Origin of the sequence: Achromobacter sp. NPDC058515 (genome assembly GCF_042721735.1) — a bacterium.
GTDB lineage: Bacteria > Pseudomonadota > Gammaproteobacteria > Burkholderiales > Burkholderiaceae_B > Achromobacter.
The window spans coordinates 1-55,621 of the sequence record NZ_JBHXNI010000010.1 but is presented as its reverse complement, the minus strand read 5'-3'; the positions used below and the strand labels follow the sequence as shown (position 1 = coordinate 55,621).

Below are 55,621 nucleotides of genomic sequence, written 5' to 3'. Positions count from 1 at the left end.
GCATCGTCAACGGCGTGCTCAAGCCCAAGGACAAGATCCTGCTGATGGCCTCCGGCGCCACCCACCTGTGCGAGCAGACCGGCGTGTTCACGCCCAAATCGCAGCAGCGCCCGCATCTGTCGGCGGGCGAGGTGGGCTTCATCATCGCCGGCATCAAGCAACTGGAAGACGCCAAGGTCGGCGATACCGTCACGCTGGCCAACAAGCCGGCCGCATCGGCGCTGCCCGGCTTCAAGGAAGTAAAGCCGCAGGTGTTCGCCGGCCTCTATCCGGTGGAAAGCTCCGAATACGACCAACTGCGCGATTCGCTCGACAAGCTCAAGCTGAACGACGCGGCGCTGATGTTCGAGCCGGAAGTCTCGCAGGCCCTGGGCTTCGGCTTCCGTTGCGGCTTCCTGGGCCTTCTGCACATGGAGATCGTGCAGGAGCGCCTGGAGCGCGAGTTCGACATGGACATCATCACCACCGCGCCGTCGGTGGTCTATGAGGTCGAGCAGCGCGACGGCTCCGTGATCACGGTGGAAAGCCCGTCGCGCATGCCGGAAGTGGGCAAGATCCAGGACATCCGCGAGCCCATCGTGAAGGTCACACTGTTCATGCCGCAGGACTATGTCGGTCCGGTCATGACGCTGTGCAATAACAAGCGCGGCTCCCAGGTCAACATGAGCTATCACGGCCGCCAGGTCCACCTGGTGTACGAGATCCCGCTGGCCGAGATCGTGCTGGACTTCTTCGACAAGCTGAAGTCGGTCTCGCGCGGCTACGCGTCGATGGACTACGAGTTCCTGGAGTACCGCTCCGCCGACGTGGTGCGCGTGGACCTGCTGATCAACAACGACCGGGTCGACGCGCTGGCCGTGATCGTCCACCGCAGCAACGCGCGCCACCGCGCCCGCGACGTGGTCACCCGCATGCGGGGCCTGATCCCGCGCCAGATGTTCGACGTGGTCATCCAGGCCGCCATCGGCGCTGAAATCATCGCGCGCGAGAACGTGAAGGCGCTGCGCAAGAACGTGCTGGCCAAGTGCTATGGCGGCGACATCTCGCGCAAGAAGAAGCTGCTGGAAAAGCAGAAGGCCGGCAAGAAGCGCATGAAGCAGGTGGGTAGCGTGGAAATCCCGCAGGAGGCGTTCCTGGCCATCCTGCAAGTGGAAGACAAGTAGAACCAAAAAAAGAAGGCGGTTAGCTGATGAGTTGGAACTTTGCCCTGATCCTGTTTGTTCTGCTGGTCTTGACCGGCATTATCTGGGTGCTTGATCTGGCGGTGCTGCGCAAGGGGCGCGAGCGGCGCGCTCAAGCGGCAATGGCGCAGTACGATGCGGCCCTGGTCGGCGACGCCCAGGAGACCGAGCGCCTGCGCCGGGAAGCCGGGGATGCCGCGCGGCGCGTGCCGTGGTGGATCGAATACGCGGTCAGCTTCTTTCCCGTCATCCTGTTCGTGTTCATGCTGCGCTCGTTCGTGGTGGAGCCGTTTCGCATTCCGTCGGGCTCCATGCTGCCGACGCTGCAATCGGGCGACCTGATCCTGGTGAACAAGTTCAGCTACGGCCTGCGCCTGCCCGTGATCGACAAGAAGGTCATCGCTGTCGGCACGCCGCAGCGCGGCGACGTGTTCGTGTTCCGCTATCCCGTGGATCCGGACGTGGACTACATCAAGCGCGTAGTGGGCCTGCCGGGCGACGAGATCGCTTACCTGGACAAAAAGCTGTACGTGAACGGCGAATTGGTGCCGCATGTGCGCGACGGCGACTACTTCGAGCCGGATCGTGTGTCGTATATCGCGCAATATAAAGAGAAGTTGGCCGAAGTTGACCATAAAATCCTGCTGGATGAGGGCAAGTCGCAGGATTATTCCCCGATGTGGCAATTTCCCAACCGCCAAAACTGCCAATACAGCCGCAATGGGGTACGCTGCAAGGTACCCGAAGGGAATTTTTTCGCCATGGGCGATAATCGGGATAACAGCGCTGACAGCCGATACTGGGGTTTCGTTCCTGAATCCAATATTGTCGGCCGCGCGTTCTTCATCTGGATGAACTTCAGCGATCTCAGCCGCATCGGCCGGTTCAACTGATTATGTCGCTAGCCACGCTAGAAAACCGCCTGGATCACCACTTCGGTGATCCAGCATTGCTTGAACAGGCGCTGACGCACCGCAGTCATGGTGCGCGCCATAACGAGCGCCTGGAATTCCTTGGGGATTCCGTGCTGAACTTCGTCGTGGCGGCGATGCTGTTCGAGCGCTATTCCAAAATCGATGAAGGCGACCTCTCGCGGCTGCGGGCCAATCTGGTCAAGCAGGCATCGCTGGCGGACATCGCCCAACGGTTGGAGCTGTCTCAGTACCTGCGGCTGGGCGAAGGCGAATTGAAGAGCGGCGGTTTCCGCCGGCCCTCCATCCTGGCGGACACGGTCGAAGCGATTTTCGGCGCCGTCTTCCTGGACGCGGGCTTTGACGCGGCACGCCGCGTAATCGTGCGCCAGTACCAGCCGGTGCTGGCCTCGGTAGACCCCAAGACCCTGGGCAAGGACGCCAAGACCTTGCTGCAGGAGTTCCTGCAGGGCCGCAAGCTGGCGCTGCCGTTGTACACGGTGGTGGCCACGCATGGCGCGGCCCACAGTCAGCAGTTCGAAGTCGAATGCGCCATCCCGGCGCTAGAGATCAAGGTTATGGCGCCCGGCGCCAGCCGCCGCGCCGCCGAGCAATCGGCGGCCAAGCTGGCGCTGGAGGCCGCGTTGGCCGTCAGCCCGGCGACCAAGGCTGCCCGCAAGTCGGGCAAGGCGCGCAAAACCGCGCAATTGTCGCTGCCCGTGGCAGTGGCTCAAGAGACTAAATGAGCGATACCCCTTTTCGTACCGGCTTCGTTGCCATCGTTGGCCGTCCCAATGTGGGCAAGTCCACGCTGACGAACGCCCTGATCGGTTCCAAGATCTCCATCGTGTCGCGCAAGGCGCAGACCACGCGCCACCGCATCCACGGCGTGCTGACCCGCGAGCACGAGCAATTCGTGTTCGTCGATACGCCGGGCTTCCAGACGCGCCATGGCGGCGCGATGAACCGCATGATGAACCGCGTCGTGACGCAGGCCCTGGCCGACGTGGACGTGGTGGTGCATGTGGTGGAAGCCGGCAAGTGGTCCGAAGGCGACGCCAAGCTGCTGCCGCTGCTGCCCAATCCGGAGCGCACCATCCTGGTCGTCTCCAAGATCGACGCGCTGAAGAACCGCGACGAGCTGTTCGCCTTCGTCTCCAAGATCATGGCGCTGCATCCCTTCGGCGCGGTCGTGCCGGTCAGCGCCACCAAGAACCAGCAGCTGGACCAGCTGCTGGAAGAAATCGCGACCCGCCTGCCGGAAGGCGAAGCGATGTTCGAAGAGGACACGCTGACCGACCGCCCCATGCGCTTCATCGCCGCCGAACTCGTGCGCGAGAAGATCTTCCGCCTGGTGGGCGACGAACTGCCCTATGGCTGCACCGTTGTCATCGAGCAATGGGAAGAGACGGCCAAGGGCGCGAGCATCAACGCCTGCGTGGTGGTCGAGCGCGACAGCCACAAGCCCATCCTGTTGGGCACGGGCGGCATGCACATGAAGCGCATCGCCTCGGAGGCGCGGCAGGACATCGCCAAGCTGCTGGACAAGCCCGTGCACCTGGAGGTCTACATCAAGGTGCGCAAGGGCTGGTCCGACCGCGAGGGTGCGCTGCGCGATCTGGGCTATGAGTAGACGGGCGCCACGCGTCCAGGATCGCCCGGGGTTTATGTTGCACGCCACGGCGTGGCGTGAAACATCCCTGATAGTTCAGACTTTCTCGCGCGATCATGGCTGCGTGGCCATGGTTGCCAAGGGCGCCAAGCGCCCTTATTCCGTCTTGCGTCCTGTGTTGTCCGCCTTTCAGCCGCTGCTGCTGTCATGGACCGGCAACGGCGAAGTCAAGACGCTGACGCGCGCCGAGATCGCGGGAATACGCCCGCTGGCCGGCTCCGCCCTGATGTCCGCCTGGTACATGAACGAGCTGCTCTTGCGCCTGTTGCCGCGCGAGGACGCGCATCCGCTGCTGTTCGACGCCTACGACATGGCCCTGCAGCAATTGTCCGGCGGCACCCGCGCGGCCGGCGCGCTGCGCCGTTTCGAATGGACCTTGCTGCGCGAGACCGGCTATGGCGTCGACGAGGCCACTCCCGATTTCGATGACCCGGTGATCGAGCCCGCACTGCGCAGCGATCTGCGCGCGCGCCTGGCCGAGAACCTGGCCGGCCGCCCGCTGTCGACGCGGCGCGTGCTGCTGGACCTGCAACGCATCTGAGCGCGGCCCGGTTCGCCCATGACCTTCACGCTCAAACAGGTCGAAACCTTCCGCACCGTCTATGAAACGGAAAGCGTGACCGCTGCCGCCCGGCGGCTGGATGTGTCGCCCGCTACGGTCAGCGCCACCCTGGCCGCGCTGGAGGCCAGCATCGAGCTGCGCCTGTTCGAGCGCGTGCGCCAGCGCATGCAGCGCACGCCCGAGGCCACGCTGCTATATGAGGAAATCCGCCGCCTGAATGTCGGCCTGGAAAGCCTTGCGCGCAAGATCCGCGCGATCCGCGGGGCAGCCCAGCCGCGGCTGCGCATCGGCTGCATCCATGCGTACAGCGGCGCCATCGTCAGCGACGCGATCTCGCGCTTTCGCACGCGCTATCCGGACACTCCGCTGTATCTGCAGATCCGCGATTCCAATACCTTGCGCGACATGGTGGTGTCGGGCGAACTCGACCTGGCGGCGGTCGCCGACGAATCGGAGCTGGAGGGGCTGCGGGGCCATCGGCTGGCCAGCCTGCGCGCGGTGGCGGTGTTTCCGGCGGGGCATGCGCTGGCGCGCCTGGAGCGCGTGGATTTTTCGCATCTGGCCGATGCGGACGTGATTGCCCTGAACGCGGAGGACGGCTCGCGCAAGCGGCTGGACTCGCTGCTGCGCCAGGCGGGCCGGAGCCTGAGGGTGGCCATCGAGACCCCGTATTCCAGCACCGTTTGTCAACTGGCGCTGGCGGGGCACGGGGTCGGCATCGCCAACCCCGCGACGGCGGTCGGCATGGAGGCGGCGGGCCTGTGCTATCGCCCGCTCGCGGCCCCGGTGCATTTCGAATGCCACATGATCCTGCATGGCAGCCGGCCCCTGTCCGAAGCAGGCAAATTCTGGGCCACCTGCCTGCGCGGCGCGCTGGCCCCGCTGATCGATCGTTTCGGCGTCTAGGACCGGGCGCCGCGATCAGTCGCGGCGCCCGTCGGACGTCACCATCAGCACCACCGACGACTCCGCGTCCAGCACGCCCGAGCGGCGCAGGCGCGACACCGCGGCCAGCGCGGCGGCGGACGACAGTTCGGCGCCGAGCCCCATGCGTTCGAGCCGCTGCTGCGCCTGGGCGGCGGCGGGATCGGGTATCTCCACGGGCGTGCCGCCCGAGCGCGACAAGGCTTCCAGCGACTGCAGCGTGCAGGTGCCGCCCGCGATGGAGTACTGGGCAGTCGCTCCCTCCCAGAGACCGCGCGCATCGCCCGAGGCGCGGGCCCGCGACAAGCGGGCGTAGGGCTCGACCGCGTGCAGGCGGGGCAGGCGCGCGATGCGCCCGCTATGCAGCAAGTGCTGCCAGCCCAGGAAAATTCCCCAGAGCAGATCGCCACGCGCCGTCGGCACGATGATGTCGGTGGGCAATCCGCAGCCATCCAGGATCTCCTGGGCGATGGGCTTGTAGCCCTCCACGCCGTAGGGATGCGTGCCGACAGGCGGATTGAGGTAGTTGGTGCCGGCGAACGCGCCCTGGTTGCGGCACAGGGCCGCCACGTACGGCCAGCGGCCCAGGCTGTCCTCGAAGACGCTGAGCCGCGCGCCGAAGCGCTGCATGGCTTCGCGCTGCAGGGGCGGGCAGGTGCGCGTGATGGCGATATCGGCCTGCAGGCCGGCCGCGGCGCAATAGGCGGCCAGCGAGACCCCGGCATTGCCGCTGGAGGCCGCCGCCACGCGGGTCGCGCCGGCCAGGCGGGCGCGCGACACCAGCTGAGCCGCCATGCGGTCCTTGTGACTGCCCGTGGGGTTGGCGCTTTCGCACTTGAGCCAAAGCTGGCCCACGCCTTCGGCGCGGGCCAGGTCGATCGCGTCCAGGCAGGGCGTGGCGCCTTCGCCCAGCGTGACGGGAGCCAGCACCGGCAAGGGGATGCCGCCGTCCGCCGGGGACGCCTCGTAGCGGCATTCCAGGGTGGCGGGATGGCCTGCGGCGAGGCAGCTCGGGCAGCCTTCGGGATAGTCGCCGGGCGGCCACAGGCTTGCGCAGCGGATACAGCGCAGGCCGGACAATCTAGGGTTCATCTGCATGGGTCAGTACTTTGATGCGAGGGAGTCCAGGGGGAGGGCGGGCGCGACCTGCAGCAGGCAGTCGCCGTCGTCGCTGCGGGCGATGGCGCGCAGGCAGACCACCGTGCCCGCTTGCGGGCTGAGCAGGGTGCGGATGGGGGTGTCGGGGCGGGCGGGTTCGATCAGGCTGCCGATGTCCTCGCCAGCGGCGACCGGTTGCCCCAGCTCGACGCCGGGCACGAACACGCCGGGTTCGCGGGCGCGCAGCGTGGCGGCGGGCGCGTCCAGGTCATAAAGGCGGATTTCCCGATTGCGCGGCAGGGGACGGTCCGGCAGCAGCCCCAGTGCGCCCAGGCAACCCAGCAGGCCATCGCGGCAGCGGTCCGCAAGGCTGCGGCTGGTTTCCCCGCCGCCGCCGATCTCGGCGCTCAGCCGCAGCACGCCATGGCGGCTGGCCGCGGCAGGCATGGACCCGGCCTCGTTGCCGCGGAAGAACACGCAATGGGGCAAGCCGAAGGCGCGCGCCAGGGCCGGCAGCCGCTCGTCGTAGGCGTCGTCGCCGTAGCGCGTGATCACCGATGACGGCAGATAGCGCAGGGATGCGCCGCCGCTGTGCACGTCCACCATGGCCTCTACGCGCGGCAGCAGCCGGGCCTCCAGCGCGGCCGCCACGCTTTCGGTGTAGCCGCGCGCCGGCGCGCCCAGGAAGGCGCGGTTCAGGTTGCCGCCGTCGGCGGGCGACAGCCGCGTGCCGGCCAGCGAGGCCTGCGCGTTGACGGCGGGCAGCAGGTAGACCGTGCCGCGTTGCAGGATGTCCGGCAGGCGGCGCCACAAGTCCAGGATGGCCGCCTGGCCCTCCCATTCATCGCCGTGCACGCCGGCGATCAGGGCAACGGCGGGGCCGGGCCCCGCCTCGACCCGCAACATGGGGATCGTGACGCGCCGGTAGGCCGACGCATTGGTCGCGGCGGCGACGGAGAAATCCTCGCGGCTTACGCGGACCATGCGGCGGCTCCCGCGCGGGCGCGCGCCCGCTTCAATCCAGCGTGGCGGCCTTGATGATGCTTTCCCATTTGGGCAGCTCCTTGCGAATCTGGGTCTGTACGTCTTGCGGCGTGCCGCCCAGGGGCTCCTGGGACCGGCTGCGCAATTCCTTGCTGACGTTGTCCGACCGCAGCGCCTGGTTCATCGCCGCATTCAGGCGGGCGATGACGGCGGGCGGCGTGCCGGCGGGCGCAACCAGCGCGCTCCAGGCGGACTGCTCGTAATCCGGGTAGCCCTGTTCGGCCACAGTCGGGACATCCGGGTTGGACGCCGCGCGGTTCCGGGTGGTGACGGCGAGCGCGCGCAGGCGCCCGTCCTTCAGGTTGCCGATCAGGGGCGGCAGGTTCTCCATCATGGAGTCGACGTGGCCGCCCAGCAGGTCGGAGAGCTGCGCGGCCGTGGCCTTGTAGGGGATCTGGCGCACGGCGGCGCCGGTTTGGGCGATGAATAGCTTCACGCCGACCTCGCTGGTCGTGCCCGGATCCGCCGAGGTCATGGTCAGGCGGTCGGGCTGGGCGCGGCTGGCTTCGATGAAGCTCTTCAGGTCGCGATAGGGCGAGGCGGCGTTCACCACGATGACGTTGGGGGTTTCGGCCACCAGGCCGATCGGCGTCATGTCGCGGTCCAGGTCATAGAGCTGCTGCTTGAACAGGAACCGGTGCAGCACCAGCGTGCCGACGTGGGCATAGCCAATGGTGTAGCCGTCGGCAGGAGCGCGCACCACGGCCTGGGTGCCGATGCGCCCGCCTGCGCCGACGCGGTTCTCCACGACCACGGGCTGTCCAAGCTGGCGGCTCATTTCCTGGCCGATCAGGCGGGCCGTGATGTCCGCGTTGCCGCCCGCCGCGGCCGGCACGATCAGCGTGATCGCGCGTTCGGGATAGTCGGCTTGCGCGCCGGGCGCGGCAAGGCAGAGCAACAGGGCGGCAAGGCAGGCAGTGCGTTTCATGACGATTCCCGAGGCGTTGAGAGCAGCGCCATTGTGCGGTCGCCATCGGAAGAATCTGTTTGTTCTTATGAGATGGTTGTTTGGAAAAAGCTAATGGTTATCCGGCTTGCGCTCGTCGGCCTGCTTTCCCAGCCCGTAGCCCACGGCGGCTGCGCCCAGGGCGACCGCCGCGCCCAGCAGCGCGATCAGCGCGGCGCCGTAGCCCAGCATGTCGACCCCCGCCTTGACCCAGCCGCTGGCCGCGTCTCCGCCGCGGTAGACCACGGTGTCGATGACGTTCTTGGTCTTGTATTTGTCTTCGGGCGGGACCGCGGTGAACAGCATTTCGCGCCCTGGCCGGATCAGGGCGTACTCCCCGGCCCGGCGCAGGATCATCGCGGCCGCGAGCACGCCGAAGACGGGAAAGGCCGCAAGCGCCAGGAACGACAGCCCCACGGCAAGCGGCACCGCGGTCAACAGGAAGCGCAGGCCCAGGCGGGCGGCCACCCGGCCCGTGATGAAGACCTGCGACAGCAGCGCCAGCGTCTGCACGGTGAAGTCCAGCGCGCTGAAGACGCGGATGCGCTGGGCCGTGTCCGGAAACGTGTCCGCCACCAGCCGCGCCTGCTCCATGTAGAGAAAGGTGTTGAGCGTGGCCAGCAGCACCACCAGCAGCGAAATGCCCAGGAGGTAGCGCGACCGGAAAATGCGCGAGATGCCGGCCAGGACGCCGCCTTCGATGGGGCGCTGCATGTCTTCCAGGCCGACCTCGGCGCGCGTGGCGGCGCGCCAGCGCAACAGCCACTGCTTGAGCGGCAGCGTGGCCGTCAGCAGCAGGGCCGACAGCAGGAGCAGCCCGGCCGGGCCCAGCGCGCCCGCCAGCAGGGCGCCCAGCAGCGGCCCGCAAAGCCCGCCCGCGCTGGCCCCGGCGGCAATCAGCGCGAACAGGCGCTTGGCCGATTCCATGCGGAACACGTCGGCCATCAGGCTCCAGGCCAGGGAGACGACGAACAGGTTGAACACGGACAGCCACACATAGAACGCGCGCGCCGCCCAGACGCTGCCGGGCTGCAGGAGGAGCAGCGCGGCGAACCCTGCCATGGTCAGGGCGAAGAGGGCGTACACCCAGGTCAGCAGGGTGGCGCGCGGCACGCGGGCCGACAGCCAGCCAAACAGCGGCACCACGGCCAGCGTGGCGACGAAGGTGGCCGTGAACAGCCATTGCAGCTGGTTCACGCCCGCCTGGATGCCCATGGTTTCGCGTATCGGGCGCAGCATGAAGTAGCCGCAGAACAGGAAGAAGAAAAACGCGAAGCCGCAGGCCGCCGGCGCCAGTTCTTCCTGCCTTATCCCCAACGCCTGCGCCGCGCGGGCGCGCCAGGACGAGAGGGCGGTCGCCACGGCGTCAGGCCAGCAGCGCGGCGATGCGTTCGCGCATGGCGGCGTCGGGCTGCCGGCCGAAGCCGGCCCGCGCGTTGTCCGCCATGTTGGCGGGCTTGGACGTGGCGGGAATGACGGCGGTGACGGCCGGGTGGCCGATGATGAACTTCAGGAATAGCTGCGCCCAGGACGTGCAGTCGATGTCGGCGGCCAGCGCGGGCAGCGCCACGCCCTTGACCTGGCGGAACAGCGCGCCGTCCTGGAAGGGACGGTTGATCAGCACCGCGACGCCATGGGCCTGGCACGCGGGCAGCAGGCGTTTTTCCGCGCTGCGCGAGCCGACGGACAGGTTCACCTGCAGGAAGTCGGGCTTTTCCCGTTCGACCAATTCCGCGAGCTCGTCGTGCGCGTAGTCGGTGTAGTGCGTGATGCCGATATAGCGGGTCAGGCCCTGCTGCTTCAGTTCGCGCAGCAGCGCGAGCTGGTTGCGGGTGTCGATCAGGTTGTGGACCTGGATCAGGTCCAGTTTCTCGCTGCCCAGCGCCTTCTGGGATTGCCGCACCTGGCGCATGGCCGATTCGCGGCCTTCCGTGCTGATCTTGGTGGCGAGGAAGACCCGGGCGCGCAAGCCGCCGTCGCGCGACAGCAGCGCCCCGGTGACGGCCTCGGCCTGCCCATAGCTGGGCGCGGTGTCGATGAGGCTGCCGCCCGCCTGCATGAGCGTCTCCAGCACCTGCGCGAGCGGCGCCATGGCGGCGGCGTCGCGGGGCGGCACGTTGAAGGTGTCGGCGGTGCCCAGTCCGATCACCGGCAGCGCTTCGCGCGAGGAGGGGATGGCGCGCGTGAGCATGGGGGGCGTCTGGCTCAGCGCCTGGGCGGCCCAGGCCGGGCCAAGCAGGGCGGCGCCGGCGGCGGTCTGGAGGAAGCGGCGGCGGTCTGGCATGGCGGGGCTCCGTCGGGGCAATGGAAAGATCGCCATGCCGCGCCCTGCGGGGCTTGCCGTGCGAGGGGGCGTTTTTGTCGTGGGGCGACCGGCAATAAAAAAGGGCCTACATGCGTATGCAGGCCCCCGGTACTGGTCTGGCGACTGGCGATTACTCGCGGTTGCCGCCGAAGATGCCCAGCAGCATCAGCAGGTTCGAGAAGACGTTGTAGACGTCCAGGTAGATGGCCAGGGTGGCGGACACGTAGTTGGTCTCGCCGCCATTAACCACGCGCTGCAGGTCGACCAGCATGAATGCCGAGAACACGACGATGGCCATGACCGAGATGGTCAGCATCAGCGCGGGCAACTGCAGGAAGATGTTGGCCAGGGCCGCCACCAGGATCACGACCGCGCCGATGAACAGGAATTTCTGCATTCCCGAGAGGTCGCGCTTGATGGTCGTGGCCAGGGTGGCCATCGTGCCGAAGACGATTGCGGTGCCGCCGAACGCCGTCATGACGAGTTGCGAGCCGTTGCTCATGCCCATCACGAAGCCGAGCAGGCGCGACAGCATGATGCCCATGAAGAACGTGAAGGCCAGCAGCAGGACCACGCCCATCGAGTTGTTCTTGTTCTTCTCGATGGCGAACATCATGCCGAACGCGCCCACCAGGAACACGATGGCCGACAGGCCCGGGCTGGCGCCCATGACTCGGTTGATGCCGGTGTAGAGGCCGACAGCGGCGCCCAGCACCGTGGGGACCAGCGACAGGGCCAAGAGCCAATAGGTGTTGCGCAGGACCTGGTTGCGCGCGACCTCGCCCGGCGCGCCGGCAACCTGGCCGGAACGGTTAAAAGGGGACGGACGATATTCGTTCATGGAGAACTCCTGTGTACGGCAAATATGGTGATTGCCTAGAAGGCTTAGATGCGAAGGATACCTTACAGTTCCCTGAAGAATCCAGTTTTTGGAAGGACTAGCCCGCGGGCCGGATGGTTTCCGCCGGGGGTTCAACCCGGCCTGACCCCATTGAGCACCCGGGAAACGATAACCGGTAATTCTGCATCCATGCGGGCCTGGATCTGGTCGATGGCGTCGGCCAGGGCTTCCCGCATGAGCTGCTCGACCTCGGCCTGCAGGCGGGCGGCCAGCACGGTCGCGTCGGGCAAGGGGGCGGCGGCATCCGCCACATCCGTCAGCAGGGGGAAGGCATCGTCAGCGTACGCCGGTCCGGGCTCGTTGGCCAGTTCCGTCAGCACGGGCGCATCGTCGTCGCCGGCGGGACCATATAGAGAGGGCTCGGCCCGCTGGGTCAGGGTGGGGATGCCGGGGTCGGTGGGGCGAGAGGGCATGGGGACTCCCGAAGTTCAAGAGGGCGCGGCGGACTGGCGCGCGCCGGGGGGCGGGTGTGGCGGTCAGCCGCCAGAAGGCTGGCGGCTGAGGTCGTGGCTTTGCGGCGTATGCCCGGCTGTCTGGTACACCCGCCAGCGCTGGCGCGCCGCCTGCTTGTCCTGCGGATCGTCCGAAACGATTTCAAGCAGGCGTTCGAAGGCGTCGAATCCAGGCGGGCAGTCGTCGTCGAGGTTCAGCAGCCAGGGCTGGGGCTGGTCGCCCTGGCTGGCCGCTTGCGCGGCCTGCCGCGGATCTCCGGCGGTCAGCACCACCGGGGTGTCGGAAGCCAGCGGGTCGTTGGCCAGCACGTGCGGCACGAAGGCGGTGTCGTCGAATGCCCAGAGCATGCGGTCGAACGCGGCCAGGCGCGCGCCGTCCTTACAGTACACCACCAGCCGCTGCCCCGCCAGGAAGCGCTTGCGCACGACCTGGCAGGCCATGCGCAGGCGGTCGGGCGCGCCGAAGGCGAAGTCGATGCGCGTCATGCCGGTGTCCGTTGCAGGCGCTTCAAGCCTGATCCAGCAGGTACTGCATCAGCAGGGGCACGGGGCGGCCCGTGGCGCCCTTGTCCTTGCCGCCGCGCCAGGCGGTGCCGGCGATGTCCAGGTGGGCCCACGGGTAGGCCTTGGTGAAGCGCGACAGGAAGCACGCCGCCGTCACCGCGCCGGCCGGAGGGCCGCCGATGTTGGCGAGGTCGGCGAAGTTGGACTTGAGCTGTTCCTGGTAGGCGTCGTCCAGCGGCAAGCGCCACGCGGTGTCGAGCGACTGGCGGCCGGCGGCCGCGAGCGCGTCGGCCAGGGCGTCGTCCTTGGAGAACAGCCCCGTGTTGACGTTGCCCAGGGCCACGACGCAAGCGCCGGTCAGCGTGGCGATGTCGATGACGGCCGAAGGCTTGAAGCGCTCGGCGTAGGTCAGCGCGTCGCACAGGACCAGGCGGCCTTCGGCGTCGGTGTTCAGGATCTCGATGGTCAGGCCGGCCATGCTGGTGACGACGTCGCCCGGCTTGTTGGCCTTGCCGCTGGGCAGGTTCTCGCAAGCCGGAATCAGGCCGACCACATCCAGCGGCAGCTCCAGTTCGGCCAGGGCGCGGAACGAGCCCAGCACGCTGGCGGCGCCGCACATGTCGTACTTCATTTCGTCCATGGTGGCCGCGGGCTTGAGCGAGATGCCGCCGGCGTCGAAGGTAATGCCCTTGCCGACCAGCACGATCGGGCCCTGCGCGCTCTTGGCGCCCTTCTTGGCCGCCTTGGCGCCGGCGTGGCGCAGCACGATGAAGCGCAGCGCTTCCTCGGAGCCGCGGGCCACTGACAGGAACGAGCCCATGCCCAGCGCCTCGACCTGCTTCCTGTCCAGGACTTCGACCTTCAGCGACTTGAACTCGCGCGCCAGGCGCTTTGCGGTGTCGCCGAGATAGGTGGGGGTGCAGATGTTGCCCGGCAGGTTGCCCAGGGTGCGGGTCAGTTCCATGCCGTTGGCGATGGCGCCGCCTTCGCGCAGGCCTTTCTGGGCCTGGGCGGCGTCGGCGCGCTCGACAACCTGGACGATCTTCTTGAGCTTGGGGCGGGCGTCGCGGTCGGGCTTGCCGAAGCTGGCGTCGTAGTGATAGGTGGCGCTGCCGGCCGCAACGGCGGCGCAGCGGGCGCGGGCGGCGACGGCGACATCGGCGATCGGGTTGGCGACCAGCGTGGACACGCCTTCGGCGAGCTGGGCGGCGGCGCAGACCGACGCAAAGGCCTGTTCGGCCGATGCGTGGACGCGGGCCGAGTATTCGTCTTGCTTGCCCAGGCCCACGAGGACCACGCGTTGCGCGGCGACGCCCGGCAGGTTGCGCAGCGTCAGGGTGGAACCGGCGCGGCCGCGGAACTCGCTCTTGACCACCGAGCGCACGGCGCCGTTGGAAGCGCGGTCGATGAGGTCGGCGGCGGGGCTCAACACGCCATCCGCGTACACGCCGACGGCGAGGGCGGCGGTTTTGACTTGGTGCAGGGAAGCAGTGGTCTGTGTGCTAAATTCCATGAGGGTTTCCCGTGTGCGTCTGTGTATGATGCGGTCGATTATCCCGCATATTCTCCCATGTCTCTATTTAAACGCTCTGTCGTCAGCGAGATCACCAGTCACGCTGGCGTTGTCTTTTCCACGTTGCTCGTCGTGTGGCTCAGCGTGCTTCTCGTGCGCCTGCTCGGCGAGGCGGCGGGCGGCAACATCGGAGCGGACGTCGTGCTGGTGCTGGCCGCGCTGTCGACCATCACCGCGCTGCCGACCATTCTGGCGGTCTCCATCTTCATCGCGGTGCTGACCACGGTTACGCGCAATTACCGCGAATCCGAAATGGTGGTGTGGTTCGCCAGCGGCTTGTCTCTTGCCGACTGGCTCAAGCCCGTGCTGCGCGTCGCGGTTCCCGTGGCGGTGGCGGTGGCGGGCCTGACGCTGGTGGCGTCGCCTTGGGCCTACCGCCAGATCGGCGAATACCACGAACGGTTCGAGCAGCGTTCCGACCTGTCCAAGGTCACCGCCGGCCAGTTTGCGGAATCCTCCGGCGGCAGCCGCGTGTTCTTCGCGGAAGATCCCGTCCGCCCCGAGGACGAACTCGGCAACGTGTTCGCGCGCGAGATCGGTCCCGAATGGCTGAGCGTGCTGACCGCAAGCAGCGCGCACAGCGAGACCCAGCCCAACGGCGACCGCTTCCTGGTGCTGGGCGAAGGCCATCGCTATGACCTGAAGCCGGGCACGCCCGAGATCCGGCTGGTGCATTTTGAAAAGTACGGCCTGCGCCTGGAAAGCAAGTCGGGCAGCGATCCCGTGGCCGAGGCCCGCGCCGCGGCGGAACGTTCGTCCAAGGCGCGCACCACGCCGCAGCTCATGCAAGACAACACCGACAGCAGCTGGTCGCAGGTCATGTGGCGCATTTCGCTGCCGCTGGCGGCGCTGAACCTGGCCTTGCTGGCCATTCCGCTGGGGGCGGTGAACCCGCGCCTGGGGCGTTCGGGCGACCTGCTCATCGCCGGCCTGGTGGGCCTGCTCTACATGAACATGATCAACCTGTCGCGCGCCTGGATTTCCAGCGGCAAGCTCAGCTTTGGCGTGGGCGTGTGGGCGATCCACGGCGCGGTGGCGCTGCTGACCGTCTTCCTGCTGATGCGGCGCCTGCGCGTGAAGGCGCCCAAGGACGGCGCATAGCGGCCCGGCATGGGGCCGCCGTCAGGGCAGGTATTTCATCGTGCCGCGTTTGCCGGCCAGCAGGTCGGCGTTCTTTAGCACCGACTTGCGGATGAACTCCCACAGGACCGTCACGCGCTTGAGTTTGCGCAGGTCTTCATGGCAGTACATCCAGAACGAGCGCGTGATCGCGATCTCGTTCTCCAGCACCGGTTTCAGCCGCGGGTCCTGCGCCGCGATGAAGCACGGCAGGATGGCCAGCGACTGGCCCTGCAGCGCGGCGTGGTACTGCGCCACCACGCTGGTGCTGCGCAGCACCACCTTGCTGGCGGGCAGCAGGTCTTCCAGATAGCGCAGGCGCTCGCTGAACAAGAGTTCGTCCACATAGCCGATGAAGGTGTGGTCCGCCAGGTCCGCGCGCTCGTGGATCGGCGCATGGCGCGCCAGATAGCCGGGCGTGCCGTACAGGCGCAGCGTGTAATCGCACAGCTTGCTGCACACGTAGGGGCCGCGCTGCGGGCGCTCGATGGTGATGGCCAGGTCGGCCTCGCGCTTGGACAGGCTGACAAAGCGCGGCACCGGCAGGATATCCAGGGTGATGTGCGGATAGCGCCGCTGGAAGTCCGCCGCGAGCGGCGTCAGCACGTAGCTGCCGAAGCCTTCCGTGGCGCCGATGCGCAGATGGCCCGACAGCGCCTGGCCGATGCCCGACAGGTTTTCGCGGGCCGTATGCACGGTGCTTTCCATTTGCTCGGCATGCACGAACAGCCGCTGGCCGTCGTCCGTCAGCACGAATCCGGCGCTACGCGATTTCTCGAACAGCAGCGTGTCCAGCTCGGTTTCCAGCGCCCGGATGCGGCGCGACACGGTGGTGTGCTCCACGCCCAGCTTGCGCGCGGCCGCGCTGACGCGCTGGGTGCGGGCCACTTCCAGGAAATAACGCAGGCTGTCCCAATCGAGCACGATCCGCCTCTCCGGCCCCCCGCGGCAGGGTGCGCGGCGGGCAAATTCTAGTTGTGCATGAATGCACAAGGAATGTGCATTTCTGGTGTTGCTTGTTGATTTTCACACATCTACACTGGATCGGCAGGCCTTGGGGCGTTGCCCTGGGAGCCGCAGGCCGCGAAGACGGCGCGTAACGCTAAAACTCAGCGCATAAAACTCAGGAGACAAATCCATGAAATTGCACGCACGCGGGCTGGCCGCAGGCTTGTGTCTGGGCGCCGTATTGGTCGGCCAGGCTCACGCGGCCGACAAGCCGCCAGTGAAGATCGGCATTCTGACGGATATGTCCGGCACCTATGCCGGCATGGGGGGAGCGGGTTCGGTGGCGGCGGCGCAATTGGCGATCGACGACTGCCTGGCCGCGGAATGCAAGGGCATGAAGATCGAGCTGGTGTCCGCGGACAACCAGAACAAGGCGGACGTGGGAGCGGCCAAGGCGCGAGAATGGTTCGACCGCGACGGCGTCACCGCCATCGCCGACCTGACCAACTCCGCCGTGGCGCTTGCCGTGCAAGGCATCGCGCGGGAAAAGAACAAGGTCGTGATGTTCTCCGGCCCGGCCACCACCGCGCTGACCAACAAGGAATGCTCGCCCGTCGGCTTTCACTGGATGTTCGACACGTATTCGCAGTCCGCGGGCGGCGCCAAGGCCACCGTGCGCGCTGGCGGCAAGTCCTGGTTCTTCATTACCGTGGACTACGCGTTCGGCCACTCGCTGGAAGCCGATACGGTCAAGGCCGTGCAGGCGCTGGGCGGGACCGTTGCCGGCAGCGTCCGCCATCCCCTGAACGCCCCCGACTTCGCGTCCTACCTGCTGCAGGCGCAAAGCTCCAAGGCGCAGGTGGTGGCGCTGGCCAACGGCGGCCAGGACACGGTCAATGCCGTCAAGCAGGCGCGCGAGTTCGGCATTGTGGCCGGCGGCCAGCGCCTGGTGTCCCTGCTGATCTTCCTGTCCGACCTGCGTGCGCTCGGCCTGGAGAACGCCCAGGGGCTGTCGTATGTGGACGGCTTTTACTGGGACTACGACGACGCGTCGCGGCAATGGTCCGCGCGCTTCGAAAAGGCCTTCCGCGGCCTGAAGCCCACGATGACGCAGGCCGGCGTGTATTCGAGCGTGCAGCATTACCTGCGCTCGGTGGCAGCCTCCGGCAGCACCGACGGCAAGGTCGTGGCCGACAAGATGCGCGAGCTGCCCATCAAGGATCCGATCATGCGCAATGCGTCGATTCGTCCCGATGGCCGCGTGATCCACGATATGTACCTCTATGAAGTCAAGAAGCCCGCGGAATCCAAGGGCGGCTGGGACTATTCCAAGCTCGTGGCCACCATCCCGGCGGCCGAGGCCTTCCAGCCCCTGTCCGATTCCTTGTGCCCGCTGGTGAAGAAATAAGCCGGGTCCAACCCGCCGGCGCCCGCGGATTCCGGTCCGGCGGCGCGCCGCAGTATCCAAGAACGCGGATTTCGTCCGCATCGACTACGCAGTGTGAGGAGCATCAAAATGAGTGAAGTCCCGCGCGTTCCGCTACTGATCGGCGGCAAGCTAGTGCAGTCCAAAACCACCGAATGGCGAGACGTGATCAACCCCGCCACCCAGGAGGTCGTCGCCAAGGTTCCCTTCGCCACGCGCGAAGAGCTGGACCTGGCCGTCTCCAACGCCAAGGAGGCCTTCAAGACCTGGCGCAACAGCGGGCAGGGCGCGCGGATGCGCGTCATGCTGAAGTTCCAGGAGCTGCTGCGCGCCAATACCGGCAAGCTGGCCGAGATGATCACCCGCGAGCACGGCAAGACGCTGCCGGACGCCGAGGGCGAAATCGGCCGCGGCCTGGAAGTGGTCGAGCACGCCTGCTCGATCGCCAATCTGCAATTGGGCGAGTACGCCGAAAACGCCGCCTCCGGCATCGACGTCTACACGCTGATCCAGCCGCTGGGCGTGTGCGCGGGCATCACCGCGTTCAACTTCCCGGTCATGCTGCCGTGCTTCATGTTCCCGATCGCCGTGGCCTGCGGCAACAGCTTCGTGCTCAAGCCCTCTGAACAGGATCCGACCTCGTCGCTGTTCCTGGCCCAGCTGGCGCTGGAAGCCGGCCTGCCCCCGGGCGTGCTGAACGTCGTGCATGGCGGCCCGGAAACGGCCAATGGCCTGTGCGAGCACCCGGACATCAAGGCGGTGTCGTTCATCGGTTCCACCCGCGTGGGCACCGAGATCTACAACCGCGCATCGGCCGCCGGCAAGCGCTGCCAGTCGATGATGGGCGCCAAGAACCACTGCGTGATCCTGCCGGACGCCGATCCGGAAGTCGCGCTGAACCAGCTGGTGGGCGCCGCCTTCGGCGCGGCGGGCCAGCGCTGCATGGCTTCGTCCGTGGCAGTGCTGGTGGGCGACGCGCGCAACTGGCTGCCCGATTTCGTCGAGCGTTCCAAGAGGCTCAAGGTCAATTCCGGCACCGACCGCGAAGCCGACCTGGGCCCGCTGGTCTCGCCCAATGCCAAGAAGCGCGTCGAAAGCCTGATCCAGAAGGGCGTGGACGAAGGCGCCAAGCTGCTCCTGGACGGCCGCAACCTGAAGGTGTCGGGCTTCGAACAGGGCAACTTCGTGGGCCCGACGATCTTTGACGGCGTGGACGAAAACATGACCATCTACACCGAGGAAATCTTCGGGCCGGTCCTGTGCTGCGTCGGGGTGGAAACCCTGGAAGACGCGGTGGCGTTCATCAACCGCAACCCCAACGGCAACGGCGTGGCGCTGTTTACCCAGGACGGCGGCGCGGCGCGTTACTTCCAGAACAACATCGACGTGGGCCAGGTGGGCATTAACGTGCCGATCCCCGTGCCGGTGGCGTGGTTCAGCTTCACCGGTTCGCGCGGCTCCAAGCTGGGCGACCTGGGCCCCAACGGCAAGCAGGCGGTCCAGTTCTGGACGCAGACCAAGACCGTCACGGCGCGCTGGTCCGCGCACGCCAAGACCGTGAACACCACCATCTCGATGCGCTGAAAGGGGGACGCCTTGTCCCTAAGCTTATACGAATAAGTTATATGACAAGGTGTTCTTATTACTTATAATTGGTCCGTCTATCAGGGGCCAATTAATGAACCTCCAGCAATTTCGTTTTGTGCGTGAAACCATCCGGCGCGACTTCAACCTTACCGAAGCCGCCCGGATGCTCTATACCTCGCAGCCGGGGGTGTCCAAGGCGATCATCGAGTTCGAGGATGAGCTGGGCATCAAGATCTTCGAACGGCACGGCAAGCGCATCAAGGGGCTGACCAAGCCCGGCCTGGCGGTGTCGCAGGTCATCGACCGCATCATGCGCGAGGTGGATAACCTCAAGAAGGTCAGCGACGAGTTCGCGCGCCGCGACGAGGGCGGCCTGGTGATTGCCTGCACCCACACGCAGGCGCGCTACCTGCTGCCCCGCGTGATTCCCGCATTCCGCAAGCAGTTCCCCAAGGTCCATCTGTCGCTGGCCGAAGGCAGCCCCGCGCAGCTGGCCGAAATGGTGCTGCACGAGCAGGCCGACCTGGCGCTGGCGACCGAATCGCTCGCCTTGACGCCGGGCCTGGCGACCTTGCCCGTGTACGCCTGGGAGCACACCGTGGTGGTGCGGCCGGACCATCCGCTGGCCGAGCTGACCTCCAGCGCCGCCAAGCGCCTGTCGCTGACGCAACTGGCCGAGTACCCCATCGTGACCTATGACCGCGCGTTCACCGGCCGCAGCACGATCGACGAGATCTTCGCCAACCAGGGCATCCATCCGGACATCGTGCTGGAAGCCATCGACGCCGACGTGATCAAGACCTATGTGGATGTCGGCCTGGGCATCGGCATCATCGCCGGCGTGGCCTATGACCCGCGCCGCGACTCCAACCTGGTCGGGCTGCCCGTGGGCCATTTGTTCGGCACGCATACGACCCGCGTAGGCGTGAAGGCGGGGGTGTTCCTGCGCGACTACGTCTACACCTTCCTGGAGATGCTGGCGCCGTCCCTGACCCGCGCCGTGGTCACCGAGGCTGTGCAAGGTCCGCCCAAGTAAGGTCCGGCAGCCTTGCACGCTCGGTCAAAAAAGCGCGACGCTCCTGGGCGGCGCGCTTTTTTTCGTTGGGCGGGGGAGGGTCTCGCTATCCCTTCCCATAAGCTCATAAAAATAATTAAATAAGAACCGATCTCATTTAAGTTGACTAAAAAATAGGAATCATTATCATTACATCCAGTCTCAACGACCCAGTGAGGTTCATCATGACGGCAGGATTAAGTGCAGTGGTAGTGGGCGCCGACCGACTCGGCAACATTCCCGATCTGCTTAAAGGACACAATATTTCGATCACGCACCACATCAGTGGCCGCGATCCCTCGCATCAAAAGAAGACCCTGCAGTTGCCTTCGGGCACCCAGCTGGTCATTTTGCTGACCGACTTCCTGGGCCATAACGTCATGAAGACCTTCCGCAACGCGGCGCAGCGCGGCGGCATCCGGGTCGTGGCTTGTCGCCGTTCCGTGTGCAGCATGCAGCAGGCCTTGCAGCAATGCGGCCTGTGCCCCCGCGCCGGCACGGTTCACTGATAAGGCCGTCTGCCGCGGGACACCAAAAACTGGGGAGGCCGACACGGCCTGCGGCCTGAAAGCCGCGAAGAGAAATGAAAAACGCCGCCGGACTGGAAAGTCCGGCGGCGTTTTGCTTTTTGGAGGGTGGCGCGCGGTGTTGCCGCCGTGCGAATATCTTGCTGAGGGGCAGGGCGGTCAGTTCGCCGCGCGGGCCGATGCCATCAGGCTGTTGTCCAGGCGGCGGGCGCCGTTGTAGCGCTTGGTCCAGTAGGCCATGGTCATGTTTTCCACGCGCACGACGCCGCCGGCGCTGGGCGAGTGCACGAAGCGGTCGTCGCCCAGGTAGATGCCCACGTGGGAGTAGCGGCGGCCCATCGTGTTGAAGAAGACCAGGTCGCCGGCCTTCAGTTCGTTCTTGTTGACGGAGACGCCTTGCTGGGCGATTTCGGCGGCGTTGCGCGGGAGCTTGAGGCCCAGCGAACGTTCGGCGGAGTAGGCGACCAGCCCGCTGCAATCAAAGCCGGTATCGGGGGAACTGCCGCCAAAGCGGTAGCGGATGCCCAGGTAGTTCAGGGCTTCGCTGACCATGGCGTTGTCGCTGTTGACGCCCGAGTGGGTGCGTTGGCGTTCACGCTTGAATTTTTGCACCACCAGCAGGCCGATGGGGTCATCGGAGGTGGCAACCCATTCCATCTCGTAAGGATCGATCTCGGACGTATGGGCGGTTGACTTTTGATTGGTCCCGGCGCAACCAGCCAGACTCGCGACGCACGCAACCAGCGCGAGCATGCGCAGACCGCGCTTTGCCTGGCCGGAGGATGAATAGAATCGCGCGAGTATGGAGTGTCGATGCATTCGCCTGGGGATGACTTGCTGATGACAGCAAAAACCACGGCATTAGCCGCGGATCAGGCCGAAATGTCAGCAAAATCAACAATTATGTGCAACTTCGCGGGGATTCTACCAAACTTTTAAGGCTAATTCGTGACGTAACGGCCTTAAATATCCATGCAGCGTGGACGCTTGGAAGAATTTTTTGACTTGCGGCAAGCCTCGTGCAAGGTTTGCCTACCAGAATGACCGAAAGATTCGAGAAGAAAGCAATCAGCCTTAAGGCCCATGCACAATACCAGGAGACAAAAATGCAAAAAACCCGGGATTTCCATTACCGATCGGTACATGACCGCGATGCGTTCTGGCGCGAGGAGGCCAGCCGCATCCACTGGGAGACGCCTTTCGAGTCTGTACTGGATTTCTCACGTCCGCCATTCGCCAAGTGGTTCGTAGGCGGACGCACCAATCTTTGCTACAACGCCGTCGACCGCTGGCTGCCGACCCAGGCCGACCATCCCGCCCTGATCTGGGTGTCCACCGAGGTGGACCGCGAGCGCGTCTACACGCGCCAGGACCTGTATGAAGAGGTCAACGCGGCCGCCGCGATGCTGCGCGAACTGGGCGTCGGGCGCGGCGACCGCGTGCTGCTCTATATGCCCATGGTGCCGGAAGCGGTGTTCACGATGCTGGCCTGCGCCCGGATCGGCGCGGTGCACTCCGTGGTGTTCGGCGGCTTTGCTTCCGTGAACCTGGCCCAGCGCATCGACGACGCGGCGCCCAAGGTGGTGGTATGCACCGACGGCGGCTCGCGCGGGGGCAAGATCGTGCCGTACAAGCCCCTGCTGGACCGGGCGCTGGGCCTGGCGAAGACGCCGCCGGCCTCGGTGGTGGTGTTCGACCGCGGCCTGGCGCCGTTCGAACCCGTGGCCGGACGCGACCTGGACTACGCCACCCTGCGCGAGCGCCATCGCGGCGCGCGCGTTCCGGTCGAGTGGCTGGAGTCGTCCGAGCCCAGCTACATCCTCTATACCTCCGGCACGACCGGCCGCCCCAAGGGCGTGCAGCGCGACACGGGCGGCTATGCCGTGGCGCTGGCCTCGTCCATGGAGTACCTGTTCAACGGCCGGGCGGGCGATACCTACTTCTGCACCAGCGACATCGGCTGGGTCGTGGGGCATTCCTATATCGTCTACGGGCCCCTGATCGGCGGCCAGGCGACCGTCCTGTATGAAGGCACGCCGGTGCGCCCCGACGGCGCCATCCTGTGGAAGCTGGTGGAGCAGTTCGGGGTGAACACCCTGTTCTCGGCGCCGACGGCGGTGCGCGTGCTCAAGCGCCAGGATCCGGCGCTGCTCAAGCAGCATGACCTGTCTTCCCTGCGTGCGGTCTACCTGGCGGGCGAGCCGCTGGACGAGCCGACGGCCAAATGGATTTCCGAAGGGCTGGGCAAGCCCATCATCGACAACTACTGGCAGACCGAGTCCGGCTGGCCGATCCTGTCGGCCCAGCCCGGCGTGGAGAACGTGCCCACCCGCTTTGGCAGCCCGTCGTTTCCCGTATACGGCTTTGATGCGCGCATTGTCAGCGAATCCACCGGCGAGGACCTCGGCCCCGACGAAAAAGGAGTGGTCGCCATCGTGCCGCCGCTGCCGCCCGGCGCGATGTCCACCATCTGGGGCGACGACGAGCGCTTTGTGCAGACCTACTTCACGTCCATTCCCGGGCGGCAGGTGTATTCGACGTTCGACTGGGGGCTGGTGGACGCGGACGGCTACTGGTTCATCCTGGGGCGCACGGACGACGTGATCAACGTGGCCGGCCATCGCCTGGGCACTCGCGAGATCGAGGAATCGGTCAACAGCCACAATGGAATCGCCGAATGCGCGGTGGTGGGCGTGGCCGACGCGCTCAAGGGCCAGGTGGCCATGGCCTTTGCCGTGCTGAAGAATCCCGCCGCGGCCGAAACGCCGGAAGGGGCAAAGCAACTGGAAGGCGATATCATGCGGCTGGTGGAAGACCAGCTGGGAGCGGTGGCAAGGCCTGCCAGAATCCGGTTCGTGGGCGCGTTGCCCAAGACCCGTTCCGGCAAAGTGCTGCGCCGCGCGATCGTCGCGGTATGCGAATCGCGCGATCCCGGCGACCTGACCACCATGGAAGACCCTAACGCCCTCGAACAGATCAAGGAGTCACTGCAATGAAAACGAAACCCGTGCTGAGCGCCGAAGACGTCAAGAAGATCCTGGCTGCGGCCGAAGCACACGCCTTGCAGAACAAGTGGGCCGTCACCATCGCCGTGACCGACGACGGCGGCCACCTGCTGGGCATGCTGCGCCTGGACGACGCAGCCCCCATCTCTTCGCACATTGCCCCCGCCAAGGCCAAGACCGCCGCGCTGGGTCGCCGCGAGTCGCGCGTCTATGAAGAGATCATCAATAACGGCCGCTACTCGTTCCTGTCGGCGCCCCTGATCGAAGGCATGCTGGAAGGCGGCGTGCCGGTCGTGGCCGACGGCCAGGTCGTGGGCGCGGTGGGCGTGTCGGGCGTGAAGTCCACGGAAGACGCGCAGATCGCGCAAGCCGGCATCGCAGCGCTGGGCCTATGAGCCAGGCGCTGCCGCCGGAATCGCCGGCCGGCGATTCCGGGCAGAACGCCGGGGCAGGGGATGCGAGTCCCCTGAACCCCGGCGTGGCCAAACGCGAAGTCTGGGCCTGGGCCATGTACGACTTCGCGAATTCGGGCTACACCACCGTGATCCTCACGGCGGTGTTCAGCACCTATTTCGTCGGCGTGGTCGGCGGGCGCGCCCCGTGGGCCACGCTGGCCTGGACCGCGGCGCTGTCGCTGTCCTATCTGCTCATCATGCTGACCATGCCCACGCTGGGCGCGCGCGCCGATGCGCGCGCCAGCAAGCGGCGCCTGCTCTACACCAGCACGGCCGGCTGCGTGGCGGCCACCCTGGTGCTGACGCAGGCCGGGCCGGGCGACGTCTGGCTGGCGCTGGCCGCCATCGTCGTGTCCAACTACTGCTATTGCGTGGGCGAGTCCGTCGTCGCCGCCTTCCTGCCGGAGCTCGCCAAGCCCGCGGCGCTGGGGCGCGTGTCGGGCTGGGGCTGGAGCTTCGGCTATTGCGGCGGCATGCTCACCCTGGGACTGTCGCTGGTAGTGGTGACGCTGGCCGAGGCGCGCGGCGCGACCGCCGAACAATTCGTGCCGTGGGTCATCGTGGTCACCTGCTCGGTGTTCGCGCTGTCGGCGCTGCCGTCCTTCTTCCTGTTGCGCGAGCGCGCCCGGCCGCAAGCCGGGAAGCCGGCGGCGCTGCACATGCTCAAGCGCCTGGCCTATGCGTGGCGCGAGACCGGGCAGCACTTTCCCGAATTCCGCCGCCTGCTCATGTGCATCGCCTGCTATCAGGCGGGCATCTCCGTCGTGATCACGCTGGCGGCGGTGTACGCCTCCGAGGTCATGGGCTTCACCACGCCGCAGATCATGCTGCTGGTGTTCACCGTGAACATCGGCGCGGCGGCGGGCGCGTTCTCGTTCGGCTATGTGCAGGACCGCATCGGCCACAAGCCGGCGCTGGCCATTACTCTGGTGGGCTGGATCGTGATGGTGCTGGTGGCCTACGCGGCCGTGACGGCGCCCGTGTTCTGGGTTGCCGCGACGCTGGCCGGGCTTTGCATGGGCACCACCCAGAGCGCGGGGCGGGCGATGACGGGAGCGCTGGCGCCCGCCAAGCGCCTGGCCGAGTTCTACTCGCTGTGGACCTTCGCGGTGCAGCTCGCCGCGGTGATCGGCCCGCTGACCTACGGCCTGGTCACCTGGGCCACGCACGGCAACCACCGCCTGGCCATCCTGGTGACCGGCGTGTTCTTCGTGGGTGGGCTCGTCCTGCTGTCGCGCGTGGACATGAAGAGCGGCCTGGCCCGCAGGACCGCCTGAACGCGGTATACGCCAGGCTCGCGGCGGCTGCTATCCTTATGGACTGCCCAGCGCCGCTCGCGTTGCAACCGCGGCGGCGCGCGCTGATTGCTTAGCATTGTTATTGCACTGTGTGCTGGTGCGCTGTTTGCTTGTGCATGCCGCCTGGTCGACGCCTTCGGGTGTTTACCGCCTTGCCGGCGCTGCCAGGTCGTTGCGTTCTACGCGGATGCGCGGGCTCCGGCCCGCATTTTGCGTAAGGTGCCCGTAAGAGCGTGGCGATACGGTGGCGAGTGGGCAATAAAAAAGCGGCATAAACAACAGAATCACCGATTGGAGACAAAGATCATGTCGAACGCTATTGAGTCCGTACTGGTGGAAACCCGCGTCTTTCCGCCGCCCGAGCGCGCGGCGCAGGGCGCCGCGATTCCCAGCATGGACGCCTACAACGCGCTGTGCGCGCAGGTCGAGAACGATTTCGACGGATTCTGGGCCGGGCAGGCCCGCGACAACCTGCAGTGGACCAAGCCGTTCACGCAGGTCCTGGACGAATCCGACGCCCCGTTCTATCGCTGGTTCGGCGATGGCGAATTGAACGTTTCGGCCAATTGCCTGGACGTGCACCTGACCAACGGCAACGCCGACAAGACCGCCATCATCTTTGAATCCGACGACGGCAAGGTCGGCAAGGTCAGCTACCGCGAACTGCTGGCGCGCGTCTGCCGCTTCGCCAACGGCCTGGCCGCGCTGGGCTACAAGAAGGGCGACCGCGCCATCATCTACATGCCCATGTCGATCGAAGCCGTGGTGGCCATGCAGGCTTGCGCCCGCCTGGGCGTGACGCACTCGGTGGTGTTCGGCGGCTTCTCGGCCAAGAGCCTGCAGGAGCGCATCGTGGACGTGGGCGCGTCGCTGGTCATCACCGCCGACGAGCAGGTGCGCGGCGGCAAGACCATTCCGCTCAAGCCCGCCGTCGAAGAAGCCATCGCGATGGGCGGCTGCGAGGCGATCGCCAAGGTCATCGTCTACCGCCGCACCGGCGGCAAGGTGCAATGGACCGAAGGCCGCGACCTCTGGATGCACGATGTCGAGGCCGGCCAGCCCGACACGTGCGAGCCCGTGCCGGTCAACGCCGAACACCCGCTGTTCATCCTCTACACCTCCGGCTCCACCGGCAAGCCCAAGGGCGTGCAGCATTCGTCGGCGGGCTATCTGCTGTGGGCGCTGCTGACGGTGAAGTGGACCTTCGACGCCCGCAAGGACGACGTCTACTGGTGCACCGCCGACGTGGGCTGGGTCACTGGCCACACTTACATCACCTACGGGCCGCTGGCGGCGGGGCTGACGCAGATCGTCTTCGAAGGCGTGCCGACCTACCCGAACGCCGGCCGCTTCTGGGACATGATCGCCCGCCACAAGGTCACCACGTTCTACACCGCGCCCACCGCGATCCGCTCGCTGATCAAGGCGGCCGAGGCGTCGCCCGAGGCGCACCCGCGGAACTACGACCTGGACAGCCTGCGCATCATCGGCACGGTGGGCGAGCCCATCAACCCCGAGGCCTGGATCTGGTATCACAAGAACGTGGGCCGCGAACGCTGCCCCATCGTGGACACCTGGTGGCAGACGGAAACCGGCGGCCACATGATCACCCCGCTGCCGGGCGCCACGCCGACCAAGCCGGGTTCGTGCACGCTGCCGCTGCCGGGCATCGCCGCGGCCATCGTCGATGAAACCGGCGGCGACGTCGAGAAAGGCAATGGCGGCTTCCTGGTCATCAAGCGGCCGTGGCCCGCGATGATCCGCAACATCTGGGGCGACCCCGAACGTTTCAAGAAGAGCTATTTCCCGCCGGAACTGCGTGGCTATTACCTCGCCGGCGACGGCGCGCAGCGCGACGCGGACGGCTACTTCTGGATCATGGGCCGCATCGACGACGTGCTCAACGTGTCGGGCCACCGCCTGGGCACGATGGAAGTCGAATCGGCGCTGGTGGCGCATGAGCTGGTGGCGGAAGCCGCCGTCGTGGGCCGTCCGGACGACACCACGGGCGAGGCCGTCGTGGCCTTCGTGGTGCTCAAGCGTTCGCGTCCCGAAGGCGAAGAGGCGCAGGCCATCGCCAAGCAGCTGCGCGACTGGGTGGCCCGGGAAATCGGCCCCATCGCCAAGCCCAAGGACATCCGCTTCGGCGACAACCTGCCCAAGACGCGTTCGGGCAAGATCATGCGCCGCCTGCTGCGCGTGGTCGCCAAGGGCGAGGAAGTCACGCAGGACGTTTCCACGCTGGAAAACCCCGCCATCCTGGACCAGTTGTCCAAGCCCCTGTAAGCGCGCGCGGCCGGGTCCGGCCGTACGCCGCGCGACAGGCGCATAATGTCATACGCCCGTACCGGCATCCGGTGCGGGCGTATTTTCTTTCTACCGATCCTTTCTTCCCGACGGAGCCACACTCGTGAGCAGCAGCAGTTTCGATCGCGCAGGGCTTGCCCTGATGTTCAGCACCATCCTGGTCTGGGCAGGCAGCTGGATCGCGATGAAACTGATCGTGCCCTACATCGGCCCGTTCGATTTCGTGGCGCTGCGCTACGTGGTGGGCAGCCTGGTGCTGTTCGCGCTGGTGATCGCCACGCGCCGGCCGCTGGCCATGCCTCCCTGGAAGCTGACCCTGCTGATCGGCCTGACGCAGACGGCCGGATTCCAGGGGTTCGTGCAGACGGCGCTGGTGTCGGGCGGCGTGGGCAAGGTGTCGCTCATGGCCTACACCATGCCGTTCTGGGTGGTCCTGTTCGCGTGGTGGCTGCTGGGCGAGCGTCCGTCGGCCCGGCACGGCGTGGGCATCGGCCTGGCGGCCTTCGGACTGATCTGCTTTGTTGAGCCCTGGAACGGACTGGGCGATATCCGGCCCGTGCTGCTGGGCCTGGGCAGCGGCCTGTGCTGGGGCGTGGGCACGGTGCTGTCCAAGCGCATGTTCGACCGCCATGCCCCCGACGTGATGACGTTCACCGCCTGGCAGATGCTGTTTGGCGGCCTGGCCATGACGCCCGTGGCCTGGCTGGTGCCGCAGATGACCGCGCAATGGGGCTGGCCCCTGTGGACCGGCATGACCTACATTGTGCTGGTCGCCACTGCGGCGGGCTGGCTGCTGTGGCTGCAGGTGGTGCGCCGCGTGCCCGCGTCGATCGCCGGCCTGTCCAGCCTGGGCGTTCCCGTGGTGGCGATGCTGCTGGCCTGGGCGATCCTGTCCGAACGGCCCACGCTCGGCGAGCTGGGCGGCATGGCGCTGATTCTTGCCGGCATCTGGGTGGTGAGCCGCGCGGGGCCGGCTGCAAGCGCCGACTGAATCCGATGACCATTTCCCTTCCTATCCTAGGATTTCCCATGATCGATCTGCGTAGCGACACTGTTACCCGGCCTGGCGCCGCCATGTTGCAGGCGATGGTTTCCGCCCCGCTTGGCGACGACGTGATGGGCGACGACCCCACTGTGATCCGCCTGCAGGAAGCGCTGGCCGAGCGCACCGGCAAGGCGGCGGGCCTGTTCTTTCCGTCGGGCACGCAAAGCAATCTGGCGGCGCTGATGGCGCATTGCGACCGGGGCGACGAATACCTGGTCGGGCAGCTTGCGCACACGTACAAGTACGAAGGGGGCGGGGCGGCCGTGCTGGGCAGCATCCAGCCGCAGCCGATCGAGCACGCCGAGGACGGGTCGCTGCCGCTGGAGAAGCTGGCCGCGGCATTGAAGCCCTTGGGCGATACGCACTTTGCGCGCACCCGCCTGCTGGCGCTGGAGAACACCTTCCATGGCAAGCTGATTCCGGCCGAGTACATACAGGCCGCAACCGCCTGGGCGCGCGAGCATGGCCTGGGCACGCACCTGGACGGCGCGCGCGTGTTCAACGCGGCGGTCGCCAGCGGCAAGCCCGTGGCGGACTTGTGTCGGCCGTTTGACTCGGTTTCGGTCTGTTTTTCGAAGGGCTTGGGTGCGCCAGTGGGGTCCGTGCTGGTCGGCGGCGAGGACCTGATTGCCCGCGCCCGCCGCTGGCGCAAGATGCTGGGCGGCGGCTTGCGCCAGGCGGGCGTGCTGGCGGCCGCCTGCCTGCATGCCCTGGAGCATAACGTGGACCGCCTGGCCGAAGACCACGAGAATGCCCGGATGCTGGCCGAAGGCCTGCGCGCCATACGCGGCGTCAAGGTGCTGAGCCAGGACACCAACATGGTGTTCGTGGAGTTCGAGCCGTCGCGCTGCGACGCGCTGACGGCCGCGTTGGCCCAGGAAGACATCATGATGCGCGCCGTGTACGGCGGCCCGACCCGCCTGGTGACGCACCTGGACGTGTCCGCCGCGGATGTGCAGCGGGTGGTCCAGGCCGTGGCGCGCCTGATGGCCTGAGCGGCTGGAAGGCGCTAGGCGGCGCGCAGCACGTCCGCCAGCACCGAGTACAGCTCGTCGATCTGGGCGCGCTCGATGATGAGCGGGGGCGACAGCAGCATGGTGTCGCCCGCCGAGCGGATCAGGCAGCCGCGCTCCAGGCACGCCGTGTGCACGCCATAGGCGCGCTGGCCGGGCTTGCCTTCCAGCGGCGCCAGTTCAATGGCCGCCAGGAGGCCGACGTTGCGGATGTCGATCACACTCGGCAGCCCTTTCAGGCTGTGGGTGGCGTCTTCCCAGTAGCTCCACAGCTCGCGGCTGCGCTGGAACAGTCCTTCGCGCCTGCAGATGTCCAGCGTCGCCAGGCCGGCGGCGCAGGCTACGGGGTGGCCCGAGTACGTGTAGCCATGCGAGAACTCGATGGCGCTGTCCGGCCCTTGCATGAAGGCATCGTAGACATGCTGGCGCACCAGCGTCGCGCCCATCGGGATGGCGCCGTTGGTCAGGCCCTTGGCGCTGGTGATGATGTCCGGCGTGACGCCGAAGTAGGACGACGCAAAGGCCCCGTCGATGCGCCCGAACGCGCTGATCACCTCGTCGAATATCAGCAGGATGCCGTGCGCGTCGCAGATCTGGCGCAGCCGCTGCAGATAGCCCTTGGGCGGCACGATCACGCCGGTGGAGCCCGCCACGGGCTCCACGATGACGGCCGCGATGGTCGAGGCGTCGTGCAGCGCGACGATGCGCTCCAGCGTGTCGGCCAGATGGGCGCCCCAGTCGGGCTGGCCCCGCGTGTAGGCCATCTGCTCGCGGTCGTAGGTATGGGGCAGGTGATCCACGTAGGGCAGCAGGTTGCCGAAGGGCTTGCGATGGCCGGCAATGCCCGACACGGACAGCCCCCCGAAGCCCACGCCGTGGTAGGAACGCTCGCGCCCGATCAGCCGCACGCGCTGGCCCTGGCCCCGCGCGCGGTGGTAGCCCAGCGCGATCTTCAGCGCGGTGTCGACCGCTTCCGATCCCGAGTTTGAGAAAAACACATTGGAGAAGCCCTCGGGCGCTTCCTGGCGCAAGGCGTCGGCCAGTTCGAACGCCAGCGGGTGGCTCATCTGGAAGGACGGCGCGTAGTCGAGCTCATGGGCGGTGCGCGCAATCGCTTCCACGATCTCCGGGCGGCGATGGCCGGCGTTCACGCACCACAGGCCCGCGATCCCGTCGAGCACGCGGCGGCCGTCGGGGCGGATGTAGTGCATGCCTTCGGCGGCGCTGAACAGGACCGGATCGCGCTTGGCCCGCCGGTTGGCGGTGAAGGGCATCCAATAGGCTTCGGGATTGGCGCAGAGCGCGGGCGACACGGACATGGGACGAATCCTGCTTAGGTGGGTTCAGGTTCGTCCATTTTGTATTAAATAAATTATAAATACAATCTAGGAAAATTCAGGGGTAGAGGCTTTGCGGCCAGCTATCGGGGGAATCAGGAGGCTTGCAGCGAGGCCTTCAGGTGGCGGCGCATGAGCTGGGACGCCCATTCCTGGTCGCCGGCTTCCAGGGCCGCGATGATCTGCAGGTGTTCGCTGCTGGATTCGACGTAGCGGGCGTCGCGGTGGAACGCGGCGTGCTCTTCCAGCCGGCGCAGCTGGTTTTGCTGTTGCACGGCCTGCAGGATGTAGCGGTTGCCTGAAAGGCGGGCCAGCATCTCGTGAAAGGACGCGTTCAGCTCGAAGAACTCGGCGGCGGAAATATCGGCGTCGTCGCGCTGCATGAGCGTTTCGTGCGCGGCGCGCATGCGCGTCAGCGCCGGCTTGTCCAGGCGGAAGGTGGGTTCGAGCAGGCCGGCGCATTCGATGACCATGCGGAAACGGTAGCTCTCGCCGAGCGCTTCGGCGCCTTCCAGCGCCGGCGCGAACTGCCAGCCGTGGCCTTTGCGCTTTTCGATCAGGCCGTCGGCCGACAGTTGCACGAGGGCCTTGGCCAGCACGCTGCGCGGCGCGCGGTAGCGCTGGATCAGGTCGCGCTCGGTGAAGGTCTCGGGCAGGCCGCGCGAGGCGCGGTCGTCGATCAGACGCCGGGCCAGTTCGTTGATCGTGGGGCCCGCGCCCTGGATGGCGGGGGCGGCGGCGGCGTTGTCCGCAACGGTATAGCCGCTGTTGGGGCGGTGGGTGATCAGCCCCTGTGCGGCTAGCAGCCGCAGCGCGCCGCGCACGGGCGTGCGCGAGACCTCATGTCCTGCCGCCAGCGCTTCTTCGGACAGGTGGTCGCCCGGCGCATGGCGCCCCGCCACGATGTCTTGCGCGATCTGGCGCGCCAGATCGACTTGCAGCGGGGTGGGGCGGGCGGGGGCGGTGGCGGGCATGGAGGCGTCTGAGGGGCTTGATTTTGTATGTTAATGCAAAAAAATCCGGCCTCGCCGCCGCCCTTGCGTTCAGCCGTGCCGGCTGCGGCTGTCCGCGGGGGCTTCGTCGCGTTCGCTCATGCCGTAGTCGCGCAGCACTTGCGCCACGCGCAGGCGGTAATTCTGGAACACGCCGCCGCGTCCCGCTTCCTGCGCGCGGCGGTGCGATTCCAGCGAGCGCCAGCGCTTGACCGCGTCTTCGTCGCGCCAGAATGACAGCGACAGCAGCTTGCCCGGCGTGGCCAGGCTCTGGAAGCGTTCGACGGAAATGAAGCCGTCCACGGCCTTCAGCTCGTCGATCAGGCCGGCTGCGATGTGCAGATAGGGATCGGGGTTGCCCTGGGCGGGCTCGACTTCGAATATCACGGCGATCATGGGGTGTTGTCCTCGGAAAAATCAAATTGGGGCACGCGCGCGTTGGGCAGCGGCCGGAAGCGGAATCGGGCGGCCAGCGCGGCCGCGTCCACGCCCGCGCGCAGCAGATGGGCGAGCGCGCCGGCGGCGTGGCGGCGCGCGGCATCGCCGCCGGGACAGGCGTGCCGCTGCGCGCCGAAGGTCCAGCCCGCGTCGGGCTGGATCACGGCTGCCGCCGCCAGCACCAGCAGAACGGTCTGGCCGGCTTCGATGCGCTGCCCGCCGATGTCGATGGGGCCGGCCAGAAAGCGCCGTGTGTTGTGCAAGGGGGGATCGTGGCGCACCACGTCGTCGATCAGCGCCTGGGCGCCTTCCGGCGTTAGCGCAGCGGGCACGCCGCGCCGCCCGGCCAGGATGAGCGCGTTGCCCAGCAGCCCCGCGCCCGCCTCGCAGGATTGGAACAGCAGGCCGGCCAGGTTGGCCGCCAGCAGGGCCGGCGCGATGCCGGCTTGCTCGGCGTCGGAGCCCAGCCTGCGCAGCGCGGGCGAGGCCCGCGGCCCGGCCAGATGCGATTCCAGGCGGCCTTGCAGCCGCTCGGCGGCGGCATGGCCGGCGGCGACGCGGTCCGCGCCTGCCGCCGCGGGCAGGGCCGACAGGAAGGCGCTGATATCCGCCGCGCAATCGGCGTGGACGGCTGACGGCAAGCCCAGCAGCGCGGCCTGCGCGTGCACGGGCGCAGCGGCCAGGTAACGGTCGACGCAGGCGGCGTCCAGCGGCGCGGCGCGGGGCCATGCCGGCGGCGATGGCTGCAAGCCTTGTTCGCGGATGAACGCCGCCAGCAAGTCCTTCAGGCGCGCATGGAGCGCGCCGTCGTTCATGCGCACGAAGCGGCCGAAGAGCTCGCCCGCGGGGCCGGGGCACAGGCCCCGCGGCACCGGCTCCGCCGCGGGCCGGACGCGGGCGGCCGGATGCCGCAAGACGGCAGTGATCGTGTCGGGATGGCTGGCGACCCACAGGTCCAGCGCCGCATCCCGGTACAGCGGCCGGGCGCTCGCAAGCGCCGCGTAGTACGGGTACGGGTCGGGGTGGGTAACGGCGTCCAGCGGGTGGGCAGGTTGCATGGCGATGGCGGGCAAGGGGGTCTGGCCGCCAGTATCCGACAGCCCCGCAGGCAATGATTCGATGCAGGGCGAACTATGCCTGCGACGTGCCGGCCTCGGCCAGCAGGGCGGCGTAGCCCAGGCGCGAATCCGGCCATTGCAGCGTCAGGCCGCTGGCCCGCAAACGGGCATTGCTGAGCTTCTTGCTGCCGATATTGGCGGGCGCGGGCGCCTCGCGCGGCGCCGGGGCGCCGATCAGCCGCGCCAGGTCGGCGTACAGCGTATGCAGGGGCAGCGGCGTGTCGTCGCAGCCGATATACACCGGCGCCACGTCGGGCAGGAGCGCAAGATGGACTACCGCGGCGGCCGCGTCGTCGATGTGGATGCGGTTGGCCCAGTGCTCGGGCCGGGTGGGCGCGCCGGCCGCGCCGCTGCGCAGCCGCTCGATCAGCTGCAGCCGGCCGGGGCCATACAGGCCAGCCAGGCGCAGCGCGGTCGACGATACCGCCTGGGACGCCAGCGCGGCCTCGGCCTCCAGCAGCACGCGGCCATTGAAGCCCTGCGGCGCGGGCGGCGTATCTTCGGTGACCCAGTCGCCGTGGTGCTCGCCGTACACCGCGCTGGAGGAGACGAACACGATCCGCTTGAGACGCGAGGCGTCCAGCTCCTGCAGCACATTGCGCAGGCCGTCGATGAATACCGCGCGATAGACGCCGGGATCGCGCGCGCCCGGGGCGGGCAGGTGGATCAGCCGGGTGACGCCTTGCGGCAGGCCGGGCAGCAAGTCCGCGCGGGCGATGTCGCCCTGCAGCCATTGAATGCCGCTGGCGTCGCCGGCCGGCGGGTGGCGGCGCAGGGCGTGGACCTCGTCGCCGCGCGCCAGGAAGCGCCGCGCCACGCGCTGGCCCAGGTCGCCGCAGCCGATGAGGAGTACGCGTTCGGTCATGGTCTGTCTCGCTGGTCGGAAAAAAGGCGCCCCGCGGGGCGCCTTGTGGCCGGGCGCCGGCGCCCGATCGGATTACATGCCGCTGTAGACGGGCCCTTCGCCGCCTTGCGGCGCGACCCAGACGATGTTCTGCGTCGGATCCTTGATGTCGCACGTCTTGCAGTGCACACAGTTCTGCGCATTGATCTGCAGGCGGTCGTCGCCGTGGTCGTCCTTGATGAATTCGTACACGCCCGCCGGACAGTAGCGCGCCTCGGGGCCGCCGTACTTGGCGAGGTTGACCTTCACCGGCACGGACGCGTCCTTGAGGGTCAGGTGGACGGGCTCGTTCTCCTCGTGGTTGGTGTTCGAGATGAACACCGAACTGAGCTTGTCGAACGTAAGCTTGCCATCGGGCTTGGGATAGTCGATGCGCGCGCATTCCGAGGCCGGCTGCAAACAGGCGTGGTCGGGCTTGCTGTGGCGCAGCGTCCAGGGCATCTTGCCCTTGAGCAGCAGTTGCTCGACGCCGGTCATCACCGTGGCGATGGTGCGGCCCTTCTTGAACCACTGCTTGAAGTTGCGCGCCTTGTTCAGTTCGGCATGCAGCCAGGAGGCTTCGAAGGCCTTCGGGTAGGCGGTCAGCTCGTCTTGGCGGCGGTCGGCGACCAGTGCGTCGAAGGCGGCTTCGGCGGCCAACTTTCCAGACTTGATGGCGGCGTGGCTGCCCTTGATGCGCGATGCGTTCAGGAAGCCGGCTTCGCAGCCGACCAGCGCGCCGCCCGGGAACGTGAGCTTGGGCAGCGACAGCAGGCCGCCGGCCGTGATGGCGCGCGCGCCGTAGGCGATGCGCTTGCCTCCCTCGAACGTGCCGCGGATGGCGGGGTGCGTCTTGTAGCGCTGGAATTCGTCGAAGGGGGACAGCCAGGGGTTGGCGTAGTCCAGGCCGACGATCATGCCCACCGCCACCAGGTTGTTGTCCAGGTGATAGAGGAACGAGCCGCCGTAGGTGTCGGAATCGAGCGGCCAGCCGGCGGTGTGGATGACCAGCCCGGGCTTGGATTGCGCGGGATCGACTTCCCACATTTCCTTGATGCCGATGCCGTAGGCCTGCGGATCGCGGCCCTCGTCGAGCTTGTAGCGTTCGATCAGCTGGCGGCCCAGCTGGCCGCGCGCGCCTTCGCCGAACACCGTGTAGCGGGCATGCAGTTCCATGCCGGGCTGGTAGTGATCGGTGCGGCTGCCGTCGCGGGCCACGCCCATGTCGCCCGTGACCACGCCGCGGACGGCGCCGTTTTCGTCGTACAGCACTTCAACGGCGGCAAAGCCGGGGAAGATATCCACGCCCAGCGCTTCGGCCTGCTCGCCCATCCATTTGACGACGTCGCCCAGACGGACGATGTAGTTGCCTTCGTTGTGAAAGCACTGCGGCAGCAGCCAGTTCGGCGTGGCGCGCGCGCCGGTCTCGGACAGGAACAGGAACTTGTCCTGCGTGACGGGCACCGACAGCGGCGCGCCCTTTTCTTTCCAGTCGGGGATGAGCTCGGTCAGCGCCAGCGGGTCCATGACGGCGCCGGAAAGGATGTGCGCACCCAGTTCCGCGCCTTTCTCAAGTACGCAGACGCCGATTTCCTGATTCTTTTCAGCGGCCAGCTGCTTCAGACGGATAGCGGTGGCCAGGCCGGCGGGTCCACCGCCAACCACGACCACGTCATATTCCATCGACTCGCGTTCAGACATTTGCAAAGCTCCCCGTATGTATTCCATGTATGGCTGGAAGTATTATCGGCGATTGTATTGCAAGCCTGCCTTTGTATTTCTTTTAGCCTTCAGGAGTAATTGGTGAACCCGGACAATCTGTCTGCGCGGCTTCTTGCGGTGGGCGATACCCATCAATTGGAATTGCCTTTGCGCTGGGGCGATTCAGACGCCTTGAACCATCTGAACAACACGCTGTACTTCCGCCTCATGGAAGAGGCGCGCATGCAGATCCTGTATGCCGCCGGCTTCGAGCTGCCCGCCGACAACGGCGCCATCCTGGCCCATGCGTCCTGCGATTTCCTGCGTCCCCTGACGTATCCGGCCACGGTCCGCGTCACCCACAAAGTGACCCGCATCGGCCGCTCCAGCGCGGAATTCGAGCTGCTGCTCGAGAAGGTCGGAGACCCGGCAGGCCCCTATGCGCGCGGGCGCAACGTGCTGGTCTGGATGGACTACGTGGCCAATACGTCCGCGGCGTGGCCGCCCGAAGTCCTGGCGCAGATGGCGACGCAGTTCACGCCGGCCGCTTGACGCCGGGGCATGGGGCCGCGGGGGGACCAGCCAAAATAGCGCGTGCGTTGGCCGGGCATGCCGGTAAAATCTAGCGCAAAATCACAAAAGCAATAAGGGCGCGCCACCCTCGGCGCCGCCGCTCCAGGGACACCGGGCCTCGTCGCGATGCCCACGGAGACGGCGCCGGCATCCGCGCCCCAAGGAAAAACAGGGCTTGCCCCGATCTCCCGGTTCTTTGCGGGAACCCAGCGCGCAAGCGCCGGGGCGGGCTCTCTTCAGTTCGACCTTAACTAGGAGTTGGAGCGATGGACAAGGTTTTTGCAAGCGCCCAGGAGGCGCTGGCAGGCATCGTCAAGGACGGTCAGATGATCGCCGTGGGCGGTTTCGGCCTTTGCGGTATTCCCGAGGCGCTGATCGCCGCGCTGCGTGATTCGGGCGTCAAGGATCTCACCTGCATCAGCAACAATGCGGGCGTCGACGGTTTCGGCCTGGGCCAGCTGCTCAATACGCGCCAGGTGCGCAAGATGATCGCGTCCTACGTGGGCGAGAACAAGGAATTCGAACGCCAGTACCTGTCGGGCGAGCTCGAGCTTGAGTTCACGCCCCAGGGCACGCTGGCCGAGAAGCTGCGCGCCGGCGGCGCCGGCATTCCCGCGTTCTTCACGCGCACCGGCGTGGGCACCATCGTGGCCGACGGCAAGGAAATCCGCGAGTTCGACGGCCACCAGTACGTGATGGAGCGTTCGCTCGTGCCGGACGTGTCGCTGGTCAAGGCGCACATCGCCGACCGCAGCGGCAACCTGGTGTTTCGCAAGACGGCCCGCAACTTCAATCCGAACGTCGCCATGGCCGGCAAGTTCACGGTGGTCGAAGTCGAGGAAATCGTCGACACCGGCAGCCTGGACCCGGATCAGATCCACCTGCCCGGCATCTATGTGCAACGGATCGTGCTGAACACGACCCCCGAAAAGCGCATCGAACAACGCACCACTCGCCCGGCCTAAGGAGAAGACGACATGGCATGGTCCCGCGATGAAATGGCGGCGCGCGCGGCGCGCGAGCTGCAAGATGGCTTTTATGTGAACCTGGGCATCGGCCTGCCCACCCTGGTGGCCAACCACGTGCCCAAGGGCGTCGAGGTCTGGCTGCAGTCCGAGAACGGCCTGTTGGGCATCGGCCCGTTCCCCACCGACGACGAGGTCGACGCAGACCTCATCAACGCCGGCAAGCAGACGGTCACGACCTTGCCCGGCTCCTCGATCTTCTCGTCGGCCGACTCGTTCGCGATGATCCGCGGCGGCAAGATCAACCTGGCCATCCTGGGCGCGATGCAGGTCTCCGAAAAGGGCGACCTGGCCAACTGGATGATCCCGGGCAAGATGGTCAAGGGCATGGGCGGCGCGATGGACCTGGTGGCCGGCGTCGGCCGCGTGGTCGTGCTGATGGAACACGTGGCCAAGAAGAAGGACGGCACGGAAGACATCAAGCTGCTGCCCGAATGCAACCTGCCGCTGACGGGCGTGGGTGTGGTCGACCTGATCATCACCGACCTGGGCGTGATGGAAGTCACCGAAAACGGCCTGAAGCTGCTTGAAACGGCGCCAGGCGTGACGGTCGACGAGATCAAGTCCAAGACGGCCGCGAAGCTGGACGTGTCGGCGGTCAGCTGAGTTCCAGTCCCCTGCAGTGCAAACGCCCCGCGAGGGGCGTTTTTCATGGGCGCGCCGGCCTGCGGCGCTAGGCGGTTTCCTTGAGCAGCATGCCCACGTGGGGAATGCCGTCTTCGATGTATTCCTCGGTGACCGGCACGAAGCCGTGCCCGCCGTAATACCCCTTCAGGCGCGCCTGCGCGCCCAGGTAGACGGGCTGGCCGGGCCAGATGCGCTGCGCCTCGACCTTGGCGCGGCGCATCAGCTCATGCCCCAGGCCCGTGCCGCGCGCCGCCGGAGCGGTGATCACCCGGCCGATGACGGCCTGGCCGTCGTTCAAGCCGGGTTCCAGCAGCCGGCAGTAGGCCACGAGCTCGCCGCCCGCCCAGGCCATCAGGTGCTCGGTCTGCCCTTGCAGGTCCTTGCCGTCCATATCCAGAAACACGCAGTTCTGTTCCACCACAAAGACTTCCGAGCGTAAACGCAGAATGGCGTAGAGCTCGGCGGCGGTCAGTTCGGCGTGGGGCTTGCAAGTCCAGGCGGGCAACATTCGGGCGGTTCCAAGGGTCGGAAAAGCGGAGGGCAATAAGCGTACCTCAAACCGGCCCCGATTCTTTTCCAGCACTGTTACATATTTTCACGGGTATACCCTTAGTATGAAAATCTATTTTCTTATCTAAAATTTGTGTGTAAACAGATTTACATAAACTTCCGCTACGACCCCTCCCTCTTCGATGACCAAGGCCGCACTTACGATCGCTGACCGGATCGCCCGGGCACAACCCGCGCTGAGCCGGACCCAGCACAAGATGGCCGAGTACGTGTTGGCGCACCAGTTCCGCGCCGCCACCATGACCATCGACGAGTTCGCGGCCGCGGTGGGGGTGTCGGTGGCCACGGCCAACCGCTTCGCGCGGGCCCTGGACCTGCCGGGCTACCCGCAATTCCGCGCCGAACTGGCGCGCGGCTTCGAAGCCGCGCTGGAGCCCGTCGAAAAGCTGCGCACCGAACTGGCGCATTCCGCCAGCGCCGTGCAGATTTTTGCCGCCACGCTGGAAGAAGACATCCGCAACGCGCAGCGCACGCTGCAATCGCTGGACTCCGCGGCCTGTGAGCAGGCCGTCGAGGCCATCCTGGCCGCCGACCGCGTGTTCATCATCGGCTTTGGCGCCAGCGGCTTTCTGGCCGGCTTGCTGCAGCGCGGCCTGTGCATGCACCTGCATTCCGTCGAATCGCTGGCCGGTCCCGGCGGCGTGTCGCACGCGGCGCGCCAGATGTCGCGCATGACCAGCAAGGATCTGGTGATCGCCATCGGCTTTCCCCGCTACCTGGCCGACACCGTGACGCTGGCGGGCGCTGCCAAGCAGGCCGGCGTGCCGGTGCTGGTGCTGACCGACAAACCCACGTCTCCGCTGGCGCCCACGGCATCCGTCGTGCTGTACGCGCTGTCCGCGCGCCAGCTGATCCCCAATTCCGAAACCGCCGCGCTCGGGCTCATCGAAGCCCTGTCCTCCGCGGTGGCCTATCGGGCCAAGAATTCCGTCGCGGCCGCCGCTGGGGTGACCCAGTCCGTGATGCCGTGGCTCATCCATGGAGTAGGTAAACGATGATGCAACCCGTGATTGCCATTCACGGTGGCGCCGGCGCGATGTCCCGCGCGGCCATGTCGCCCGAGAAAGAACAGGAATACCTGAGCGCGCTGGAATCCATCCTGGCCGCCGGCCAGGCCGTGCTGGCCAAGGGCGGCAGCGCGCTTGACGCCGTCACCGAAGCCGTCCGCCTGCTGGAAGACTGCCCGCTGTTCAACGCGGGCCATGGCGCCGTGTTCACCAGCGCCGGCACCCACGAGCTGGATGCCTCCATCATGGACGGCGCCACGCTGCGCTCGGGCGCCATCGCCAACGTGAACTGCGTGCGCAATCCGATCTTCGCCGCGCGCAAGGTCATGGAAAACAGCAAGCACGTCTTCTTCGTGGGCGAGGGCGCCGAAGCCTTCGCCCGGCAGGAAGGCCTGGAAATCGTGGACCCGTCGTACTTCTCGACCGAGGCCCGCCGCGAGCAGCTGCTGCGCGTGCAGCGCGAGACGCCGGACGCCGCCGTGCTGGACCACGACGGGCAGGCCATGGTCGCCCGCGGCCAGCCCGCGCCGGCCGATCCGCTGGACGCCGACAAGAAGTTCGGCACGGTGGGCGCGGTGGCCGTGGACGCCCAGGGCAACCTGGCCGCCGCCACCTCCACCGGCGGCATCACCAACAAGCAGGTCGGCCGCGTGGGCGACGCGCCGATGATCGGCGCGGGCACTTACGCCAGCAACAAGACCTGCGCCGTCTCCACGACGGGCACCGGCGAGATGTTCATCCGCATGGTTGCCGCCTACGACGTGGCGGCGCAAATGGAATATTGCGGCGCCTCGCTGGAAGCGGCGGCGGACCGCGTCGTGATGGAAAAACTGCCCACCATCGGCGGCAAGGGCGGCCTGGTGGCCGTCGACGCCCAGGGCAATGTGGCCTTGCCGTTCAACACGGAAGGCATGTATCGCGGTTACGCCCGCGTCGGCGAAAAGCCGGTTGCCGCCATCTACCGATGAGCGGCGGCGGGTTCTGTTTTGATTTTGGGGATTACTAAAGATGGTTGATCGCGCAAACAGCCTGGCGCTGCCGGATAACCGCGTGGTCCAGGTCGACGACCTGACGGTGCGCTTCGTGGGTTCGGAGCGCACGGTCGAAGCCGTGCGCAACTTGTCGTTCCATGTGGACCGGGGCGAAACCCTGGCCATCGTGGGCGAATCGGGTTCGGGCAAGTCGGTGACGTCGCTGGCCCTCATGCGCCTGGTGGAACATGGCGGCGGACGCATCGCCCAGGGCAGCATGGCCCTGCGCCGGCGCAACGGCTCCGTGATCGACCTGGCCGGTTCCAGCCAGCGCGTCATGCGCAATGTGCGCGGCGCGGACATGGCCATGATTTTCCAGGAGCCCATGACCTCCTTGAACCCGGTGTTCACGGCCGGCGACCAGATCGCCGAGTCGATCCGCCAGCACCAGGGCAAGGACGCCGCGGCCGCTCGCGCCGAGGCGCTGCGCATGCTGGAGCAGGTGCGCATTCCGGAAGCCAAGTCGGTGCTGGACCGCTACCCGCACCAGTTGTCGGGCGGCATGCGCCAGCGCGTCATGATCGCCATGGCGCTGGCCTGCAAGCCGGCGCTACTGATCGCCGACGAGCCCACCACCGCGCTCGACGTCACCATCCAGGCCCAGATCCTGCAGCTGATCCGCCAGCTCCAGGAAGAGATGCACATGGGCGTGGTGTTCATCACCCACGACATGGGCGTGGTCGCCGAAGTGGCCGACCGCGTGCTGGTCATGTACCGCGGCGACAAGGTCGAGGAAGGCCCGTCCGAGCAGGTGTTCGCCGCGCCCCGCCACAGCTACACGAAGGCGCTGCTGTCGGCCGTGCCGAAGCTGGGCGCCATGCAGGGCACCGACATGCCCGCGCGTTTTCCGCTGCTGCAGGTGGAAGGCCAGGTCCAGCCCGTGGCCGAGCCCGGCGCGGCCAGCACGCAGGAAGTGCCCGCAGCCAAGCGCGAGCCCATCCTCAGCGTGCGCAACCTTGTGACCCGCTTCGATCTGCGCGGCGGCATCCTGAGCCGCGTGCAGCGCCGCGTGCACGCCGTGGAGCAGGTCAGCTTCGACCTGTACCCGGGCGAAACGCTGTCGCTGGTGGGCGAGTCGGGCTGCGGCAAGTCCACGACCGGCCGTTCGCTCTTGCGCCTGGTGGACAGCCAGGGCGGCGAGATCGAGTTCGGCGGCCGCGACATCGTGCGCCTGAAGAACAACGAGCTGCAAGCCCTGCGCCGCGACATCCAGTTCGTGTTCCAGGACCCGTTTGCCTCGCTGGATCCGCGCGTGACCGTCGGCTTCTCCATCATGGAGCCGCTGCTGGTGCACGGCGTGGCCAAGGGCCGCGACGCCGAGCGCCGCGTGGCCGAACTGCTGGAGCGCGTGGGCATGCCGCCTGAAATGGCGCAGCGCTATCCGCACGAATTCTCGGGCGGCCAGCGCCAGCGCATCTGCATCGCGCGCGCCCTGGCCCTGAATCCCAAGGTCGTGATCGCCGACGAATCGGTGTCGGCGCTGGACGTGTCGATCCAGGCGCAGATCGTGAACCTGCTGATCGACCTGCAGCGCGACATGGGCATTTCGTTCCTGTTCATCTCGCACGACATGGCCGTGGTTGAACGCGTGAGCCACCGCGTGGCGGTGATGTACCTGGGCCAGATCGTCGAGATCGGCCCGCGCCGCGCGATCTTCGAGAACCCGCAGCATCCCTACACCAAGAAGCTGATGTCGGCGGTGCCGATCGCCGATCCGGCGCGCCGCCACTTGAAGCGCACCTTGTTGTCCGACGAAATTCCCAGCCCGATCCGCAAACTGGGCGACGAACCGGTGGTGCATCCGCTGGTGCAGGTCGGGACGGATCATTTTGTAGCCCGCCACCCCGTCGGCGGAGCGTATTGAGTCAGCAGTTGACCTTGTTTTTCTTCCAACAAACCCCCTAATTCCATTCCGGAACCAGGAGTTGCAATGATGAAAGTTCTGCGCCCCACCAAGCTGATGGCCGCTGCCGCGGTGGCCTTCGGCGTGCTCACGTCGCCGTTGGCGCATGCTGCCAAGGACGTGACGTTTGCCGTCTCCATCGCGCTGGAAACGCTCGATCCGTACAACACCAACAGCACGCTGAACCAGGCGGCCGGCAAGGCCTACTACGAAGGCCTGTTCGAGTTCGACAAGGACCTGAAGGTCCAGAAGGTGCTCGCCACCGACTACACCGTCAGCGAAGACGGCCTGGTCTACACGTTCAAGCTGCGTCCCGGCGTGAAGTTCCATGACGGCACCGACTTCAACGCCGAAGCGGTCAAGATCAACTTCGATCGTCCGGCCAACCCGGAAAACCGCCTGTCGCGCTACATCCAGTTCAGCGTCATCGAGAAGACCGAAGTCGTCGACCCGATGACCATCAAGATCACGCTGAAGAAGCCGTTCTCGGCCTTCATCAACGCGCTGGCCCACCCGGCCGCCATGATGATCTCGCCCGCCGCCCTGGCCAAGTACGGCAAGGAAATCGGCTTCCACCCCGTGGGCACCGGCCCGTTCGAATTCGTCGAATGGAAGCCGGCCGAGTACCTGAAGGTCAAGAAGTTCGACGGCTACTGGAAGAAGGGCTACCCCAAGGTCGACACGCTGACCTTCCGCACCGTCACCGACAACAACACCCGCGCCGCCGTGGTGCAGACGGGCGAAGCGCAATTCGCCTTCCCGGTGCCGTTCGAGCAGGCCGCCGTGCTGAAGAAGAACGAAAAGCTGGACGTGGTCGACCACAAGAACTCGATCATGGCCCGCTACCTGTCGATGAACACGCAGCAAAAGCCGTTCGACAACCCCAAGGTGCGCGAAGCCATCAACTACGCCATCAACAAGGACGCCCTGGCCAAGGTCGCGTTCTCGGGCTACGCCACCGTCGTTGACGGCGTCGTGCCGCAAGGCGTGGACTTCGCCCACAAGACGGGCCCGTGGCCCTACGACCTCAAGAAGGCCAAGGCCCTGCTGGCCGAAGCCGGCTACCCCAATGGCTTCGAAAGCCAGCTCTGGTCCGCCTACAACGACGGCACCTCGGTGAAGGTGGTTCAGTTCCTGCAGCAGCAACTGGCTCAGGTCGGCATCAAGGTCTCGGTGGAAGTGCTGGAATCGGGTCAGCGCGTGCAGCGCGTCCAGCAGGTGCAAAAGCCTGAAGACGCCAAGGTCCGCATGTATTACGCCGGCTGGTCGTCCTCGACCGGCGAAGCCGACTGGGGCCTGCGTCCGCTGCTGAGCACCCCCGCGTTCCCGCCGGTGCTGAACAACGTGTCGTACTACTCGAACAAGTCGGTCGATGACGGCATCCAGCAAGCGCTGGCCACGACCGATCGCGCCAAGAAGACGGAAATCTACAAGAACGTTCAGGAAACCATCTGGAAGGACGCCCCGTGGGCCTTCCTGGTGACCCAGAACAACTTGTACGTGAAGTCGAAGAACCTGTCGGGCGTGTACGTGGAGCCGGACACCTCGTTCTGGTTTGGCGACATCGACCTGAAGCAGTAAACCAAGCAGTAACTCTCAGGGCCGCAAGGCCCGTGTAAGGCCACATACGGCGGGGGCGCGGTGTCCCCGCCGATGTTGCAGGAATTTCAATGCTGACCTACATCGTCAAACGTCTTTTGGGCATGATCCCCACGCTGCTGCTGGTAGCCGTGGTTGTGTTCCTGTTCGTGCACATGCTTCCGGGCGACCCGGCGCGACTGGCCGCGGGCCAGGAGGCCGACCAGCAAACCGTCGAGCTCGTGCGCCAGGAACTCGGGCTGGATCTGCCCCTGCCGCAGCAGTTCGTGCGCTACTTCAGCAACATGCTGCAAGGCGACCTCGGCACCTCGTTGCGCACCAAGCGCCCCGTCTCGACCGAAATCGCCGACCGCTTCATGCCCACCTTGTGGCTGACGCTCGCCAGCATGGTGTGGTCAGTGACGTTCGGCATGATCATCGGGATCGTATCGGCGGTCTGGCGCAATCGCTGGCCTGACCGTCTTGGCATGACGCTGGCGGTGTCGGGCATCTCGTTCCCCGCGTTTGCGCTGGGCATGATGCTGATGCAAGTATTCTCCGTGAACCTGGGCTGGCTGCCGACCGTGGGCGCCTCGACCTGGCAACACTACATTCTGCCGTCCATCACGCTGGGCGCCGCGGTGGCCGCCGTCATGGCGCGTTTCACCCGGGCATCCTTCGTGGAGGTCATCCAGGAAGACTTCGTGCGCACTGCGCGCGCCAAGGGCCTGACCGAACGCCGAGTCGTCATCAAGCACGCGCTGCGCAACGCGCTGATTCCCGTCGTGACCATGATGGGCCTGCAGTTCGGCTTCCTGCTGGGCGGCTCGATCGTGGTCGAGACCGTGTTCAACTGGCCCGGCCTTGGCCGTCTGCTGGTCGACGCCGTGACCCAGCGCGACTATCCGGTGATCCAGGGCCTCGTGCTGCTGTTCTCGCTGGAATTCATCCTGATCAACCTGATTGTCGACGTGCTCTATGGCGTCATCAATCCCAGCATCCGTTACAAGTGAGGCGGCCATGAGCAATACGACATCCGCCACGAGCATTGCCGCCGTTCCCAAGAACGACGTGCGCACGCCCGCCACCGAATTCTGGCGCAAGTTCAAGAAGCAGAAGCTGGCCGTGGGCGCCGGCGTCTTCGTCCTGCTGCTGGTCGTGGTCGCGGCCTTCGCGCCCTGGATCGTGCCGTTCGACGCCGAGAATTTCTTCGACTACGACGCGCTGAACGCCGGCCCCTCGCTGACCCATTGGCTGGGCGTGGACTCGCTGGGCCGCGACATCTTCAGCCGCATCGTGATGGGCGCGCGGATCTCGCTGGCCGCCGGCTTCCTGTCGGTCGCCATGGGCGCCGTCGTCGGCACCTTCATGGGCCTGATGGCAGGCTACTACGAGGGCTGGTGGGAACGCATCACGATGCGCGTCTCCGATGTGCTGCTGGCCTTCCCGGGCATGCTGCTGGCCATCGGCGTGGTCGCCATCCTGGGCTCCAGCATGATCAACGTGATCGTGGCCGTGGCCGTGTTCAGCGTGCCCGCGTTCGCCCGGCTGGTGCGCGGCAACACCCTGTCGATCAAGCAGATGACGTACGTCGAAGCGGTCAAGAGCGTGGGCGCGTCCGACTGGACCATCATCATGCGCCACATCCTGCCCGGCACGATCTCGCCGATCGTGGTGTACGGCACGATGCGCATCGGCACGTCCATCATCACGGCCGCCAGCCTGTCGTTCCTGGGCATGGGCGCATCGCCTCCCACGCCGGAGTGGGGCGCCATGCTGAACGAGGCGCGCGCCGACATGGTGATCGCCCCGCACGTGGCGATCTTCCCGGCGCTGGCGATCTTCCTGACGGTGCTGGCCTTCAACCTGCTGGGCGACGGCCTGCGCGACGCGCTCGATCCCAAGATCGACCGCAAGTAATCCCTCGCCGCGGGAGCCGCTAGCCTCGACAGGGGCGCCCCGCCGCCGGGCCGCCCCAAGGCGGGGCAGCCCCCTCGGGGGGCAGCTAGCCCCGACAGGGGCGCGGCGTGGGGGCCCTTTTCCCCCCCCCCCGCGGCGTTTTGCATTGAGGCGCGTGGCGACACGCGGCAACCATGGACAAACAAGCGCTGGAATTTCCCCGCATCGGCGTGCTGCCGTCGGGACCGCTGGATACGATCTGCGACGTGGGCGATGTGACGGTGGGACACTGCACCCTGGCCGACGGCCCCGTGCAGACCGGCGTGACGGTCGTGCGTCCGCACGGCGGCGACCCCTATCTGAACAAGGCGCCGGCCGCCGCGACCGTGCTGAACGGCTTCGGCAAAAGCACGGGCCTGATCCAGGTGCAGGAGCTGGGCGTGCTGGAAACGCCCATCGCGCTGACCAACACCTTTGGCGTGGGCACCGTCGCCAACGCGCAGATCCGCCACGCGGTGGCCGCCAACCCCGGCATCGGGCGCGGCATGGCCACGGTCAATCCGCTGGTCTTCGAGTGCAACGACGGCTACCTGAACGACATCCAGGCGCTGGCCGTGCAGGAGGCGCATTACGCCGACGCGCTGGCCGCCGCGGCCAAGCCGTTCGGCCAGGGCGCCGTGGGCGCGGGCCGGGGCATGTCGTGCTTCTCCTTCAAGGGCGGCATCGGCTCGGCCTCCCGGGTGGCTTCCATCCAGCCCGGCCTGCGCTACACGGTCGGCGCGCTGGTGCTGTCCAACTTCGGCCGTCTGCCCAACCTGACGGTGGCGGGCCGGCCGTTCGGCCGCCGGCTGGCTGACCGGCTGGACCGCGGGCTGGCGCAGCAGGGCGAGAACGCCGCGATCGTGCCCGAGAAAGGGTCCATCATCCTCTTGCTGGCCACCGATGCGCCGCTGGACTCGCGCCAGCTGCGCCGCCTGTCGCTGCGCGCGGGCGCCGGGCTGGCGCGCACCGGCTCGGTGTTCGGGCACGGCAGCGGGGACATCGCGCTGGCGTTCTCCACCGCCTACACGATCCCGCAGTTGGCCGAAGCCGCCATGCCCGCGCTCGCCATGCTGCACGAAGCGCGCATCGATCCCTTGTTCGAGGCCGCCGCCGAAGCCTGCGAGCAGGCCATCATTTCCGCGCTCTGGCACGCCGAGGGCGTGACCGGACGCGACGGCAACCACCGCGCCGCGATCCGCCTTGCCGCGCCCGAATGGCGCCAGTGGCTGTCCGACACCGAATTCTGAATTCCTCGAAGGCTGATCCCATGAAGATCCTGATTTCCACCGATATCGAAGGCGTCGCCGGCGTCTTCCACCCCGAACAGGTCCGCGCCGGCAATGGCGAATACGAGCGCGCCCGCGCCTGGATGACGGCCGAGGCCAACGCGGCCGTGCAAGGCGCGATCGCCGGCGGCGCCGAAGAGATCCTGGTCAACGATTCGCACGGCGGGTTTCGCAACCTGCTGCCGGACGGCTTGGACGAGCGCGCCCGCGTAGTGCTGGGCAAGCCGCGCTACCTGGGCATGATGGGCGGTTTGGAAGAGGGCTGCGACGCGGTCTTCATGATCGGCTACCACTCGCGTTCGCAGGGTCGCGGCATCCTGGCCCACACGATCAACAGCTTCGCGTTCGCGCGCGTGTTCATCAACGGCATGGAACTGGGCGAAGCCGGCCTGTACGGCGCGCTGGCCGGCGAGATGGGCGTGCCCGTCATCCTGGGCACCGGCGACGACGTGTTCATTTCGGAAACCCGGGACACCTTTCCGGGCGCCGAATGGGTGCAGACCAAGGTCGCGCACGGCCAGGGCAGCGGCGTCACCCTGTCGCCGGCCGCTTCGCGCCGCGCGATTGCCGCCGCGGCCGAAACCGCCGTGCGCAACCTGAAGAAAGCCGTTCCTTTCCGCATTCCCGCCCCTATAGAATGCCGGTTGCAGACGCAGAGCGCGGCCCTGGCCGACCTGTTCTGCATGTGGCCCACGCTGGAACGCGTGGACGGCGTCACCTTGCGATTCACCACGGATAGCATGCAGGCCGCCGTCCGCACGCTGAACAGCCTGGCCGCCATGTCTTTCATGTTGCGCTAAGGATCACTCCCCCATGTCTAGCACCGACGCCCGTATCGCCCAATTGCGGCAGGCCATGAGCCGCCGCGGCCTGTCCGCCTATGTCGTTCCTTCTTCGGACCCCCATCTGTCCGAATACCTGCCGGCCCGCTGGCAGGGGCGGCGCTGGCTGTCGGGCTTCACGGGCTCGGTGGGCACGCTGGTGGTCACGGCCGACTTTGCCGGCTTGTGGGTGGACAGCCGCTACTGGGTGCAGGCCGAGGCGCAGCTGGCCGGCACCGGCGTGCGGCTCATGAAGATCGCGCTGGCCACGACGCCCGGCCATGTGGACTGGCTGGCCGCCAACACGAAGGCGGGCGACGTCATCGGCGTGGATGGCCAGGTGCTGGGCCTGGGCGCTTTCCGCGCCTTGTCCGCCGCCGCGGCAACCTCCGGCGCCGCGCTGGAAATCCGCGAGGACCTGCTGGACGAAGTCTGGCCCGACCGCGCCGGCCTCCCGGACGCCCGGATCTACGAACATGTGGCGCCCGAAGCCTGCGTCGCCCGCGCCGACAAGCTGGCCCAGGTCCGCGAGGCCATGCGCGCGCAAGGCGCCGACGTGCACTTCATCTCCACGCTGGACGACATCGCCTGGCTCCTGAACCTGCGCGGCGCGGACGTCGACTACAACCCCGTGTTCGTCGGCCACGCGCTGATCGGCCTGGATCACGCCACGCTCTTCGTGGCCGCGGGCAAGATCGACGGCACTCTGCGCGCCACCCTGGCCGCCGACGGCGTCGAGGTCGCGGACTACGCGCAGGCCGCGGATGCCCTGGCCTCGCTGGAACTCGACCAGAAGCTCCTGATCGACCCGGCGCGCGTGACCTGCGGCGTGTTCCACGCGATGGATCCGGCGGTGCCGCGCATCGAAGCCATCAACCCGTCCACCCTGCTGAAGTCCAGGAAGACCGACGCCGAACTGGCCAATGTGCGCCAGGCGATGGCGCAGGACGGCGCGGCGCTCTGTGAATTCTTCTCCTGGTTCGAAGGCGCGCTGGGCAATGAAACCATCACCGAGCTGACGATCGACGAGCGGATCACGGCTGCCCGCGCCCGCCGGCCCGCCTACGTCTGCCCCAGCTTTGCCACCATCGCCGGCTTCAACGCCAACGGCGCCATGCCGCACTACCGCGCGACGCCCGAATCGCACGCGACCATCGAGGGCGACGGCCTGCTGCTGATCGACTCGGGCGGCCAGTACCTGGGCGGCACCACCGACATCACCCGCGTGGTCGCCGTGGGCACGCCCAGCGCCGACCAGAAGGTCGACTTCACGCTGGTGCTCAAGGGCATGATCGCGCTGTCGCGCGCGTCGTTCCCGCGCGGCACGCCGTCGCCCATGCTGGATGCCATCGCGCGCGCGCCCATCTGGGAAGGCGGCGCCGAGTACGGCCACGGCACCGGCCACGGCGTGGGCTATTTCCTGAATGTGCATGAAGGCCCGCAGGTCATTTCGTACCGCGCCATGCCGGGACCCCACACGGCCATGGAACCCGGCATGATCACCTCGAACGAGCCGGGCATCTATCGGCCCGGCCGTTGGGGCGTGCGGATCGAGAACCTGGTGGCCAACCGCAGCTGGCTGACTTCGGAACTGGGCGAATTCCTGTGCTTTGAAACGCTGACGCTCTGCCCGATCGACACGCGCTGCATCGAGCCCTCGCTGATGCGGGCGGACGAGATCGCCTGGCTGAACGACTACCACCAGACAGTGCTGGAACGCCTGTCGCCGCTGGTCGAGGGCGAGGCCCTGGCCTGGCTCACGCTGCGCTGCGCGGCCATCTGAGCCGGTTTTTTCTGGCGTCCCCGGCCTGCCGGGACGCCAGGGCCTGGTTCATTACCGGGGGTCTTGCTTGCCGCCGCGGTACAGCGCGCGGGCGCCGATCAGGCAGCCCAGGGCAAGCAGCGCCGCATAGATCAGCAGCGTGACGCCCGCCGCGACATAGGATTCGCTGGCGAAGGCAAGCTGGTTCCAGGTCATTGCGCGCAGCGCCAGCACGCCCAGGCCGACCCCCGCCGCCTGGGCGAACCAGAACGCGATGCTGCCGTGAGCCACCGCGCGCCCAATGCGGGCGCGCCCCAGCTCGCGGGGCAGGACTTTCAGGCACGCCAGCGCGCACAGCGCCATCACGATGGCCGGCAGCACCCAGTATCCCAACGCGTATTCCAGCCAGCCTGCGCCCAGGGTGTGCATCTGCAGAAAGCCGCCCAGCGTGATCGAAATGCTCAACTGCCATGCCAGCACGGTCAGCCCGGCGATCCAGGCCGCATGCCGCCGCCCATGGACGGGGCCGCCGGCTGGGCCTGCGGGGGCCACCGTCCAGGTCGCGATGCGCACCGCCAGGCAGACGCCGATGATCTCCAGGGGGATGGTCACCGCCTTGGTCAACAGGTTCATCGCCAGGAATTGCCCGGTCACGCCGAGGCCGAACCACTCATCCAGCAGCGAGCCGCCCTTGATCAGGCTTCCCAGCATCGCGTTCTGAGCGAGGGCAAGGCCGGCCGACAGGCACAGCGTGTAGAGCGCCTGCAGGGCAAGGAAGGTGCCGAACAGCCTGCCGGGCTGGTCGACCGCCGCCGTGTCGTTGCGCGCCAGCCAGCGGCGCATGGCGCCCCACGTCGCCAGTCCGGCGATCACCAGGCTGGCCGCCATGTTGGCCAGCAGCGGGGCCAGCATTTCGGGCTGGCTGTAGCTTTCCCGGACCCGGTCGAGGTACGGCGAAGGTCCCGTCAGGGTGTAAATCTGAATGAGCGCGATGTAGCCCAGGCGCAGCAGGACGGCGGCGACGGCGAGGCGCCAGGCAAGGGAATGGGCGGAGCGGGAGAGGGTGGTCATCAGCGCTTTGCGGAAGACTGAAGGGGGCTGTCGGAAGAAAAACAGCAGCCAAAAAAATAGGGATCGACCATAGCATGGCGCCGCTGCGCGCCACGCGGCAATGTCCTGCCGAGTGCAGCCAAATGTTACGTGACCATCGCTAGGGGAAAACCCAAATAACTCCCGCCGCCCGGCTATAATCCAAATTTCCCGCACGCGCCCGCTCGTCCCGGGTGCTCATTACGATGACCAAATACGTATTTGTCACCGGCGGTGTGGTGTCTTCCCTGGGCAAGGGCATCGCCGCCGCGTCGCTCGCAGCCATCCTTGAGTCGCGTGGTCTGCAGGTGACCATGCTGAAACTCGACCCCTACATCAACGTCGATCCGGGCACGATGAGCCCCTTCCAGCACGGTGAGGTGTTCGTCACGGAAGACGGCGCCGAAACCGACCTGGATCTTGGCCACTACGAGCGCTTCATTTCCGCTCGCATGCACAAGGTGAATAACTTCACCACCGGCCAGATCTATGAGTCCGTGCTGCGCAAGGAGCGCCGCGGCGACTACCTGGGCAAGACCGTCCAGGTCATTCCGCACATCACGAACGAAATCCAGGACTTCATCGCCCGCGGCGCCGAAGCCGGCTGGAATGGCAACACCGACGTTGCCATCGTCGAAATCGGCGGCACGGTGGGCGACATCGAGTCCCTGCCGTTCCTGGAAGCCGCGCGCCAGATGAGCCTGCGCATGGGCCGCAACAACGCGGCCTTCGTCCACCTGACGCTGGTGCCCTTCATCGCCTCCGCCGGCGAACTGAAGACCAAGCCCACCCAGCACTCGGTGCAGAAGCTGCGCGAAATCGGCATCTACCCGAACGCGCTGCTGTGCCGCGCCGACCGCCGCATTCCGGACGACGAGCGCGCCAAGATCTCGATGTTCTCCAACGTGCCCCTGGACGCGGTCATCTCCGTCTGGGACGCCGATTCGATCTACAAGATCCCCGCCATGCTGCACAAGCAGGGCGTGGACAACATCGTCTGCGAAGCCCTGGGCCTGACCCCGCCGCCGGCCGACCTGTCCATGTGGGACAACCTGGTCGAGGCGCTGGAACACCCCGAGCACCAGCTAACCATCGGCATGGTCGGCAAGTATGTCGACCTGACCGAGTCGTACAAGTCGCTGACGGAAGCCCTGGTCCACGCCGGCATCCACACGCGCTCGAAGATCAACATCGAGTACATCGACTCGGAAGACATCGAAACCCGCGGCACCGACCAGCTCAAGCACCTGGACGCCATCCTGGTTCCGGGCGGCTTCGGCAAGCGCGGCACCGAGGGCAAGATCGCCGCCATCCGCTACGCCCGTGAAAACGGCGTGCCCTACCTGGGCATCTGCCTGGGCATGCAACTGGCCGTCATCGAGTTCGCGCGCCACGTCGCCGGCCTGGGCGGCGCCAACAGCACGGAATTCGATCCCTCCGCGCCGCATCCCGTGGTTGCGCTCATCACCGAGTGGATGGACCGCGAAGGCAAGGTCGAAAAGCGCGACAATTCGTCCGACCTGGGCGGCACCATGCGCAAGGGCGCGCAACGCGTGCCGATCAAGGCGGGCACCCGCGCCCAGACCATCTACGGCGACGAAGTGAACGAGCGTCACCGCCACCGCTACGAGGTCAACAACGTCTACGTGCCGCGCCTGGAAGAGGCCGGCATGGTGATCAGCGCCCGCACGCCGAGCGAGAACCTGCCGGAAATGATGGAATTGCCCGACCACCCGTGGTTCGTGGGCGTGCAGTTCCACCCGGAGTTCACGTCCACCCCGCGTGACGGCCACCCGTTGTTCTCCAGCTATATCCGCGCCGCCATCGAGCAAAAGGCTCGCCGCGGCCAGGAGGCGTAATGCGCGCCTGCGGTCTCGAGTTCCGCGTGCGGATCCTCGGGGCCGCGGGCCGTTGCCCCGGCGCCGCCCTGTACGGCGGCGCTTCTTTCGGATACAACCAATTAGCATCGGATATGCGTCGCCCGGCCGCCTTGCGCGACACTGGCGGCGTCGCCGTATCCGGCGTCCGACCGCAACCAACGCAACTGCTCTGAAGGAACCCCATGAGTGCTTATCTCATCGCCGACGTTTCAGTGACCAAGCCCGCGCTCTATGAGGATTACAAGCGTCTGTCCACGCTCGCCATGCGCGCGTACGATGCAAAGATCCTGGTGCGCGGCGGCGAGTCCAAGCACCTCGAGGGGCGTGAGCCTGGCCGTACCGTCGTCATGGAGTTTCCGTCCATGGCCGCCGCCCAGGCTTTCTACGACTCCTGGCAGTACCGCCGTGCCCGCAATGCCCGCGAAGGTGCGGCCGTCATGAATATGTTTATCGTTCAGGGAATGTAAAGTCATGAGTGCAATCGTCGATATCATCGGCCGCGAGATTCTGGATTCGCGCGGCAACCCCACCGTGGAATGCGATGTGCTGCTGGAATCCGGCGCCATGGGCCGCGCGGCCGTGCCGTCGGGCGCATCCACCGGCGCGCGCGAAGCCATCGAGCTGCGCGACGGCGACAAGAGCCGCTATCTGGGCAAGGGCGTCCTGCGCGCCGTCGAGAACCTGAATACGGAAATCTCCGAAGCCCTGATGGGCCTGGACGCCCAGGAACAGACCTTCGTCGACCGTACGCTGATCGAGCTGGACGGCACCGAGTCCAAGGAGCGCCTGGGCGCCAACGCCATCCTGGCGGCCAGCATGGCCGTGGCCCGCGCCGCCGCCGACGAATCGGGTCTGTCCCTGTATCGCTATTTCGGCGGCAGCGGCCCCATGAGCATGCCCGTGCCGATGATGAACGTCATCAACGGCGGCGCGCACGCCAACAACACGCTCGACCTGCAGGAACTAATGATTCTGCCGGTCGGCGCAGGCAGCTTCCGCGAAGCCCTGCGCTGGGGCGCCGAAGTCTTCCACATGCTCAAGAAGCTGATCCACGGCCAGGGCATGTCCACGGCCGTCGGCGACGAGGGTGGTTTCGCCCCCAACGTGCCCAGCCACGAAGCCGCCATCCAGCTGATCCTCAAGGCCATCACCGAAGCCGGCTACGAGCCGGGCACGCAGATCGCCCTGGGCCTGGATTGCGCCAGCTCCGAGTTCTACCGCGACGGCAAGTACACCCTGGCCGGCGAAGGCGGCATTTCGCTGTCCTCGCAGGAGTTCACCAACCTGCTGGCCACCTGGTGCGACAAGTATCCGATCATCTCCATCGAAGACGGCATGGCCGAAAACGACTGGGATGGCTGGAAGCTCCTGACCGACCAATTGGGCAAGAAAGTGCAACTGGTGGGCGACGACCTCTTCGTCACCAACACCAAGATCCTGCGCGAAGGCATCCAAAAGGGCGTCGCCAACTCGATCCTCATCAAGATCAACCAGATCGGCACCCTGACGGAAACGTTCGCCGCCATCGAAATGGCCAAGCGCGCCGGCTACACCGCCGTCGTGTCGCACCGTTCGGGCGAAACCGAAGACTCGACCATCGCCGACATCGCCGTGGCGACCAACGCCATGCAGATCAAGACCGGTTCGCTGTCCCGCTCGGATCGCATGGCCAAGTACAACCAGCTCCTGCGCATCGAAGAGGAACTGGCCGAAGTGGCGTCGTATCCTGGCCTGGAAGCTTTCTACAACCTGCGTTGAAGAAGCGCGGCCGTGGCCTGACGCCGCGGCCGCTTCCACGCCACGACTGCTGAGGGTTCCCGCGTATGCGCCTGTTGTTCCTGGTGCTGTTCGTGCTGCTAGGCCTGATCCAATACCCGCTGTGGCTGGGTAAGGGCGGGTGGTTCAAGGTCTGGGATCTGCAACGCCAGGTGGCGGAGCAGCACGAGACCAACGAAGGCCTGCGCGCGCGCAATGCCGCGCTTGAGGCCGAAGTGCGGGACCTTGAAGGCGGCACCGGCGCCATTGAAGAAAGGGCGCGCGGAGAGCTGGGCATGATGCGCGACGGAGAAGTGTTCGTGCACGTCCTGCCCCAGAACACCCCGCCGCCCGCCGGCGCTTCGCTGGCGGCCGATGCCGCTGCGAAGCCCGCCGCCGCGCCCGCGCCCGCGCCCGCGCGCGCCAGCGCGCCGGCTGCCCGGCCGC

General features: G+C 66.9%; 52 protein-coding genes (1 of these 52 cut by a window edge). 33 read left to right on the top strand and 19 right to left on the bottom strand.

Features of this window, described 5'->3' with window-relative positions; translation table 11 throughout:
* The 6 genes in view from lepA to ACFWP0_RS17860 are tightly spaced (at most 26 nt apart) and all read left to right on the top strand, a layout consistent with a single transcriptional unit that may run on beyond the window.
* Positions 1-1,163, top strand: partial view of a translation elongation factor 4 gene (gene lepA / locus ACFWP0_RS17885; RefSeq protein ID WP_377844222.1) — the 3' portion only. The gene continues 631 nt to the left of window position 1, outside the view; only the last 1,163 of its 1,794 coding nucleotides appear in the window; the start codon falls outside the window, past its left edge; its stop codon occupies positions 1,161-1,163.
* A gap of 26 nt (positions 1,164-1,189) precedes the next feature.
* Complete coding sequence (lepB, locus tag ACFWP0_RS17880) at positions 1,190-2,074, top strand: signal peptidase I (RefSeq protein ID WP_377844220.1); 885 nt, start codon at positions 1,190-1,192, stop codon at positions 2,072-2,074.
* A gap of 2 nt (positions 2,075-2,076) precedes the next feature.
* Positions 2,077-2,838 (top strand): ribonuclease III, encoded by a 762-nt coding sequence (rnc, locus tag ACFWP0_RS17875; protein WP_377844218.1) that lies wholly within the window; start codon positions 2,077-2,079, stop codon positions 2,836-2,838.
* Positions 2,835-3,725, top strand: a complete 891-nt coding sequence (era, locus tag ACFWP0_RS17870) for a GTPase Era (RefSeq protein WP_377844216.1) — start codon at positions 2,835-2,837, stop codon at positions 3,723-3,725. Before rnc ends, era begins: the two co-directional genes overlap by 4 nt.
* Positions 3,718-4,305: a DNA repair protein RecO gene (gene recO, locus ACFWP0_RS17865; protein ID WP_008161966.1), complete on the top strand. Its 588-nt coding sequence runs from the start codon at positions 3,718-3,720 to the stop codon at positions 4,303-4,305. Before era ends, recO begins: the two co-directional genes overlap by 8 nt.
* Before the next feature lie 18 nt (positions 4,306-4,323).
* The gene (locus ACFWP0_RS17860) at positions 4,324-5,232 is read left to right on the top strand and encodes a LysR family transcriptional regulator (protein ID WP_377844214.1); all 909 of its coding nucleotides are present in this window, start codon (positions 4,324-4,326) and stop codon (positions 5,230-5,232) included.
* A 15-nt stretch (positions 5,233-5,247) separates the two neighbouring features.
* Here the strand turns inward: ACFWP0_RS17860 and ACFWP0_RS17855 are convergent, their stop codons facing one another.
* From ACFWP0_RS17855 to ACFWP0_RS17815, 9 genes are all read right to left on the bottom strand, one after another.
* Positions 5,248-6,348, bottom strand: a complete 1,101-nt coding sequence (locus ACFWP0_RS17855; RefSeq protein WP_377844212.1) for a pyridoxal-phosphate dependent enzyme — start codon at positions 6,346-6,348, stop codon at positions 5,248-5,250.
* A 3-nt stretch (positions 6,349-6,351) separates the two neighbouring features.
* The gene (locus ACFWP0_RS17850; RefSeq protein WP_377844211.1) at positions 6,352-7,332 is read right to left on the bottom strand and encodes a succinylglutamate desuccinylase/aspartoacylase family protein; all 981 of its coding nucleotides are present in this window, start codon (positions 7,330-7,332) and stop codon (positions 6,352-6,354) included.
* A 31-nt stretch (positions 7,333-7,363) separates the two neighbouring features.
* A complete protein-coding gene (locus ACFWP0_RS17845) occupies positions 7,364-8,320 on the bottom strand; it encodes a Bug family tripartite tricarboxylate transporter substrate binding protein (protein ID WP_377844209.1) in 957 nt (318 codons plus the stop codon).
* 90 nt (positions 8,321-8,410) lie between these two features.
* Positions 8,411-9,700 (bottom strand): NTP/NDP exchange transporter, encoded by a 1,290-nt coding sequence (locus ACFWP0_RS17840; RefSeq protein ID WP_377844207.1) that lies wholly within the window; start codon positions 9,698-9,700, stop codon positions 8,411-8,413.
* 4 nt (positions 9,701-9,704) lie between these two features.
* Entirely contained in the window at positions 9,705-10,622 is a 918-nt protein-coding gene (locus tag ACFWP0_RS17835; protein ID WP_377844205.1) for an aldo/keto reductase, read from the bottom strand.
* A gap of 151 nt (positions 10,623-10,773) precedes the next feature.
* Entirely contained in the window at positions 10,774-11,484 is a 711-nt protein-coding gene (locus ACFWP0_RS17830) for a Bax inhibitor-1/YccA family protein (protein ID WP_377844204.1), read from the bottom strand.
* Positions 11,485-11,615: 131 nt separating this feature from the next.
* Entirely contained in the window at positions 11,616-11,957 is a 342-nt protein-coding gene (locus ACFWP0_RS17825) for a hypothetical protein (RefSeq protein WP_377844202.1), read from the bottom strand.
* Between the two features lie 63 nt (positions 11,958-12,020).
* Positions 12,021-12,482 carry a DNA polymerase III subunit chi gene (locus tag ACFWP0_RS17820; protein WP_377844200.1) on the bottom strand — a complete coding sequence of 154 codons (462 nt, stop codon included), beginning with the start codon at positions 12,480-12,482 and terminating at the stop codon, positions 12,021-12,023.
* Positions 12,483-12,504: 22 nt separating this feature from the next.
* Positions 12,505-14,013, bottom strand: coding sequence for a leucyl aminopeptidase (locus ACFWP0_RS17815; protein WP_377844199.1), 1,509 nt, complete (start codon positions 14,011-14,013; stop codon positions 12,505-12,507).
* 57 nt (positions 14,014-14,070) lie between these two features.
* On the opposite strand from ACFWP0_RS17815, the gene lptF reads away from it, so the two are divergent.
* Entirely contained in the window at positions 14,071-15,174 is a 1,104-nt protein-coding gene (gene lptF / locus ACFWP0_RS17810) for an LPS export ABC transporter permease LptF (RefSeq protein WP_377844197.1), read from the top strand.
* Positions 15,175-15,195: 21 nt separating this feature from the next.
* Here the strand turns inward: lptF and ACFWP0_RS17805 are convergent, their stop codons facing one another.
* A complete protein-coding gene (locus tag ACFWP0_RS17805) occupies positions 15,196-16,116 on the bottom strand; it encodes a LysR family transcriptional regulator (protein ID WP_377844195.1) in 921 nt (306 codons plus the stop codon).
* A gap of 214 nt (positions 16,117-16,330) precedes the next feature.
* Between ACFWP0_RS17805 and ACFWP0_RS17800 the strand changes: the two genes are divergently transcribed.
* From ACFWP0_RS17800 to ACFWP0_RS17785, 4 genes are all read left to right on the top strand, one after another.
* Positions 16,331-17,548 carry an ABC transporter substrate-binding protein gene (locus tag ACFWP0_RS17800; protein WP_377844194.1) on the top strand — a complete coding sequence of 406 codons (1,218 nt, stop codon included), beginning with the start codon at positions 16,331-16,333 and terminating at the stop codon, positions 17,546-17,548.
* A gap of 108 nt (positions 17,549-17,656) precedes the next feature.
* The gene (locus ACFWP0_RS17795) at positions 17,657-19,150 is read left to right on the top strand and encodes a CoA-acylating methylmalonate-semialdehyde dehydrogenase (protein WP_377844192.1); all 1,494 of its coding nucleotides are present in this window, start codon (positions 17,657-17,659) and stop codon (positions 19,148-19,150) included.
* Positions 19,151-19,244: 94 nt separating this feature from the next.
* Complete coding sequence (locus ACFWP0_RS17790; protein WP_171664217.1) at positions 19,245-20,189, top strand: CysB family HTH-type transcriptional regulator; 945 nt, start codon at positions 19,245-19,247, stop codon at positions 20,187-20,189.
* Between the two features lie 203 nt (positions 20,190-20,392).
* Entirely contained in the window at positions 20,393-20,716 is a 324-nt protein-coding gene (locus ACFWP0_RS17785; RefSeq protein WP_035212827.1) for a DUF2325 domain-containing protein, read from the top strand.
* Between the two features lie 177 nt (positions 20,717-20,893).
* On the opposite strand, the gene ACFWP0_RS17780 is transcribed toward ACFWP0_RS17785, so the two are convergent.
* Positions 20,894-21,553 (bottom strand): C40 family peptidase, encoded by a 660-nt coding sequence (locus tag ACFWP0_RS17780; protein WP_377844190.1) that lies wholly within the window; start codon positions 21,551-21,553, stop codon positions 20,894-20,896.
* 221 nt (positions 21,554-21,774) lie between these two features.
* Here ACFWP0_RS17780 and ACFWP0_RS17775 point away from each other — a divergent pair, with 221 nt between their 5' ends.
* The 6 genes from ACFWP0_RS17775 to ltaE all read left to right on the top strand — a co-directional run bounded on the left by ACFWP0_RS17775 (position 21,775) and on the right by ltaE (position 29,839).
* Entirely contained in the window at positions 21,775-23,730 is a 1,956-nt protein-coding gene (locus tag ACFWP0_RS17775) for a propionate--CoA ligase (RefSeq protein ID WP_377844188.1), read from the top strand.
* A complete protein-coding gene (locus ACFWP0_RS17770; RefSeq protein ID WP_171664214.1) occupies positions 23,727-24,134 on the top strand; it encodes a heme-binding protein in 408 nt (135 codons plus the stop codon). Before ACFWP0_RS17775 ends, ACFWP0_RS17770 begins: the two co-directional genes overlap by 4 nt.
* Positions 24,131-25,471, top strand: coding sequence for an MFS transporter (locus ACFWP0_RS17765; protein WP_377844187.1), 1,341 nt, complete (start codon positions 24,131-24,133; stop codon positions 25,469-25,471). The genes ACFWP0_RS17770 and ACFWP0_RS17765 overlap by 4 nt, the downstream gene beginning before the upstream one ends.
* Before the next feature lie 327 nt (positions 25,472-25,798).
* A complete protein-coding gene (gene acs / locus ACFWP0_RS17760; RefSeq protein WP_377844185.1) occupies positions 25,799-27,778 on the top strand; it encodes an acetate--CoA ligase in 1,980 nt (659 codons plus the stop codon).
* A gap of 163 nt (positions 27,779-27,941) precedes the next feature.
* Positions 27,942-28,790 carry a DMT family transporter gene (locus tag ACFWP0_RS17755; RefSeq protein WP_377844546.1) on the top strand — a complete coding sequence of 283 codons (849 nt, stop codon included), beginning with the start codon at positions 27,942-27,944 and terminating at the stop codon, positions 28,788-28,790.
* A 38-nt stretch (positions 28,791-28,828) separates the two neighbouring features.
* Positions 28,829-29,839: a low-specificity L-threonine aldolase gene (gene ltaE / locus ACFWP0_RS17750; RefSeq protein ID WP_377844183.1), complete on the top strand. Its 1,011-nt coding sequence runs from the start codon at positions 28,829-28,831 to the stop codon at positions 29,837-29,839.
* Between the two features lie 14 nt (positions 29,840-29,853).
* On the opposite strand, the gene ACFWP0_RS17745 is transcribed toward ltaE, so the two are convergent.
* The 6 genes from ACFWP0_RS17745 to ACFWP0_RS17720 all read right to left on the bottom strand — a co-directional run bounded on the left by ACFWP0_RS17745 (position 29,854) and on the right by ACFWP0_RS17720 (position 36,326).
* Positions 29,854-31,176: an aspartate aminotransferase family protein gene (locus ACFWP0_RS17745; protein WP_377844181.1), complete on the bottom strand. Its 1,323-nt coding sequence runs from the start codon at positions 31,174-31,176 to the stop codon at positions 29,854-29,856.
* A 113-nt stretch (positions 31,177-31,289) separates the two neighbouring features.
* A complete protein-coding gene (locus ACFWP0_RS17740) occupies positions 31,290-32,168 on the bottom strand; it encodes a GntR family transcriptional regulator (RefSeq protein WP_377844180.1) in 879 nt (292 codons plus the stop codon).
* A gap of 69 nt (positions 32,169-32,237) precedes the next feature.
* Entirely contained in the window at positions 32,238-32,582 is a 345-nt protein-coding gene (locus ACFWP0_RS17735; protein ID WP_377844178.1) for an antibiotic biosynthesis monooxygenase family protein, read from the bottom strand.
* Complete coding sequence (locus ACFWP0_RS17730) at positions 32,579-33,682, bottom strand: cytochrome (RefSeq protein ID WP_377844176.1); 1,104 nt, start codon at positions 33,680-33,682, stop codon at positions 32,579-32,581. Before ACFWP0_RS17730 ends, ACFWP0_RS17735 begins: the two co-directional genes overlap by 4 nt.
* A 73-nt stretch (positions 33,683-33,755) precedes the next feature.
* Entirely contained in the window at positions 33,756-34,607 is an 852-nt protein-coding gene (locus ACFWP0_RS17725) for an NAD-dependent epimerase/dehydratase family protein (protein ID WP_377844174.1), read from the bottom strand.
* Positions 34,608-34,679: 72 nt separating this feature from the next.
* Positions 34,680-36,326, bottom strand: a complete 1,647-nt coding sequence (locus ACFWP0_RS17720) for an electron transfer flavoprotein-ubiquinone oxidoreductase (RefSeq protein WP_377844172.1) — start codon at positions 36,324-36,326, stop codon at positions 34,680-34,682.
* A gap of 102 nt (positions 36,327-36,428) precedes the next feature.
* Between ACFWP0_RS17720 and ACFWP0_RS17715 the strand changes: the two genes are divergently transcribed.
* From ACFWP0_RS17715 to ACFWP0_RS17705, 3 genes are all read left to right on the top strand, one after another.
* Positions 36,429-36,878, top strand: a complete 450-nt coding sequence (locus tag ACFWP0_RS17715; RefSeq protein WP_377844171.1) for an acyl-CoA thioesterase — start codon at positions 36,429-36,431, stop codon at positions 36,876-36,878.
* A gap of 287 nt (positions 36,879-37,165) precedes the next feature.
* Positions 37,166-37,864: a CoA transferase subunit A gene (locus ACFWP0_RS17710; RefSeq protein WP_377844169.1), complete on the top strand. Its 699-nt coding sequence runs from the start codon at positions 37,166-37,168 to the stop codon at positions 37,862-37,864.
* A 12-nt stretch (positions 37,865-37,876) separates the two neighbouring features.
* Positions 37,877-38,530: a CoA transferase subunit B gene (locus tag ACFWP0_RS17705; RefSeq protein WP_377844168.1), complete on the top strand. Its 654-nt coding sequence runs from the start codon at positions 37,877-37,879 to the stop codon at positions 38,528-38,530.
* A gap of 67 nt (positions 38,531-38,597) precedes the next feature.
* Here ACFWP0_RS17705 and ACFWP0_RS17700 read toward each other — a convergent pair whose 3' ends face one another.
* Positions 38,598-39,056 (bottom strand): GNAT family N-acetyltransferase, encoded by a 459-nt coding sequence (locus ACFWP0_RS17700; protein WP_377844544.1) that lies wholly within the window; start codon positions 39,054-39,056, stop codon positions 38,598-38,600.
* Between the two features lie 187 nt (positions 39,057-39,243).
* Here ACFWP0_RS17700 and ACFWP0_RS17695 point away from each other — a divergent pair, with 187 nt between their 5' ends.
* The 9 genes from ACFWP0_RS17695 to ACFWP0_RS17655 all read left to right on the top strand — a co-directional run bounded on the left by ACFWP0_RS17695 (position 39,244) and on the right by ACFWP0_RS17655 (position 50,471).
* Positions 39,244-40,119 (top strand): MurR/RpiR family transcriptional regulator, encoded by an 876-nt coding sequence (locus ACFWP0_RS17695; protein ID WP_377844166.1) that lies wholly within the window; start codon positions 39,244-39,246, stop codon positions 40,117-40,119.
* Positions 40,116-41,096: an isoaspartyl peptidase/L-asparaginase family protein gene (locus ACFWP0_RS17690; protein ID WP_377844165.1), complete on the top strand. Its 981-nt coding sequence runs from the start codon at positions 40,116-40,118 to the stop codon at positions 41,094-41,096. Before ACFWP0_RS17695 ends, ACFWP0_RS17690 begins: the two co-directional genes overlap by 4 nt.
* 40 nt (positions 41,097-41,136) lie before the next feature.
* Positions 41,137-43,023 (top strand): dipeptide ABC transporter ATP-binding protein, encoded by a 1,887-nt coding sequence (locus tag ACFWP0_RS17685; protein WP_377844163.1) that lies wholly within the window; start codon positions 41,137-41,139, stop codon positions 43,021-43,023.
* Positions 43,024-43,089: 66 nt separating this feature from the next.
* Positions 43,090-44,643: a glutathione ABC transporter substrate-binding protein GsiB gene (gene gsiB / locus ACFWP0_RS17680; protein ID WP_377844161.1), complete on the top strand. Its 1,554-nt coding sequence runs from the start codon at positions 43,090-43,092 to the stop codon at positions 44,641-44,643.
* Between the two features lie 89 nt (positions 44,644-44,732).
* Positions 44,733-45,653 carry a glutathione ABC transporter permease GsiC gene (gsiC, locus tag ACFWP0_RS17675; RefSeq protein WP_377844159.1) on the top strand — a complete coding sequence of 307 codons (921 nt, stop codon included), beginning with the start codon at positions 44,733-44,735 and terminating at the stop codon, positions 45,651-45,653.
* Between the two features lie 7 nt (positions 45,654-45,660).
* Entirely contained in the window at positions 45,661-46,560 is a 900-nt protein-coding gene (gene gsiD, locus ACFWP0_RS17670) for a glutathione ABC transporter permease GsiD (protein WP_377844158.1), read from the top strand.
* Positions 46,561-46,733: 173 nt separating this feature from the next.
* Complete coding sequence (locus ACFWP0_RS17665) at positions 46,734-47,828, top strand: P1 family peptidase (protein ID WP_377844156.1); 1,095 nt, start codon at positions 46,734-46,736, stop codon at positions 47,826-47,828.
* 20 nt (positions 47,829-47,848) lie between these two features.
* Entirely contained in the window at positions 47,849-48,667 is an 819-nt protein-coding gene (locus ACFWP0_RS17660) for a M55 family metallopeptidase (RefSeq protein WP_377844154.1), read from the top strand.
* A 13-nt stretch (positions 48,668-48,680) separates the two neighbouring features.
* Complete coding sequence (locus ACFWP0_RS17655) at positions 48,681-50,471, top strand: aminopeptidase P family protein (RefSeq protein WP_377844152.1); 1,791 nt, start codon at positions 48,681-48,683, stop codon at positions 50,469-50,471.
* Positions 50,472-50,522: 51 nt separating this feature from the next.
* On the opposite strand, the gene ACFWP0_RS17650 is transcribed toward ACFWP0_RS17655, so the two are convergent.
* Positions 50,523-51,521, bottom strand: a complete 999-nt coding sequence (locus ACFWP0_RS17650) for a hypothetical protein (protein WP_377844151.1) — start codon at positions 51,519-51,521, stop codon at positions 50,523-50,525.
* Positions 51,522-51,745: 224 nt separating this feature from the next.
* Here ACFWP0_RS17650 and ACFWP0_RS17645 point away from each other — a divergent pair, with 224 nt between their 5' ends.
* From ACFWP0_RS17645 to ftsB, 4 genes are all read left to right on the top strand, one after another.
* Positions 51,746-53,398 (top strand): CTP synthase, encoded by a 1,653-nt coding sequence (locus tag ACFWP0_RS17645; protein WP_377844149.1) that lies wholly within the window; start codon positions 51,746-51,748, stop codon positions 53,396-53,398.
* Positions 53,399-53,601: 203 nt separating this feature from the next.
* The gene (locus ACFWP0_RS17640) at positions 53,602-53,886 is read left to right on the top strand and encodes a DUF1330 domain-containing protein (protein ID WP_377844147.1); all 285 of its coding nucleotides are present in this window, start codon (positions 53,602-53,604) and stop codon (positions 53,884-53,886) included.
* A 4-nt stretch (positions 53,887-53,890) separates the two neighbouring features.
* Entirely contained in the window at positions 53,891-55,177 is a 1,287-nt protein-coding gene (eno, locus tag ACFWP0_RS17635; RefSeq protein ID WP_006218107.1) for a phosphopyruvate hydratase, read from the top strand.
* A gap of 65 nt (positions 55,178-55,242) precedes the next feature.
* On the top strand, positions 55,243-55,621 hold a 379-nt coding region (gene ftsB / locus ACFWP0_RS17630), incomplete at its 3' end, for a cell division protein FtsB (RefSeq protein ID WP_377844145.1).

What these genes read in the sequence shown, in the direction of transcription:
- ACFWP0_RS17775 (WP_377844188.1), top strand. Translation starts at nt 21,775, where the DNA reads ATGACCGAAAGATTCGAGAAGAAAGCAATCAGCCTTAAGGCCCATGCA.
- recO (WP_008161966.1), top strand. Translation starts at nt 3,718, where the DNA reads ATGAGTAGACGGGCGCCACGCGTCCAGGATCGCCCGGGGTTTATGTTG.
- ACFWP0_RS17690 (WP_377844165.1), top strand. Translation starts at nt 40,116, where the DNA reads ATGATGCAACCCGTGATTGCCATTCACGGTGGCGCCGGCGCGATGTCC.
- ACFWP0_RS17720 (WP_377844172.1), bottom strand. Translation starts at nt 36,326, where the DNA reads ATGTCTGAACGCGAGTCGATGGAATATGACGTGGTCGTGGTTGGCGGT.
- era (WP_377844216.1), top strand. Translation starts at nt 2,835, where the DNA reads ATGAGCGATACCCCTTTTCGTACCGGCTTCGTTGCCATCGTTGGCCGT.
- rnc (WP_377844218.1), top strand. Translation starts at nt 2,077, where the DNA reads ATGTCGCTAGCCACGCTAGAAAACCGCCTGGATCACCACTTCGGTGAT.
- ACFWP0_RS17725 (WP_377844174.1), bottom strand. Translation starts at nt 34,607, where the DNA reads ATGACCGAACGCGTACTCCTCATCGGCTGCGGCGACCTGGGCCAGCGC.
- ACFWP0_RS17820 (WP_377844200.1), bottom strand. Translation starts at nt 12,482, where the DNA reads ATGACGCGCATCGACTTCGCCTTCGGCGCGCCCGACCGCCTGCGCATG.
- ACFWP0_RS17825 (WP_377844202.1), bottom strand. Translation starts at nt 11,957, where the DNA reads ATGCCCTCTCGCCCCACCGACCCCGGCATCCCCACCCTGACCCAGCGG.
- ACFWP0_RS17770 (WP_171664214.1), top strand. Translation starts at nt 23,727, where the DNA reads ATGAAAACGAAACCCGTGCTGAGCGCCGAAGACGTCAAGAAGATCCTG.
- gsiD (WP_377844158.1), top strand. Translation starts at nt 45,661, where the DNA reads ATGAGCAATACGACATCCGCCACGAGCATTGCCGCCGTTCCCAAGAAC.
- ACFWP0_RS17790 (WP_171664217.1), top strand. Translation starts at nt 19,245, where the DNA reads ATGAACCTCCAGCAATTTCGTTTTGTGCGTGAAACCATCCGGCGCGAC.
- gsiB (WP_377844161.1), top strand. Translation starts at nt 43,090, where the DNA reads ATGATGAAAGTTCTGCGCCCCACCAAGCTGATGGCCGCTGCCGCGGTG.
- gsiC (WP_377844159.1), top strand. Translation starts at nt 44,733, where the DNA reads ATGCTGACCTACATCGTCAAACGTCTTTTGGGCATGATCCCCACGCTG.
- ACFWP0_RS17745 (WP_377844181.1), bottom strand. Translation starts at nt 31,176, where the DNA reads ATGTCCGTGTCGCCCGCGCTCTGCGCCAATCCCGAAGCCTATTGGATG.
- lepB (WP_377844220.1), top strand. Translation starts at nt 1,190, where the DNA reads ATGAGTTGGAACTTTGCCCTGATCCTGTTTGTTCTGCTGGTCTTGACC.
- ACFWP0_RS17845 (WP_377844209.1), bottom strand. Translation starts at nt 8,320, where the DNA reads ATGAAACGCACTGCCTGCCTTGCCGCCCTGTTGCTCTGCCTTGCCGCG.
- acs (WP_377844185.1), top strand. Translation starts at nt 25,799, where the DNA reads ATGTCGAACGCTATTGAGTCCGTACTGGTGGAAACCCGCGTCTTTCCG.
- eno (WP_006218107.1), top strand. Translation starts at nt 53,891, where the DNA reads ATGAGTGCAATCGTCGATATCATCGGCCGCGAGATTCTGGATTCGCGC.
- ACFWP0_RS17780 (WP_377844190.1), bottom strand. Translation starts at nt 21,553, where the DNA reads ATGCATCGACACTCCATACTCGCGCGATTCTATTCATCCTCCGGCCAG.
- ACFWP0_RS17650 (WP_377844151.1), bottom strand. Translation starts at nt 51,521, where the DNA reads ATGACCACCCTCTCCCGCTCCGCCCATTCCCTTGCCTGGCGCCTCGCC.
- ACFWP0_RS17730 (WP_377844176.1), bottom strand. Translation starts at nt 33,682, where the DNA reads ATGCAACCTGCCCACCCGCTGGACGCCGTTACCCACCCCGACCCGTAC.
- ltaE (WP_377844183.1), top strand. Translation starts at nt 28,829, where the DNA reads ATGATCGATCTGCGTAGCGACACTGTTACCCGGCCTGGCGCCGCCATG.
- ACFWP0_RS17660 (WP_377844154.1), top strand. Translation starts at nt 47,849, where the DNA reads ATGAAGATCCTGATTTCCACCGATATCGAAGGCGTCGCCGGCGTCTTC.
- ACFWP0_RS17795 (WP_377844192.1), top strand. Translation starts at nt 17,657, where the DNA reads ATGAGTGAAGTCCCGCGCGTTCCGCTACTGATCGGCGGCAAGCTAGTG.
- ACFWP0_RS17860 (WP_377844214.1), top strand. Translation starts at nt 4,324, where the DNA reads ATGACCTTCACGCTCAAACAGGTCGAAACCTTCCGCACCGTCTATGAA.
- ACFWP0_RS17695 (WP_377844166.1), top strand. Translation starts at nt 39,244, where the DNA reads ATGACCAAGGCCGCACTTACGATCGCTGACCGGATCGCCCGGGCACAA.
- ACFWP0_RS17655 (WP_377844152.1), top strand. Translation starts at nt 48,681, where the DNA reads ATGTCTAGCACCGACGCCCGTATCGCCCAATTGCGGCAGGCCATGAGC.
- ACFWP0_RS17740 (WP_377844180.1), bottom strand. Translation starts at nt 32,168, where the DNA reads ATGCCCGCCACCGCCCCCGCCCGCCCCACCCCGCTGCAAGTCGATCTG.
- ACFWP0_RS17705 (WP_377844168.1), top strand. Translation starts at nt 37,877, where the DNA reads ATGGCATGGTCCCGCGATGAAATGGCGGCGCGCGCGGCGCGCGAGCTG.
- ACFWP0_RS17645 (WP_377844149.1), top strand. Translation starts at nt 51,746, where the DNA reads ATGACCAAATACGTATTTGTCACCGGCGGTGTGGTGTCTTCCCTGGGC.
- ACFWP0_RS17850 (WP_377844211.1), bottom strand. Translation starts at nt 7,332, where the DNA reads ATGGTCCGCGTAAGCCGCGAGGATTTCTCCGTCGCCGCCGCGACCAAT.
- ACFWP0_RS17755 (WP_377844546.1), top strand. Translation starts at nt 27,942, where the DNA reads ATGTTCAGCACCATCCTGGTCTGGGCAGGCAGCTGGATCGCGATGAAA.
- ACFWP0_RS17735 (WP_377844178.1), bottom strand. Translation starts at nt 32,582, where the DNA reads ATGATCGCCGTGATATTCGAAGTCGAGCCCGCCCAGGGCAACCCCGAT.
- ACFWP0_RS17665 (WP_377844156.1), top strand. Translation starts at nt 46,734, where the DNA reads ATGGACAAACAAGCGCTGGAATTTCCCCGCATCGGCGTGCTGCCGTCG.
- ACFWP0_RS17830 (WP_377844204.1), bottom strand. Translation starts at nt 11,484, where the DNA reads ATGAACGAATATCGTCCGTCCCCTTTTAACCGTTCCGGCCAGGTTGCC.
- ACFWP0_RS17800 (WP_377844194.1), top strand. Translation starts at nt 16,331, where the DNA reads ATGAAATTGCACGCACGCGGGCTGGCCGCAGGCTTGTGTCTGGGCGCC.
- ACFWP0_RS17855 (WP_377844212.1), bottom strand. Translation starts at nt 6,348, where the DNA reads ATGCAGATGAACCCTAGATTGTCCGGCCTGCGCTGTATCCGCTGCGCA.
- ACFWP0_RS17710 (WP_377844169.1), top strand. Translation starts at nt 37,166, where the DNA reads ATGGACAAGGTTTTTGCAAGCGCCCAGGAGGCGCTGGCAGGCATCGTC.
- ACFWP0_RS17765 (WP_377844187.1), top strand. Translation starts at nt 24,131, where the DNA reads ATGAGCCAGGCGCTGCCGCCGGAATCGCCGGCCGGCGATTCCGGGCAG.
- ACFWP0_RS17785 (WP_035212827.1), top strand. Translation starts at nt 20,393, where the DNA reads ATGACGGCAGGATTAAGTGCAGTGGTAGTGGGCGCCGACCGACTCGGC.
- ACFWP0_RS17640 (WP_377844147.1), top strand. Translation starts at nt 53,602, where the DNA reads ATGAGTGCTTATCTCATCGCCGACGTTTCAGTGACCAAGCCCGCGCTC.
- ACFWP0_RS17835 (WP_377844205.1), bottom strand. Translation starts at nt 10,622, where the DNA reads ATGCCAGACCGCCGCCGCTTCCTCCAGACCGCCGCCGGCGCCGCCCTG.
- ACFWP0_RS17815 (WP_377844199.1), bottom strand. Translation starts at nt 14,013, where the DNA reads ATGGAATTTAGCACACAGACCACTGCTTCCCTGCACCAAGTCAAAACC.
- lptF (WP_377844197.1), top strand. Translation starts at nt 14,071, where the DNA reads ATGTCTCTATTTAAACGCTCTGTCGTCAGCGAGATCACCAGTCACGCT.
- ACFWP0_RS17685 (WP_377844163.1), top strand. Translation starts at nt 41,137, where the DNA reads ATGGTTGATCGCGCAAACAGCCTGGCGCTGCCGGATAACCGCGTGGTC.